This is a genomic window from Mycobacterium sp. NGS29, from assembly GCF_059812965.1.
Genome location: NZ_JCALDR010000015.1, coordinates 1 through 56,699, shown reverse-complemented (window position 1 = coordinate 56,699; position 56,699 = coordinate 1). Strand labels below are relative to the sequence as shown.

Sequence of the window (56,699 nt, the reverse complement as noted above, 5' to 3'; positions counted from 1 at the left end):
TTAGGCTGGGGGTATGACCGATCGAGACGAGTTGCTGCGTGGTCATCGAGGCTCAGTAGGCGAACGAAGCGAACCCCGAGCGGCAGGAATTGTTCGCTCTGGCCGCCGCATGTGCGACGGTTCGCCGAGCGCGGCATCGGCGATACGGCGTTGAGTCCTTCCGTCGTGCCGGGCGTAATTGCCTGGCCTTTGATCGTGTTCATGACGCTGGTGCTAGAGGGGCGCTATCGCTGGTTTAACACCAATCTCTACGAAAAGTATTTCAATAGCACGCTGGCTTTCCTGCTGGTGGCACAAATTCTTCGGGAGCATCGGGTACAGGATCTGCTCGTCGAATCCTCATTGATGACCAGACCCGGTGCGTGGCAGCTAAGTACTGCTGTGATGGGGTACAGCTTCGCAGAGATGATCGGGTTCAGCTTGTTGTGGTCGGGCACGTCTGAACGCGAGACGCGCCGCAAGCAGCGATATTATCGGTTAGCGGCAGTTTGTTTCATAGTCGCTTTTCTTGCCTGTGGTACGCGCGCTCGACTTGACCACAAACCGCTGGAGTTGTTGAAGGGCTGGGACTCGCTGACCACGCTGACTTGCGTGACGGCGATGCAGGTTGTTCTGGCCGTTCGTCTGATTTGGAATGCTGTGTCCGCGTTGCGATCAACGTGCAGCCGCCGGGAACGCTGGGTGGCGCGCGGCATCTTGGTACTAGGGGTCTTGGGCGCCTGGTTCGTGGTGCAGGAGGCTGTGCTGCAGTTTTGCGATCAGCGCGGCTGGACGCACACGGTGGTCTACCGGCAGCAGTCTCACTCGGTTGGATTGTTTTTTGCCATTTTGGCGCCCTTTGTTATTGCTGCGGTACCGGTGGCCATCAAACTCCTAGGGGTGGTTGGCCTGGATCCGGTCAGCCGCAGCTGGGCCAGGTTGCAGCCGCTGCGGTTGGCCTTAAGGACGGTGGCGCCAGAGTGTGCCTACGACCTGGCCGGTGGCGAGGGGAGTCGCCGCAGGTCGGCCCTTGAGCTGCGTTTGACCGTGGTCGAGATCCGTGACGCTATTTTGCGGTTACGTCCCTATTTTGAGGAAGTTGATGAGGAGGCCGTGGCCGGTTTTCTTGAGGGACTTCCGGCGGTTCCGCCGCGGGATCGTGACGGGGCGATCGCAGCGGTGCGGCTCGCCAACGCTGCTGCAGCGAAGGCCGCCGGCGTCACGCCCCAGGTCGTTGAAGGCAGCAATACAGCTCCGACCGTGAAGTCGGATGCAGCGACGCTGGAAGAAGAGGTAGCAGAGCTCGTGACGATCGCGAAATGGTGGCCGTCGGCAAGCGTAGCGGCGAACTCCCGGGAATCGAAAGTGAAACCAGTGCCATGACTTCTCCTGTGCCCACACCGATTCCGCACTCTCGACTCAGGTTGCCTGTGCTGGGTGATCTTTTGACCATCGACTTCACCAGTCCCGTGTTGGGAACGACCGTGAAGTTATCGCGTGCCGAGGACGGCATCTTCGAGCAACGCATCTTCAATTTGTCCGCGGTCGCGCTCGCCAATGCTGAATTAATCGAGGAGGTGAACGACGAGTCTGTCTGGCAAAAGCATGTAGGGCCACTGGTGGAAAAGCTTCGCATGACCTTGGGCGACGGACTGTTCACCGCGTATAACGACGAGCCCAGTTGGCGCAAGGCCCACAATATTTTGATGCCTGCGTTCACGAAGGCTGCGATGACGCACTATCACGACAGCATGGTGGTGACGGTACGAGAACTGCTGGAGGCGTGGCACATCCACAGCGTTGAGCAGACGTGGATTGACATCCCCGCCCAATCCAACAGGCTCACCGTGGAGATCATCGCGCGGGCCGGGCTCGGCCATTCTTTCGGCGGCCTGGATGACCCCAGCGAAAACGCTGCCTTCAGCGCGGCAATTATCAGCGAGTTGGGTTACGTCAGGCGCGCGATGCGCGTTGATCCCATTCCGTTGTGGGATAAGCTATTTGGGAAAAGGCGCCGCGCACAGCACGAAATGGATCGGAACTATATCCGCGGTCTGGTCAACGATATCGTCCAGGCTCGTCGAGACCGGTTGCCTGCGGGCCAACGTCAGGACATGCTGGAAGCCATGCTGCACAGCGCGGATCCAGAGACCGGTGAACGCCTGGCCGCCGAGAACATCGTCAATCAGATTCTCACGCTGATGGCCGCCGGTAGTGAAACCTCTGCGAACACATTGTCTTTCGCGTTGCACTATCTGGCTACTAACTCTGAGGTGGCCGCAAAAGCCAGGGCGGAAGTCGACCAACGATGGCCTGGGCGAACCTTTCCTGAGATCGAGTTCGGCGACATCGCCAAGCTGCGGTACCTGCGCCGTGTCGTCGACGAAACCCTACGGCTATGGCCCGTGGCCCCCGGCTATTACCGCCAGGCTCGGCGCGACACCACCCTCGGCAACGGCAAATACCATTTCCGACAAGGGGATTGGGTCGCGGTCGTGCTGTTGGCCGCGCACCGCGGGCCCGGGTGGGGTGAGGACGCCGACACCTTCAACCCCGACCGGTTCCTACCGGAGAATCTGCGCAAGTTGCCCGCGCACACGTACAGGCCGTTCGGAACCGGCCCCCGGGCATGCATCGGGCGCCAATTCGCGCTGCATGAGATCGTGCTGGCCCTCGCCGCGATCCTGCACCAATACGAACTGCAACCACAGCCGGGCTATCGCTTAGAGATCGCTGAAACGCTGACCCTCAAACCCGCCGGCCTCCAACTACGTCTGCATCCGCGCCACTGACGTGAGTATCTTTCCGCTGACTCCGCCGCTGGTGGTTGCGCGCGCCGTACTCGCTGCCAGACGCCGTGTTCTGGATCTTGCCGATGCCGCGTTACCGGGGGAGTTCGCGCTGTTTCTGGACATAGCGTCGGCGTTGCAGCGCCCGAAGATCGCCGGCGTTCTCGTGTCCTCAGGGTTGGCTGATGCTCTGGGTAGTGACGCGCGCGATCCGGTCGATTTGGCCCATCAGTTGGGGCTGGACCGCGATGTGACGACCAGGATCGTCGAGGCCGCTGTCGCCTCGCGGCTGATGCGACGAAACCGTCGGGGCCGCGTGCGCTTGACCAGGGTCGGGGCGCCGCTGCGCCGGGATCACCCTAAATCGATCGCCTCATGGGTTGCCTATGCTGCGCATCCCGACACGTCGGCGGCTTTTGCTCATATGGATGCGCAACTGCGTGAGGGAGCCCAGATCTCTGGATATGACCGGGCATTCGGCAAGTCGATGTGGGAGTACTTCGACGATCACCCCGACGTCGGTGCAGTGTTCGCCGATGCCATGCGTCAGCTCACGGAGTTCGACCTTGCGGGCATTCTAAGGACCTATCCCTGGCCCGCACATGGGGTGATCTGCGACGTTGCCGGCGGGAAGGGCCACCTGCTTGCCGCCATTCTCGAATACCGGCCCGAGGCGCGCGGGATCCTGCTCGATGCACCCGAGATCATTGCGCAAGCCGACGGATTTCTGCGTGATCGGGGAGTAAGTAATCGCATCGAGCGTCGCGTGGGCGATCTATTCGGCCAGTTGGACGCTCAGGCTGACCTCTACACGATGAAGTGGATCATGCACGACTGGAGCGATGACGTGTGTCGCGACATTCTCAAACGTGTACGCGCCACCATGCCGTCCGGCTCCACGCTAGTGACCATCGATTTGCACCATGAATCCCGGCACCCGAATGCACTGACGTCGACGGCTGATGTGCTGATGCTGGTGACGTGTGAAGGTGGTCGGGAACGCTCACCGCAGCAGGTGCATGCTTTGATGCGCGAGGCGGGACTCACGCCGGGGCGAGTGCGCCACTTTGGGCCGACGATGATGGTGGAGGCCACCGCCCCTTAGTGGGAGCCGAAAAAGGCGCGTCTCATTGTCGATTCTTTGGCGCCGGCCTCGGCGGCGGCGAGTAGGACGAGGTGAGTGAACATTTCGGCTTCGCGTTCCTCCAGGGAGCGGACGACCTTTGCCGATGGCCGCAAGGTTGCCGGTGCGGACTGGTCCACGTTCAATGACCAGGTTGGCGAGTGCGTCGGCCAGGCTGGGAAGTGATGGCTGCTGGACCACCACCTATGGGGTCACCGCCCACCCCGTCGCCGTCGCTTTGGACGCAGCAGATCAACGTAATCGACAATGGTTATGCGTCGTGAAGGCAGGAAATCGGGCAACACAAAGTACGACGGACCGATGCGCGTGCTGTTCCCCTCGCTGCTGGGATCGGGATCGGCACCCTCAGCCCAATCGTCATCCTCGTCGGTTTGGCCCCGTTGCGGAGGCACGATTCGCCCCGGTGAGGGTTCGACCTCGGGGAGGGCGAGGTCGGAAAGAATTAAAGATTCGAAGTACATAGACGAGGCTGTGATAAGGGCGGAGTCCGCACTGTATTCTTCGTCGCCGCGCGGCGGACTCGGATTTGTTACCGAAACCACGGACGAATCAGCAGCCAAGTCGGCAGTTTCCAGAATGCCCAAGATCTCCTGCTGCAGGGTGCGGAAGTCTTCTTCGTCAAACCCGGTGATAATCGGGAGTTCCCAGAAGGGTGGGGCATCGCTACCGTGATCGTCGAGGATTTCACGAATCGCCACGTCAAACATCCGCAGTGCTGTGAAGCTCAGATTCCAGCGCACGGTCGGAGTGTCACTGTCGCCTACTTTGGTCGCCAACAGCAATTCGTTGGGCGTAGGCGAACCCAACGCCTCCTTCAAGCGAAGGTACGCCTGTTGCTGTCTCATGTCGCGCGGGCGGGGGGCTGGCCGGTTGTCGGACATCCACAGGGACATGTATCGATAGGCATGCTCGGTGTGGCCCGTTCGGGCGAGAATATGGTTTCTGTCCACCGCTTGACCAAGTTCCCGACAGATTGTTTTCAGGAGCTGAGAATCCTGAACAGAGATATCGACGATGGCACCATCGCCCGACTCTGCCACTGTTACATAAAGCATGACGTCAATAGGTATAGCCACCGAGCGGGAATCACAAGTCGAATCAAGGCGGCTAACGTGTTTACCAGACCGATGATCAAGATTCTGACCACGATGACCGCCGGGCTGGGTATCGCCCTGGCCTCCGCTGCCCCGGCTGTTGCCGACGGGTCGGGCTTCATCAGCTCGGTTAGGGAGGTGGGCGACATTCTCAAACGTGTACGCGCCACCATGCCGTCCGGCTCCACGCTAGTGACCATCGATTTGCACCATGAATCCCGGCACCCGAATGCACTGACGTCGACGGCTGATGTGCTGATGCTGGTGACGTGTGAAGGTGGTCGGGAACGCTCACCGCAGCAGGTGCATGCTTTGATGCGCGAGGCGGGACTCACGCCGGGGCGAGTGCGCCACTTTGGGCCGACGATGATGGTGGAGGCCACCGCCCCTTAGTGGGAGCCGAAAAAGGCGCGTCTCATTGTCGATTCTTTGGCGCCGGCCTCGGCGGCGGCGAGTAGGACGAGGTGAGCGAACATTTCGGCTTCGCGTTCCTGCTCAGCGACGAAATGCCCACGCCCGAAGATCCTTTGAAGCTTCGCGGGATCGAAGTCGGGCAGTGTTTCGCGGCATAGGTCCAGGTGAAGTTGCGTCAGCCGGGTCCGGGTGTCGCATTGGTTGGCGTGGCCAAGCACCATGTGGCCGACTTCGTGGCAGATAATTTGTTCGATGTGGTGGTGGGAGGTTCCACCCTCGTAGAGGATGAGATCCTCGGCGTCGGTGATAAACCACAGTCCGCACGGGCTGCCTCGGAGCGTGGCGGTGTTGACCGGAACCAACCGGATTGGACGTCGCTGCCGGTTCGCCAAATTGTCAACGAACGCTTGGACATTCCACGGCACGGGAAGCGGAAGTTGACCTACGAGGTTGCGCAGTTCGGCGTTAGAGATGGTCACGGCCTGAACTTTCGCCAGAGTCGTCGACGACCGGTGGTAGCTTCTCGAGCTGGCGTATCTGGTCGGCCATAGCTGCCAGGCTGTTGATGGATTGGGTGGTGAGCCCCTGGGCGCGCATGGCAAGGCCACGCACACCGTTATCGCGCAGCGCCTGAATCCAGTTAAGTTGCGCGTCGATGCCAGGGTGCTCGCCGGGTTCGATCAGGTAATACGCTGATACGCCGAAGAATTCGGCTATCGCGCGTAGGTGCTGAACGGTCGGGTTGGTTTTGGCTCCGGTGCGCAGCTGCCATAGGTAGGTTGCGCTAATGGAGACGCCGGTCTGTTCGGCGATCGCGGCCGCGGCGGTGGCGTTGGACATCATTGGTTCGGACGGCTTGCGCATGACGTCGAAGAGCCTGTTGAGTTTCACCGACAGTTCAGAGGAGCTGTCGGAGGGTTCGTCGCCGACGGTGCTGGGCAGTGCCGCCTCGTCTCCCACGGTTATCCTTCCGGTTGCACTGACTGTACCCGCAGGGCGCCTGCCCCACGGATTCGCCGTCCACGTGAACTGATGATAGCAGCCTACTTGCTTCCTTAGTCATCCGCCTATATAAACGGCGACATGGTGGATTCATCAGCGCTCCGCCCGCTCGCCATCCATCGCGAGCTGCGATCGCGGTTGCGCGACAACGTGGCGACACGAGGGGCGATGAGGGTCATCGGTTCGCGCGGGCCGGCAGCGGCGCCGACTCGGCGAGAGCGTGCCCGGAGGCGGGAAGCGCCGCGTCGAGCAACGGCGGCTGCTCGAACACCGCACATATTGTTATCTAATCGTTACCAAAAAAGTGTCGTCTCGACCTTTGCTGAGTTTCGTGACTTTGGCGCGCTGACCTGCTGGAATCTGTATGTGCACTCGCAACGCATCGGGGCGATTCCACGTCGACCAGGAGGACTTCGATGACACAAACAGCGCTAGCTTGCTGGCCTTTCGGTGTCGCCCCATCAGCCCACACCGCGTCCCCTACCTGCGCCAGGTATCGCAGGAACATCCGTCACGAACTACCAGTAGGTGGATCGCCGAGTTTGCTGGTGAAGCCTCGGTCGTTAAACCGAGGTTCCAGCCGGGCGCTGGCGTGCGCGGCTGTACGCCGCCCGATACTCCTCAACACTGATATCCAGGCACGCAGCCAGCTTGGCGGCGTTGGCCTCAGTCAGTCCAAGGTCGGCGCGTTCGATACCGCGCAACGTCGTGGTGGCAATCTTGGCCGCTGCTGCCAACTGTGGTTGCGTCATGCCCCTGATAACGCGCCAGTCACCGGGGTAGCGCTCCTCAGCGGCCACCGTGACCACATCCCCGATCGGAGCGCCGAGGATGTTCATTACCCGCGCCAGCAGATCGACCTGCGGGGTCCCGCGGCCAGATTCCCATGCGTGCACGGTCGACTGTCCAACACCAGCCAGCCGAGCGAGGTCGCTAACACTCATGCCGCGCTCCTGGCGGACGGTCGCGAAGGCATGCGGATCGAATCCGCGCAGTACGCGTCTTGTCATGCGAGGCCCGCGCCGAGGTCCATAGTCAGACAGATTCACCGAGTTCTCCCAAATCCTGTCAAAGCTGCTGTCATAGACAGCTGTCTTATCCTAGAGTACGGTGTGCTTATCGATCTTACGAAGAGGAGCGATTCGGTGAAATTGCCTCGCGCACTTGCCCAGCGCCCGACACCGCAGATGCCTGACCTTCCTGGCTTCGAGCCGTGTTTTGATCCTCTTCCGGTGTCGCAAGGGCATCAGCTGCCGCCTGCGGTGCGGCCCCTGTACTGGTGGGCGGCTGCACTGCGCACCGAGGGGGACGTGGTGGTCGACATGCGGTTCGACCGATCGTCGATGGTTGCGACGGTCGTGGTGCGCCAGGCGTCGTATCGGTTGACCAGCGTCGTGCGCCGGTGTGAGGACACTGCGTGCATTCCGCAGAATCTGCCGGCGTTGATGGCGGAGGCGGTGTGGCGGCTGGGTGCGCTCGGGTGGGCCGGGGAATTCGCTGCTCTGGTTGACCGGATGCGTGCTGCGGGGGTGGTCGCGCGACCGGCCGCGACGGGCAGGTGCGTCAAACCTATTCCCCTGTGGTTGCGTCAGCCTGATACCGAGGTGCGCGTCGCCTATTGGTGGGCGATGAAGCTCATCGAACATGGGTGGCGGTTGCATGCGTGCGGGGATGCTGTTGCCCGGCATGGCTTCATTGCCGAAATTCTCACCACTGGCGCAGAGCCGCTGCTGGTGGTGTTTCCCGGCGATATGGCTCACGACGGGTCAGAGGCCTCGGCGTTGGCTCGACATCTTGCGCGGCTGGGACGCGGCCAGCGGATGGTCGTGCAAACCATTGTTGATCATGCGGCGAAGAAGACAGGCCGGGTGATCTGAAGTGTTGTTTCCACAGGGCTTTTTAGGGGCGGTGGTAGCGCTGCTGCTCTAGTGGTGTCGCCGACGGCGGCGCGTGGTTCTGCACATTTTCATAGCGATGACCCTGTCCCAGATGCAGAGAAACCCCCCGAAGGGGGTTGCTCTTGGGTTGGACGAGAAGTTGCGACCTTCGCGTCCAGGGTCTCCCCGAGTGAGAAGGAGATGACTTTGCCAAGTCGATCTCAGGGTAGAGGCTACCCCATAACCGAATCAAGGGTTGCGGCCCGAAACCGCGGAATTGCCGCCTTGACGTGCGATAACGCGTCGCGTCACGGTGCAGCTGCGACCCGAGCGATACCGGCTGCGCCGGCTTGCTGGTCGCCCTCGCTGTTCGATGACTGCCCGTTGTGCGGCAAGCCGCCGATCGAGCCGGTCCGCGTGGAGGGCCAGCTGGCCTGCCGAGGTTGCACCGGGGCGTGCGTGGTCTGCGGGGCTGCGTGCATACCGGGCGACGATGCGTGCGGTGAATGCGCGCGGTGCTTGCGGATGCAGATGGTGCCGGCATGAGGACCCCGCATCTGCTGGCCGGCTCGTGCGCCTCGGCGGATCCCGAGGCTGCTTTCCGGCACGCTGAACTGGCTATTTGGGACGAGCTCGTGGACAGCTTGGCGCGCTATCCGCGCCCGTGGCGATCGGCCGAAGAAGGCGCGATGGTCCTGGGAGAAGAAGTCGACGAGTTGTGGGATGACGTGCGCGGCAACCGGATTGGGTGTGCGCGCGCGGAGGCTGCGCAGGTCGGGGCGATGGCGGTGCGTTTTTTGGTCGAGGTGTGCGAGCCCGGTGGTGCGATCCGGCAGCGTTGCCGGGATGCGCTGGCTGAGCAGGGCCGGCGGCGCGGTGAGGTCGGGCCGCGGGGTCGTGCGCTGGCGTCGAGCCATGAGGGTTTCGGGTTCCTCAAGCGCGAGTTCGACGCGTTGTGGTGCGCGGTGTGTAGCGGGGAGTCGGCGCGATCGGCGGCCCAGCGCGTGGCGGCGGGGGCGGTGCGCTTCATAGCCGAGATCGGTACGGCGCCGGCGGGAAGGTTGGTGCGATGACGCTCAGTGGTCAGCTGTGGCGGCGCAAAGCGGTGTGCTTTGTGGAGATGCCCGATGCCCCCGAGGTGTGGACGCCGCCGCGTAAACCTCCTCTGGCGGTTCTGGTTCCGCTGGAGCAGATGTGTCAGCGGTGCCCGGTTCGGCGGGAGTGCGCGCGTGATGCGGTCGCATCCGAGGCGGAATGCGGCATGTATGCCGGGGTGTGGGTGCCGGAGCGCAAGGAATCCAACGGGTGGTCTCCGGCCATGGCGAAGTTGTGTGAGGTCGCCGGCCTGGACCCGGGGGATCTTGGTTTCGGTGTGGCGGTGGGGGTTTCAGCATGAGCGCTCCCCGGTTCATCGCGCCGCGGCGGCCGCGGCCGACTGATTTTTCGGCTGTGACGTGGGCGGCGCGGCTGCATCTGTGTGCAGTGGACGAAGAGCCTGAGGTCCGGCGGCGGCACATTGCCGCGCTGCTGGCGTTCACGCCCACGGTGGTGCGCGTGGACACCAGGATGAGGATCCGGTTCGAGCACGGGGCGACGGCGTTGTGGCTGAGCCAGGTGCTCGCGCACAAGGATGTCGCGTTGGCCGATGTCAGCACCGACGGCGGCGCGGTGACTATCTCGAATCCGCAGATTGTGCTGGGCCGATACGGGTTTCGGGACGGCCGCTGGGTGTTCGGGCGTGATCCCGCCGCGGTGGTCGGGGTGAGCCGCGGTGCGGTGCATGCGGCGGCGACGTTTAGTCGGCGTGGCATGCAGGTGCTGTGCCCCAGCGCGCCGATGATGCTGACGTTGGCGGCGCTGCTGGCACGGTTGGGGATTAAGGCGCAGCCCAGTGCTGGTGAACCTCGCGCGTTGGTGGGTCCCGGGCGGGTCGTGGACGCGTTGGATCGGTTGGGGATCGCCAATGTCGGTGCCCAGTACCACCTCATGCGTGAGTCGAACGCAGGTGATGGGCTGTGAGCACGATCGTGGGGGACAGGTGGATCGCTCACCGCATCACCGCGCACCGCATGCACGCCTCGGGTGCGTCGCGGGGGGTCATCGCCGAGCATCTTGGGGTTACCAAGCGTTCGGTGTCGCGGTATCTGAATCTGCCGTGCCCGGATCGTCCGGTGCCCGACAGCGATGAGGTCGAGCTGGCCAGCTTTTACATGGAGGGGGCGTGCGGGCATTTTCCTGAATTGAATTGGGCCAGCCGCAGTTTGCTGATGCAGGCCGAGGTCAAGGAAGTGTGCAAGCACTGCCCGGTGTTGGCGAAATGCCGCAGCTATGGGCTCACCAACGGGCGCCACGACGTCGGCGTGTGGGGTGCGATGACCCTGGCGGAGCGGCAGCGCGAGATCCGTAGGCGTCAGCAGACCGGGTCGCGGCCGGGGCGTGACGATGTCGCGGGGGTGGCTTGAGATGACGATGATGCTGGATCTGCACCTGCGTTCTACCGCGCAGTTTTCGGCTGATCGGCGCTACCGGTACCGGTTGGGTCGGCGCTGGGGGCCGGGCCCGGCGCTGATGTTCGTTTCGCTGAACCCCTCGTCGGCCGGCGAGCACATCAACGATGCCACTATCCGCCGCGACATCCGGTTCGCCCGCGGCTTCGGATATGACGCCCTTAGTGCGCTGAACTTGTATGCCGTGCGGTCGACTGACCCGAAAGCGATTGCTTGCGTGGATGATCCGGTCGGGCCGGACAACGATGCGTATCTGGATGCTGCGGCGGCCGAGCACGAGTTAGTCGTGTTCGCGTGGGGATTCGGCGCCCAGGCGCAGCGTGCGCGGGCGGTGGCGACGCGGATTTGGCGGATCTGTCGCGGCACTGGTGGCACCGTGGCGGTGTTGGGCTGGACCCAAGGTGGTCAGCCGCGGCATCCGCTTTACATGCGCGCCGATACCCAGTTGCAGTGCTTATCTGCCGGTGCGCATTTGAGTTTCCTCGACGTCGATGCGCGGTGGTCGGACTTGTTGTCTGACAGCGCAGTACTGGAGGGGCCCGCTTCGGTCGGCGCAGGTGTGCGGTGAACGCGGGCCTGCACAGTTTCGCCGTGGGTGCCTCAGCTGGGCTGAAGCCTCGGTGGCATGCGGTCAATGTCGCTGCGCTGCGGGCGCGCAAGGAGGCCGCGCGTGAGGACCGGGATGGCCACCGGGTGCAGGAGTACTCGGTGTGCGGGCTGCCGTGTATGTCGGCGGCCCGGCTCGGGGCGTTCACTCCCGGTAACCCCTTGTTTGAGGAGGGGGGCCGCTGCGAGCGTTGCGGCTGGGTGGTGGCGGTGAGCTGCGGAACTCTCGATCAGGAGATCGACGGGTATACCCCGGTCGGGGTGGCGCGGCAGATCATTGCTGAGGCCGGGCTGGATCCGGATCTGTTGCCCACGATCTTGATTGCGATCCTGGCCGATGCTCCGCCCGGGCTTGATGGGGAGTCGGGTCACCGTTCGGATCTGCTGGCCCATGCCGCGGCCCACCGGCCGGTGATCCTCATGTGTGAGCAGTGCAGCCGCACCGGGTGTTGCACCGAGGTGCATGGTCCGTTGGCGGCGACATGCCCGCATGCCTCGGTGATCTGTGGGGCGTGCACCTTCACTGCAGGCACCTGGGCAGGGTGGTGGGAGGGTGCGGCCACCGGCGACTGTGATGTCGCGGCGCCGTGCTCGGTGCTGACCGAGCTCGCCTATGTCTACGGCATCATCACCCGTCCCACTGGGGTCGCGGACCCGTGGCGTGAGCCGGTGTCTCATGGGCAGCTCTAGGAGGGTGCGGCCACACACGCTGGCTCGCACGTGCAGGTATCTCGAATTAGCGGTTTTCGCAGCGGGTTTGGCTGTTTCAGCGGATAGGTGGTCGTGATGGGTTCGCTTCGAGAGGGTTCCTGCGGGTGCGGGTGGATCGTGGTTGACCCCTCTGGCTCACCGTATGCCTGGTATGGATCGGCGCTGGCCTGTGATGAGGGGGCGGTGTGGACGGTGTTTGAACCCGCCCCTGATGTGCGCGCGCAGCTGCTCAGTGCGGGGTGGTCGGTGCGGGCGGGGTCGGGCGTGGAATTGTTCGGTGCTGCCGCGGCGTCGAAGGTGTCCGCGTGAGCCCGCTCAGACCCGCCGGTGGGCGCCGTCCCGGCCGCGGGTCGCGGTCTGCCCTCATTGCGGGTGAGCCTGTGCGGCGCCACGATTCGTGCGCAGTGTGTGGCGGTGCGATCACCTACTATCCGCGCCGCAGTGACGATGTGGTGCCACGTACGTCCGCGGTCGATGAGGCGGTGCGGTGGAGTCACGACACGGTCAGCGACTGGATTAGTCGGCCGCACCGGGCCCGGCCGGCGGCCGGTGTCCGGTCGGGCTGCACCGAGGGCCGGTCTCGGCGGGGTGTGCGCGCCGGTGGGCAGCGGGGTGTGCGGTGAGTGCGCCCAGCCGCAGCCAGGCACTCGGTGGGGTGCCGGCGCCGGTGGATGCGGTGGCGATCGCCGAACGCGTGGTGGCGGTCTTGGGAGAGTGTGTGTATCGGGCCGCGCGTGAGGTCGATTTGCAGGACGGTATCGAGCAAGTGTTGCGGCAGAACCGGTTTCGGTTCGATCGGGAATATCGGCTCAGTGCGCAGGATCGTCCGGATTTTCTGGTCGGTGGCTGCGTTGCTATCGAGGTCAAGATGCGCGCTGGCGGGTCGGCGGTGCTCTCGCAGCTGGTGCGCTACGCGGCCCATCGACGGGTGCAGGCCCTGGTGGTGGCCACGGCTCGGCTGTCGACGCTGTCCGGTATTCCCGCAGAGATTCTGGGTGTGCCAGTGCGGACGGTGGCATTGCCGGGACCGGGGCTGGCGCTGTGACCCCGGGGCAGTCGCTTGGCCCCGATCTGCCCGCGCCTGGGTGCGCGCGCTCCGCCGCGGACGCCGTGTCGCAGAACGCGGGGGTGATGGGGTGAGCGCCGCTGCAACAGCCGAGCATCGGCCCGTTGTCCGCCGCCGTCGGTTCGCGCACGACGACCTGGTCGCAGTGGACCTCTTCAGCGGATTCGGAGGCCTCACAAGAGGTATCGAGTTGGCCGGGTTCACCACCATCATGGCGGCCAACCACAACCGCTACAAAGTCGAGGTCCACGAGGCGAACCACCCGCACGCCGAACACTGGATCGCCAACCTCGTTGACCGCGATTCTTCGGACTACCACTCGGCGCGAGACTTACCGGCTAGCGACTTGCTCGTAGCGGGTGTCAGCTGCTTCGCCGCTGGATCCCTCGTCCTGACACGGCGCGGCCTCGTCCCGATCGAGACCGTCTGCGTCGGCGACGAGGTGTGGACGCACCGCGCGCGCTGGCGGCCGGTCACGCGCACGTCGGCCGTCGAACGCCCCACGATCACGGTCAACGCCACCACCGCGATTACCTGCACCAGGGATCACCCGTTTTGGGCCGCGTCTGCGGAACGCGAGTATCAACCGCGCCGCAAGTACCAGCCGCTCGACGGTGCGTGCTGCCTCGAATGCGGCGGTACCGCTACGCGCTTCAGGTCCACGCGCAAGGCTCGGCTGTATTGCTCGACAGCGTGCAGGCGCGCCGCGGATCAGCGTCGAGCACTCCCCTTACTCGGCGAACGTCGGGAAGTCCGAGCGGACAGCCTGAACGGCGTGTTCGTAGGTTCTCCAATCCTTGACAGCGCCGGCGCCGAGCTGCCCGTCATTGACGGTATCGGACCTATTACGCACGACATCGCATGCATGTTGGGCCGGTGGGTCGGCGACGGATGGGTGAGTCGCCGGCCTGAGCGTAACGGCGCGTGGTCGCGCGTCACGATTTGCGCAAGCCATGCCGAGGCGGACGAACTCGGCAAGGAGCTGTCCCGGCTTTCGCTGCCGTGGAATCGAACGCGTCAGCGCACTACCGACACCTTCCATGTCAACCGCCTTGGCCTGGCCACGTTTATCGTCGACAACTTCGGCCACGGCGCTGGCGGCAAACGGGTACCGACGTGGATGTTGTTTGCGCCGCGAACGATCCGCCAGGCGTTCGTCGATGGCTATATGTCGGCGGACGGGTACGCGTGCCGAGATGGGCTGCGTGTCCAAGCGGTGACCGTCTCGAAAGAACTCGCAGTCGCGATGCGCCTGATGCTGACCTCGCTGGACTATTACGCGACGGTCACCTTCGCGCCAAAGGCGCCGGCGGCTGTCATCGAGGGCCGCGTAGTCCGGCAGAGGCCGCAGTGGGTAGTAACGGCGCACCGGTGCCGAGACCGCCGCCCGAAGCATCGCGACGCCGATGGTTACCGATGGGGCAAGGCCAGCGGCACCGTGACGCCCGGCGATGCGGTGACCGTTTACAACATGACGGTCGACGAGGATCACACCTACGTCGTCGATGGCGTGGTTGTGCACAACTGCACTAATCACTCGCAGGCCAACACGAAAAAGGCATACGCGCAGAGCCTTTCGCTGTTCGACATGGAAGACCCCGACTTCGAGGCTAGTGTCACCCGCTCCGAGCGTGACCGGGCGACCGCGAACTGCGTCCTTGCCTACGCCGCCCAGCATCATCCCCGGTTGATCCTGGTCGAGTGCACGACCGAGCTCACCTCGTGGGGGCCGGCTGTGCCCGGTCGGCGCAAGGTGGGTGACGGGTCGACGTACCGGTGGTGGCTGGGCGAGTTCGGCAAGCTCGGCTACCGCTACCGCGTCATGTACTTGAACTCGATGTTCTTCGGGGTACCTCAAAGTCGCGATCGCCTCTATATCGCGTTCTGGGACAGGAGAATCCCTACACCCGATTTGGAGCACCGCCCGCCGTCGTGGTGCGGCTCCTGCGGCCGGGTCGTCGAAGCGGTCTGGACCTGGCGCACCGGAGTGCCGCCGACCGGCTCGGTGCGGTACGGCAAGCAATACGAGTACCGCTGCCCATCGTGTCGGCACGCCGTGAGGCCACCGGTGACACCGTCGCTGGCCGCGCTGGACCTTTCCAACCTCGGCACCCGTATCGGGGACCGCAAGAAACCGCTCGCAGCGGCCACCATGGCCCGCGCTGAACGCTGCCGGCAGCGATTCGCCGAATTCCCGGCAGTTCTGATGCCCGCCAAGGCCGCCCGCGGCTCGGAGCGACACCCATGGCAGCCGATGGCCACCCAAACCAGCCAGCAAGAGACCGCGATCCTGTCGACCGGGGCCGCCATCGCGGCCGCCGCCAACACCTGCGAGCGGCCGGGATCAACGTGGCGCGGCCGGGATCTGTCGGAGCCGTTGTGGGCACACACCACCACCTCGACGGGGCCCCTCACGCCGGCGGCCGCGCTCACGGGTCAGGTGACGGCCGCGCATCGCCACAACGGCGACGGCAAGCACCTCACCCAACCGATGGACACTGTCACCAGCACCCATGAGAAAGCGGTCCTGTTCGCGGTCAACAACTTCCAGGGCGCACCCCGGGCCGCCGATGAGCCACTGCCGACCCAAGGCGGGTCCGAGACGCTGTCGCTGTTGTCGACCGGGGTAGTGCCGTACCGCAAGCACACCACGCCGACCACACACGCCGAGGCGATGCCTACCGTCACCTCCGAGCAGATCCCCGCGCTGATCACCGCAGCAGGTCGGGTGCAGTGCAACGGGTCGATCGACGAGGCGAAATACCGCGCCTACCCGTTGGACAAGCCGCTGGGAACCGTGGTCGGCTCAGCGATCACACAGGGCGTGCTGTTCGCGGGCTGGTACAAGCAGAACGGCAGCCACGGAATGGAGACCGCCTCGCATCCGGTGGCCGATCCGCTCGGCACACTCACACCCCGGGACACCACCGCCCTGCTGAGCGCCGAATGGCGTGCATCACTGGCCGACCTCCCACTCGCGGACTGCTACTTCCGGATGATGGCCGCCCACGAAATCGGGCGCGGCTGCGGATTCGACGTCACCTTCGGCGACTACCCCGGCACGTTCCTCGTCTGGGGCTCCGCGAGGGACCAGACCGACGGCTTCGGTAACGCCGTCTCCCCTCAGGTCGGGGAGTGGATCGGCAGACGGCTGCGCGCTGCACTTCACCAAGCAGCCGCCGCATGACCGATCAGACGACGAGGTCCGAAATGTCAGACGCGCCAACGGTTACGGGCGGGATGGACAGCATCATCCTCCTGGTTTCCGCGCCGCGGTTGGCGCGGCACGTGGGTAGGCCTGGACAGATTCTGGGTGTGCCGATTCGCGCGACGGCACTGTTCAGGCCGGGGCTGTCGCGGTGACCGCGCGGGTGGTAGGGGCATACCGGTGGCTGGCAGCGGGTCTGTGGGAGATCGAGGCCGCACCGGACGTCATGATCATGATCAAGAGGATCTTTCCTCGAGTCGATGCCACCCCCCGGGGCACCGTCACGTTGACGTCTACCTTGGAGGTAGCGCGCAACCTGGAGTGGCTGCTGGATCGCTGGCCGATGAAGGCCTCCCCGGGCGACAGGCAACGGCTGCGGTCATTGGCGCGCGAGCATCGCCGCGCCGAACGTGCTGTGCAACAGGTTCTTTCCGGACAGCACTTGCCGACAGGATCCGGCGCCGGCTGGGTAAGTCCTGCGGTGGCGCTGCGCGCCTATCAGCGGACGGCGCGTGATCTGGTGTGGGCTACCGGCGGTGTGTGCATCGCCGACGAGCTCGGTGCGGGCAAGACGTTCACGAGTTTGGCGCTGTTGGAACAGCCGGCGGCCCGGCCTGCGTTGGCGGTGACGCTGACCGGAACGATGCCGCGGCAGTGGCGCCGCCAGCTCGCGCAGTTCTACCCGGACCTGACTTCGATCGAGGTGCAAAACGGGCCGGTGCACTCCCTGCAACGCCGTGGGCGCACCGCGGATCTGATCGTGATGAACTACGCGAAGCTGGCCAAGTGGCAACACCACCTCAAAGGCGTTGTCCGGACAGTCATCTTCGATGAGGTCCAGGAGTTGCGCCGCGCAGAATCCGACCGCTATAAGGCCGCGACGACGGTCGCGGGGGCAGCGGCCTACCGCGTCGGGTTGTCGGGCACACCGATTTACAACTACGGCGGCGAAATCTACAACGTCATCGACGTGCTACGCCCGGGTGCGCTGGGCAGCCGCGAAGAGTTCGCCAGGGAGTGGTGCCACACGTCGGGGCTGGACACCAAGACCCAAGTCTTTGATCCGCCGGCGCTGCGGTCCCATCTGATTTCTCAGGGGCTGCTGCTGCGACGCACGCTCGAAGAGGTGGGGATCGAGATCCCGCCGACCATTCCGATCGAGCAGTGCGTGCCCTCCGATCCCGCCGTGCTTGCCCAGATCGAGGGCAACGCGGTCGCGTTGGCCCGGCTGATCCTGGACCAAAGCGCCAATCAGCGTCAACGGTGGAGTGCTGCAGGGCAATTCGACTGGATCATGCGTCAGCAGACCGGTATCGCCAAAGCGCCATTTGTTGCTGACTTCGTGGAGATGATCTTGCAGAGCGAGCAGCGGGTGATGCTGTTGGGCTGGCATCACGCAGTGCACGACATCTGGGCGCAACGGCTAAGCCAGTATCGGCCGGCGATGTACACCGGGCGGGAAACGAACCGCCAAAAAGAGCGCTCGATCGACGATTTCATGGCGGGCCGGTCCCGGGTGCTGATTTCGTCGCTGCGTTCCGGGGCGGGTATCGATGGGCTGCAGCACGTGGTGAACACGCTGGTGTTCGGAGAGTTGGACTGGTCCCCGGCGGTCCACAAGCAGGCCATGGGCCGGCCCGGGCGGCCCGGTCAAACGAAGCCGGTGCGCGCCTACTTCTGTATCACCGACTATGGGTCCGATCCGGTCATGCTCGAAACCCTCGACATCAAGAGCCTGCAGGCCGCCGGGCTGATCACCGGCACCGGACGAGGCGGTGTGGTCAAGGCCGCGCCCGTGGCGATGACGCCCGAAAAGTACGACCAGATCCGGCGATTGGCCGCCCAGGTGGTCGAACAGGTCGATCAGCAATCGGCGCCGAGGAGGATCGCGTGAGCACCGCCTCCTCCGGTCGTCGATTGGCCTTCTCCCGCGTTGAGAGGGTCTGTGGCGGTGGTGTGCTGCCCGCCTGGTCACTTCACCGCGGGTGCGGGGGCGGTGGTCGGTGATGGCGAACAATCCCCGCTGGGCCGAAGTGTCTGCTGAAGCCAACGCGGTCCGGGCTCGCCAGGCCGGTCAGGAGCAGGCGGTGCTGGCGCGCGCTGCAGTGGCAGTGCTGCGCATGCAGGAGGGCCCGCATGTGACGCGGTGGATCCAAGCGCTGCAGCACCGCATCGAGCGGCCCGACGCCACGCTGGCCGAGTTGAGCCAGTCGATGTACCCGCCGCTGACCAAGAATGCCTACGCCGCGCTGCTGCGGCGTGCGCTGCGGGGCGCCGAAATCGCCGCCACCGCAGCGTCATCCGAACAGAAGGGGAACTGATCAGTGTTGAAGCGACTCATCGGCACGGTGGCGATCTGGGCGGCCCGGCGGCGCGCGCCGTCGGCGTTTACACGGCAGTGCTGCGACAGCGGTCTTGAGCGCGAGATCGCGGCGGCGCTGACCGACGAAACGCTGGCGTGGGCTCTGAACACCTGGGGTCCTCGATATTTGTGACAGCTGTGACAGGCGTCAATTCCTGCGACATTGCCGCTGGTGGTGCCGGCAACACCACCGCGCGGCCGCGTCGGTCCCAGTCCATCGGCTCGTGGCGTGGTCGGATGGACGGTAACGACTCGGTAAAGGAGGTTCAGCAGCCCGAACACACCCGTTGACGACGGGATTTGACAACTGGATAGCGGGATCCGTATAGGACAGGCCCCCCAGGTTGGGGGCTGGTGGGAAGTTCTGACGAGCTAATCGGAGCGGTCGGTCCGAATTCTGGACAGAAACCCCCGAGGGGGTTTTTGAAAAGAAGTTCTAAGAGCTGATCCTCGGAGCGCCAACTCCGAGGCCTTGATGAGAGATAAAGCGCCAACTCGATCTCTCGGATCCCCAGGTAAATGAGGAGAACACCGTGCTAGGTAGTTCTCAGGGTAGCTTGCACCCTGGACACAGTTCAAGATTTCCGCGCCGAGTTTCACAAAAACCCTCTCTGAACTGCACAGAAGTCGATGCGTCATGGGCGTGTCGCGAACGGGGAAATCCCGGCTTTCGTGCGACCTTCGGCGACTCCGGCGCCGACGATTCTGGCGCCGGTCCTGCGGTGTCGGCCGCCCGCCCGGGTCGTGGCCGCACCGCGCGTGTGCACAGCGTTGGTTTCGCCGACGGCGAGGTCTCTGTGCGCTACACCTGCGCGCGCTCGGCCCCGGCCGCGGCCCGCACCGCCCGCCGGCAGTGGATCGAACAGGCCGGCCACACACCGGCTCAAACCCCGATGTGGCCGAGCCGCGACGCCTGGTTGACCGAACTGTCAGCCTGGCTGGCCACCGACGATGGGTTGGCCGAATGCGCGCGAGTGCACCTGCGGCCCGAACGCGCGCTGCAGGTGGCCATGGTGCTCGCCGCCCACGCCGACCACGCCACCGGACGGAACTGCGCGGTCACCAACGCCACCGTCGCCCAGGGCGCCGCCTGCTCACAGCGCACCGTCACCACCGCGCGCGACATCTTGAGAGTCTCGGGACTGGGCGTGGAAGCTCACCGCGGCAGCGGTTCGGCCTCGACCCCTGGATTCGGGCGCCGACCTTCGGTTTGGCATCTCATCAGCCGCCGCCCGGCCGATGCCTGCGCGGCGGGTCACGCTGTTTGCGACCTACCGCCATCACGTAGTGATAGGCGGTTATCTCTAGAAAGATCTCACTCACCAAACGCGCGTCCGCGCGCGTCGCGATCCCCATCCAGCCCCACCCGACACTCACCATCGCGGCGCTCGCTGCGCGCGCCACGACCCCTGGCCGTGCAGCGCCTAGCTGATGAGCTTGTCGGCAACCGTTACGGCCGCGCCCCGCTGTGTCATGGACTGGGCCGTGGTCACATCGGTGCCATCTGCGACGCGCTCATGACTGCGGGCATCGATCCCGCTGTGTGGTCGGCTAGCCAGCTCACTGAGGCACTGAACACCCAGATGCGATCCACGGGGTGGTCGTGGCCCGACCGCATCGAACGGCCGGCGGCGTTTCTTACCTCGCGTCTGCGGGCACTACCGGCCCGCCCCTGCGCGGCAGGCCGGGGCGGCGGGACCGCCGCCAGCCCGAACAAGAATGTCCGGGTCACTATGCAGGTCCGCGACGCTGAGCCCAACCCCACCCAAGCCCACACTCAACGGTGGTACGCCGATGTGGTCGCCGCGACGACCCCCGCACAGCGTCAGAGGTTGCTGCAAGCCCACGAAACGAAGTTCGGGCCGATCGTGGATCCCATCGTCGCGCTGGCCAACGCCGGCCGCCGTGCTTCGCGACTGTTTCCGCAGCAGCCGCTCACTGACAGCCTGATCCGGTGGGCTCAGGACGTCCTGGGCGGACAACCCAGAGTTGTTGCAGCCAAACCTCTTCCCGCGGCTACCTCACTGAGTACCGAGCTGCTGATCGACCTGGCGATCGGCAAGTGCGAATGCATCGTGTGCGCTGCGCCCCACGCTGTAGCGCGCCCGCAGCTACCGCTGTCATCCATGGTGTGCGAGCACTGCTGGCCAGTTATCGCCGCCGAACTCGACGACCCCAACAGCGACACCCCCGAGGAGACGTGGACGGCATGACCGATCTGCAGGACGCCCCGACCCACTGCCGCAACCAGAATCCGGTGACCCCCGTGCCCGCAGACAACCGGCAACCACCACAGGACCAGGGCGCCGAACAATCCGTGCTCGGCGGGATGCTGCTGAGTAAGGACGCGATCGCCGACGTGGTGGGAAAGCTGCGCGGAGACGACTTCTACCGGCCCAACCACCACAGCATCTACGACGCGATTCTGCACTTGTACGGGCAAGGGGAGCCCGCTGATGCGGTCACCGTGGCCGCCGAACTCGGGCGGCGCGGTGTCCTGCAGCGCATCGGCGGGGCCCCGTACCTGCACACCCTGATCGCGATGGTGCCCACCGCGGCCAACGCCGGCTACTACGCCGACATCGTCGCCGAGAAGGCGGTGCTGCGGCGCCTGGTGCAGGCCGGCACCAGGGTCGTGCAGTACGGGTACGCGGGCGCCGGCGGCGCCGATATCGCCGAGGTCGTCGACCGCGCCCAGGCCGAGATTTACGACGTCACCCAGCGGCGCACAGCCGAGGACTTCCAGGTCCTCGACGACGTGCTGCAAGCCACCATGGACGAGATCGATGCGATCCAGTCCGGGTCCGCGTTATCCCAAGGGGTGCCCTCCGGATTCGCTGAACTTGACGAAGTCACCACAGGCCTGCACGGTGGGCAGATGATCATCATCGCCGGACGCCCCGGTCATGGGAAATCCACTCTGGCACTGGACATTATGCGTTCCTGCTCCATCAAACACAACAAAGCCAGCATCATCTTCTCGCTGGAAATGAGCAAGTCGGAGATCGTGATGCGCCTGCTCTCAGCTGAGGCGCGAATCAAACTCGCCGACATGCGTGCCGGCACCCTCACTGATGCTGACTGGGCGAAAATGGCGCGGCGTATGAGTGAGTTCAGCCAAGCCCCGCTCTACATCGACGACTCAGCGAACCTGACCATGATGGAGATCCGCGCCAAAGCCCGCCGCCTCAAACAGAGAACCGACTTGAAGCTGATCGTTGTCGATTACCTGCAGCTGATGACCTCGGGAAAACGCGTCGAATCACGACAAGCCGAAGTCGGCGAATTCTCCCGCAGCCTCAAGCTATTGGCCAAAGAGCTCGATGTCCCGGTCATTGCGCTGAGCCAGCTCAACCGCGGACCCGAACAACGCGTCGATAAGAAACCCCAACTCGCCGATCTGCGCGAAAGTGGCAATCTGGAGCAAGACTGCGATTTGGCGATCCTGATCCATCGCCCCGACGCCTACGACCGCGACAGCCCCAGAGCCGGCGAAGCAGACTTCGTGATCGCCAAGAACAGGCAAGGAATCACCAAAACCATCACCGTCGCCGCCACTCTCCATCACTCAAGCTTTCGGGACCTTGCACATCCTTATCAAACACTGCCGCAACACCTTTAGCAGTTTCGACACTCGTCGTTGGAAGCCGTCGATGAAAGCTTCAAGGGGTGCATCGTCAATTGGTCGGCGATGCGCTACTGAGGTCGGGAGGTAAGTTCACACCCATGCGTGTACCGGTCCTGGCAGCGCTGTTAGTTGCTACCGCCCTGACAGGCTGCGCCAGTAGCTCAACGCCACCTAGTTCGACAGTCGCCGCACCGACCTCGACCTCCAGCGCGTCACCCGCGCCCAGGGCGGTGCAAGTGGGGGAACGATTCTCCGGGCCCGGAACGTTTCGGGTCGGAGAGGGCCTCGCGGGTGTTCCCATTGCAATCCCTCCCGGGGAGTATCGAATTGAATTCGATGAGGGCCGAACCACTGGACTGTGGTTTACCTGCCGTGGGTTACCGTGCGAGCCGAACAACCGCGGTGAGGTGACCGCGTCGGGCATCGTAAGCATCGAGGAACGCTCAGGGGAGGCCACCTGGTCGGGCATCCAAAGAGACGGCCAGCCCGCAGCTCACCGGACAACCATCGAGATCGACAGAACCGATGGAGCTTTATACCTCGACGGCATCAGCATACAGTTACTGCGGCGCCGCTGAATTCTCGGTGATGCAGCCCGCATCACCGAGATGCGAGACCGGCGGCTTTAGCCGTCGGGGGAATCGGGGCGGGTGACCCGCGTGTGAACCGAAATGTCGTACCCAGAGTGCAGGATGGGGCCATGAGATTGGATGCAGCGAATAGGCTGTGTACCGGCGCCAGTACAGTTCTGCTGTTCGGCTTCTCCTCTTGCCTAGGTCGTGGGGTGTTTGTCGATCGTGGCTCAAGACCTCGCTCCTGGGATCTGGGGCTAGGTTGCCGCCGTGGCGGTTCTTGCTGCTATGGCCCCGATGCCGGCGAAGAAGACCTGATTTTAGCGAAACAGCGAAACGGCCCCCGCACCAAGGACTTTCGCCGTGGGAAGCACCCTCCACATGGCCAGCTACCGAGACCTCGCGCGGTACTGATTGCTAGTAGTGCTAGTAGGACTTCCGCACCGCTTCGACGAGCTGAAAGGATAGCTTCCTGCTTTGCGCCCGATCATGTGCGAGGATGCTGAACCCGACATCGCACAGCGCGTCGACGATGCCGTCGCCGAGTACTTCCAGCGCATGCGGTTTTTCGACCATCCTGATCACGAGTTCAACGCTTCGGCGGCCGCGCTCGGGAGCGTCCCAGTCGGCCACTATTAGCCGGCCACCAGGTCGTACGACACGCGCGAGTTCGGTGTAGGTGTGGGTTCGGTCGGCACTGGGGATCTCGTGCAGGCCATAGCAGGAAATCGCGGCGTCAAAGGTGTTGTCGGAGAACGGCATCCGCGCGGCAGATGCGTGGGTGAACCGGATGTTGTCCATGTCTGCCTTCGCAGCGCGTTTCCTGCCGTATGCCACGGACTCCGCCGAGATGTCTAGTGCGTCGATCTCGCAGTCGCTCCAGCGAGCTGCGACCAACCGAGACAAGTAGCCAGAACCCGCGCACACTTCCACTATTCGCCGGTCTGCTGCACCGATGCGTTCGGCGACCCGCTCGTGCGGGCGACCGGCGATCTTCGGATTGTAAAACTCAAGGACCGGACCGGCGAGCATGAACTTCACCCGATTCGAAAACACAGTTCCAAGATAATGGCTCGGCTGCGGCCGTCGGCCCCACGCGGCGGGCGTTCCGGCTGCCGGGCCGCTTCTCGACGAGCGTTCGATTGAGGACCTCGGCGGGGCAGAAGTGAGGTGTTTTCTAGAAGGCCCGGCAATGATTAATGCGCCGAGCCGTGATGGCGTGAGCTGGTGTAGAACGCAGTCGGCACCCGGCGAGCATCGAGACCGGAGGGCATTCACCGGTGCATTAGTGTTCAACGGGTGACCGGGGAGAAGTCGGTATCCACGTTGGGGTGCGTGGCATTGATCGACACTGATGCGAGGTAAGCGCATGCACAAAGACTTTCCCGAAACGACGGATTCACCGAATTTCCCCGGGCCCGAGGGGCTTGATGTTGAGCCGTACTGGGCGGGGCGGGTGATGGTCTTGGCTGTCTCAGGCTGCGTTGACATGGTGACTTCTGGCCAGCTCAGCGACGCGATCGGAGTCGCCGCAGCGCAGGCACCGGTGGGCATCATTGTCGACTTGTCCAAGACGGATTTTCTGGCATCAACCGGTATGAGTGTGCTCATCCAGGCGCACACCGAGGTGACATCGACGGGGCAGTTCGGGGTAGTCGCCGATGGCCCGGCGACCAGTCGCCCGATGAAATTGCTGGGGCTGGATAAGGTGCTGGGGCTTTATCGCACTCTCGGCGAGGCGCTGGCCGAGATGAACAGCGAGTAGAAGCCGTCGCCAGCGGGTAAACCGTTGCCTGTGAACGAGTTTGGGCCGCCAGATCAGCTCAGGATCTTGGACGACCCTTCACGTCTGGTGTGCACTGTCAGCAGAGATGGCCGCGGTGCCGCGCGAGCCCGTGCGCAGTTCGCCGACTGGCTGTGGCGGCATTTCTGGCTCGATGAACAACAGCTCAGCGACCTGATTTTGGCCGTCAACGAAGCGCTGGCCGATACCGTGACATTCAGCAGCAGTGGTCTCTGCGGCCATGACACGGTCGACATCGTCGTCACCTATCACGATGACACCGACACATTGGTCGTCACGGTCACCGCCGGCGGGCGAACCCCGGGCTTCGGCGACCCGCCCTGCAATAGGCACAGGAACAATGGTCGCGCGAGTGGTGCTGTCCTCATGCGCCTGCTTGCCGATCAGGCCAGGATCGATCCCGCCGAACATGGTTCCCGGATTTCGTTGGTGTGGACCAATCTGCGAGGCCAGTCGAGGTCACACAACCGAGCTCACTGCGGTCCCAAGATGCGTTGCGCAGATGGGGGCTGCGGTCTATCGCGCTTCGCGTAACCGCACGACGTCGCGTTCGGCGCAGCCGATCACTTCGGCTGCCTGTGCGGTCGACAGCGTCGGGTTGAGCAGGATCTGCAACTCATCGGCGGTGAAGAATGGCTCGTTGTCCCACGGTGCCTGATCCCAGCCTGTTTCAATGAAGCCGGAAAACAATTCATCACTCATGGCTGTCCTCACCAATTGATGTGTGAGACCAAGTGTTTGGCGACGGACGACGTGCATAGCCGGATACCGTCGTGGGGGCTTCTTTGCCGCCCCGAGTACGCCGCACTGGGTCAAGTGTAGTGGCGCGCCCCCCAGATCGCGCTCCGCCGAGGTGTGTCCGCGAACCGGCGCGACAGCCTCCCCGTATTGCACTGGCGTCGATGTCGGCGGTCCACCGTGAGCGGGCTTACCGTGGTGGGCGGTTGAAGGCCTCGCGTAGCAGGCCGAAGCCAGCGTCGGAACGCTGGCGGCGCGGGTGTGCCCTGTCGCAGGAAGTTGTGCGGATTGCCGGGTGTTGGGGGGCCCGCTGGTGATGCAGCCTGCATCACGGCACGGGCAGCAATGCCAGATTGTCGTCCGAGGTCTGCCCCGCGCGGATCCGTTCCTCGGCTGACCTGGCGGTGTCCCTGAACGATCGCTCGTATTGCGGTGGGTGTCGCTGGCGAACCCCACGCGGCCCAGTAACACCGTTGGGTCAGGTGTTAAGACAAGCTGCCGTGGCAGCCGAACGGTCTTTCACAGTGATCGGTAGATGATATTTGGCGGCGACGGTGAGGAAACGAATTACGTAGCGGCACTTGCCTGTTTCGGGAATCCATTCGGACAAGGTGGAGTCACCCTTTCGGCTGTTCGCCGAGCTGGACACCGCGATGAGTTCTGTTAGATCGTTCGCGAAGATGCGGCGTAATCGGAGATCCCAGTGAGCAGCGCCGGCATTCCATGCCACCTTCAGTGGGATGACGTGGTCCACCGCCACGTGTGCGAGGTCGATAGTCTGGCCGGTGTATGGATCTGGGTCCAAGCGCCCGGCGGTGACCTTGCATCCACGCGTCCCGGGTTTGTATTCGATATCCCTGAGAGACAGGCGAATTAGCCGGTTGCGGGTATCGCACCCGCTGTGGTCAAGGGGGTCATTCCAGGCGGGACCAAAAACACACGCCTCGCGCACTCCGGTCTTCTTGTCGACCCCACACCCGCGTTGGTAGCCCGGAAGAGGGGCAATAACGTCGACAACAGTGACTTTCGCGAGCACCTCCGAAAGTTCGGTGTGGGTGGCGGTCGAGGTGGAGCCGGCTGTGACGGCTGGGTCGGGGCGGATGCCGATGGTCAGCAACGCCGCCACGGTCGCGGCAGCTGCTGCGATGGCAGGTATCCGGTATTTCGCGGAAGGCCTTCGGACGGCACTGTGGCGCATGGTTGGTGACGGTAACGCGTGAGGGCGACACCGTGGCCAATCGTTGGGGGTATCAAGCGGCGCGGGTGGTGAAATCGGAGAAGGTTGGCAGTTGCAACGTGCTCGGCGAACGCAGCGGCAGGCGGATGTTCAGGGCCATCGCTCGCGCGAGTGAATAGGCCAGGATGCTGGCCAGAACGCGAGCGTCGTCAAGCGCATCGTGGGGCTTTGTTTGTGGCACGTCCCAGTGATGGGCGAGCGACGCCAGCCGCAGGCTGTCGAGTTCAAGGTGTAGCAGTTTCGAGAGTTCTACCGTGCATAGCACCGAAGTGACGGGCAACGTGGTGTTGCTGCGGCGCGCTTCTGCCGCCAAGAAGGCGTAGTCGAAGGCAACGTTGTGGGCGACGAGGATTCGGCCGCGCAGTAGCCGCGCCAGAGTCGGGGCTATGTCGCGGAATCGCTGTTGTCCCGTGAGCATCGCTGCCGTGAGGCCGTGGATGTTGGTGGGACCGGGATCTACGCCGGCGTCGAGGAGACTGTGCAGGGTGCGGCCGACGGTCCCGTTGTGGCTGACGGTGAGGGCAGCGATGCTGAGGACCCGGTCGGTTGCAGGGTTGGTGCCTGAGGTCTCGACGTCGACGACGACATAGTCGCTAGCGGTATCCATAACTGCAAGGATGGCTAGGGGGTCTGACATGTTGGGGTAGTCCGGCCGTAGGTGTGCCCGAGTCGCGACTGGCGGGCGAGCCCGGCCCGCCGCCTGGGAACGTTCACTTTCGATTTGACGACTTGACGAGTCGACTGGTGTCGCAGCGTGACTGTTGGTTGGTGTCGCGGGGCGTGGGACGCTGAAGTGCGACTGGATCATCAGGAAGGCGGCGACGATGGCTGGGGCTCGATGAGGTGTGGGCGCCGTGGCTGATACGGACATCGTGAAGTTGTCGGATGCGGCGCAGAGCTGCGGTATACCGGCGGATATCCTGAAACTGATGGCGAGCGACGGGCTGTTGCCGCAGGTAGTCCGCGGTCGGGCTGGACACATCTACTTCCCCGAAGGTGGTGTTCCAACGTGGGCTGAATGTGTGAGAGTGCTGGAAGAGCAACGAGATCGGCACCTGCGCAACATGAATTCGGCGCTACGGCGGCTTGAGACCGAGCTGGAAGCGGTACGTAACGACATCAGCGAGGCGCGCGAATATCCGCGCCAGGCGCTCGGTATCGACATGATGAGTTTCGGGCACTGGACCCACGATCGGATCGCATCGACTCTGGTCGGCAGGCCTGTCGTAACCAGCATCCTCGAGAAGTTCACGATTGAGAGGATGGCATTGCAGAAGTACCACGATGCTTACCTCGACGCGGTGTCCTCGCACGGCCGCCCCATGTCAGGTGACGCCGTGGGAGCCCCGGTGTCACCCTCGTGAGGATCAGGGCTGCGGGGCACCGTCGTAGTTCGTAACTGAAAGCCAGGAGCACCCGGCTGAGCTTGAGCGCGTAGTCGATGCAGCGCACGCGTACGTCATCAGCGAACGGTTCGACCGGTCCATTGGAAGATGCCGCCATCGGGGTGCAGGCTTCTCGTCATGACCTTGGTCCAGACATTGCTGACTCCGCGAGGCGTGCTGCAGGTCTCTGATAGACAGCTGACCGACGTCCACGGGCGTGTGCATTCCTCGACAGCCAATAAAGCGGTTATCTGGTGCGGACATATAGTTATCGGCTTCAGCGGCATCGCCTATACAGACTCCCACCAGCTGCACCCGATTTCTGAGTGGATTGCGCTGTGCCTGCGCGGCGCGCGCACTCTCGGCGACGCGGTGGACGCGTTGCAGCAGGCAGGTTCTCACTTGATGTCTCAGACCGACCTCACCAGGCGCCCGCTGACGATGGTGGTTGCGGGATCACCACCCGGCGAGGGCGAAGTTCTGATGTTCGCGATCTCCAACTCCCTGCCCACCGGTGCGCCTGCGCATCACGCAGAAAGCCGATTCATGCGGTCCAACGATCTGGTCGTGCCGCTGTACGGTTCCGATTACCGGTACCAGGCGATCGGCGTGCCTTTGGAGCCAGCGGTCCAACGGCTTTGCCAGGCCACCCTGACAACGATCCATCAGCGGTTCGGACTCGACCACGCGGCCAGGCAGATGATCGCGATCCAGCGCCGCGTTCGGCAGTTCCAGATTCAACGCAGCCGCGGCGCCACAGTGGGCCGATCGGCGATGGTGGTATGGCTTCCAGCCGTGCCGGATCCCGATCCGGCCCTCACCTTCATCGTGACCAACCCTGTGAGCAGTGCCATCCAAGAGATGGTGCCCATGTACAGCTTCGTCGCCGACTACGGCTTCTCAAAGACGCGGTTCGGCCCGCATTTCGTCTGCGATAGTGCCGTGGGATTCGACCTCCAAAGTGGTCTAACCCCTACCACTAAACCCGGCCCACCCAAACAATGGTCCAGTGTTCGCGTGGTCTGAAGGTGTACACCATGACGCTGCTTCGAGTCAGCGTATCTGCGCCGATCCCACTGCCGCCGTGGACGATTGGCGACCACCCCCAAGGGAGCCGCCGGCATGTCTTCAGGCCGAGCTGGTGGGCGTCGTGTTGGTAGTTGCTGTGGGCGGGCGAACCATTTACGTGTCGTGTTGTGCAGCGAACAAGAACCACACTCGCGTTGGCGGTTGAGACGAGCTGGTGAGAAATGAATGCCCGCACAGGTACAGCCGCCGTCGCAGATCGGGGCGCTCGGCGAGGACCGGACTGGTCCGCGCAACCTGTAAGCGCTCCTGTGCACCCGGCTCGACCTCACCCCCGCGGTGACCCTGTTAACGCCGTGGCGATGAAGCTGGCGGTGATCGTGATTGGTGCGTGTTGTTTGGTTACCAGTTGGTGGAGGGCGTTGTGTAGGGCGGCATTCTCGCCGTTCAGGGTCGGCGGCGTGTGTACGTCTGCGGCGGCATCGTCGATGAGGGTGGTCAGGGTCTCGACGAGTCTTCGTGGGCCGCCGCCGTCGTAGCCGGTGCCGTAGTAGCTGAAGCCGGCGTCAGGGAGTGGCCAGATGTGTTGGGCGGTGTCCCAGAAGAAGGCGGCGTCGTCGTGGATCTCGGCGCGGCGGAGTTGGCCTTGGGCGCCGGGGGTGAAGGTTCCGACGCCGGCGTAGATGGTGGCGTCGTCTCCTTGAATAGCCCAGGTGTGCGGGTTGTCGGGGTCGGTGAGCCAGCGGGTTGGGTGGACGCGCCTGGGCACGTAGTTGTTGACGAACCAGAAGCCCAGTTCTGTGCGGCGGGTGTGGTCGACGTCGGTGAGTCGGGAAATCCATTGGCGGGCTGCCGATGTGGCCGATGCGCGGTGGATTTCGATGACGTAGGTCAGAAGATGTGGTCGGAAATCCCAGTGATGGGTTACCCGTAGGGCGTGCCGGGCCGTGTGTTGGTCGGCTCGGTGGTGCAGGAGTGCCGCGACCTCCTCGGCGGTCAGTGTGGGTTTCGGCTGGGTGGGATCTATAGGGCTTATCGCGGCGTGGACGAGCCCGGGCGTGAGGCACATGGCGTCATGGCGTGCGCCTCCGTTGATCTGGTGAAGGACGCGGTTGGCCAGTTTGTTGATGATGCCGCGCACGTCGGTGGTGGCCTCGGGAGTGGCCAGTGCGGTGATGTGGCCGGTGTCGAGTCGGGGTAGGTAGGGGGCGATCCGCGTGACGGGAGCGCCGGGGTGCCAGGTCAGCATGGCGTCGAGGTCACTGACCAATGGGGACCACCAGGGGATGTCGACGCGCAGCAGGTTGGCGAGATCCGCCCAACTGTAGTAATTCGCGTAGGGGCCGATGGGGTTGTGTCGGTATACCGGTTTACGTTCGGCGCCATCGTGTTCCACATTGAGGCGATCCACGACGACGGTGGTCGGTGCGTTTTCGGTGGCAGGACGTACGGAGACTTCCCCGTTGGGCACGGCGACCGCAGCGTTCGCGAGCGAAACGCTTCTTGGGCAGCGAGTCACGTTGACCCCCGACCCCACGCAGGACCGCACTGACCGCTATGGCCGCACATTGGCCTACTTGACAAAGGCCGACGGCTGGGACTACTCGACTGAAGCCGCTAGAGCCGGTGCGGCCTGTTCCTACGTTTACCGCGGGCACCCGGCCGCACGGGGCCGGCGACATAGCCGCGGCCGAAGCGGAAGCCAAAGCTGCCCAACATTGCGCGTTCACCTCGCGGTCGACATGTGTCGCTACCGTCGCTATGAGTGGGGCTCGGCGTCCGGTCGAGCAAGGTTGAACAGTGGTCGGAATCGCAAAGCAGTTCGCGCACGGTAGCGTTCGGTGCTACCCCCGGGCGCTTGATGATAATTGCGGCAGCGCTTGTGATCCCGCCGGGCAGCGATGCGGTAGCGCTCCCACTGCTGCGGCATGCCGTTGCCGACGGGTGCCCAGGTGGGAGAATGGTGACGTCGCGATGAAAAGGGCTGTGCTGCAACACCAGAATGCTGAGTCGGTCAACTGCCGGCGCAGTGCTCAACGGCAACCTGCGGTGTCGGCCTGCCTCAGTATCGTTGCTTGTCAGGGCGATTGGTGCCGAGGGAAAGAAATGGCGATGAGGCTCCAGCAGCTGCGCCGGCGGCGTCCGCGCATGCCGCCCATCGCCATGGGCGCGGCCGTCACCATCACGCGTCTGCCGATGCCGACCGTCGGTGGCTGGCGATGGCCCTGTGCCTGAGCGCGGGATTCATGGTGGCCGACGTGACAGTCGGCACGGGTCCCCGGGCCCAGCCCGGGATCGCCAGGCTTCGGCACCCCTGTCACCGCGGCGGCTCGTCGCACCTCAGTCGGCAGCAGCGTCACGGGCTGGGGCGAGGGTGCCTCGGTGGCTGATGCGCCCGGTCTGTGTCGACGCCCTCGCGGGGCGGGCGCAGACCCGCGACCATCTCGGGATAGCGGCGATAGAGGCCGTCGAGGAGTCGGTGCGCCTCATGGAATTCGTGGCGCAACGAGTTGACCGGCTGGCGTGGGTGCGCCCTGCGCAGGCTCCGCGCGCGCCGCGGCGGGGTCGCCGGTGCTTCCAACCGTTGCGAAAGGTCGGCGATCGTCGCCTGCAACAGCCCTGCGAGCACCCGGGCTTGCCTCAAGTCAGCGTCCTCGGCCACCCCGCCATTTTCACCGACGAGATATTCCCTGCGCAAATCCGCAGGTGGAAAATACGGTGCTTCGCACGACGGCGATCCCGCCGCTGTTCAGGTGCAATCGACGCACCGCGTGCGGACACCAACCACACACCGCCGGTAATGACATTCATAATCGTTAATTGATGCAGATCTCATATCGCCGAGAAATGGCGAACCGGCCATTGGGGGAGTGTCCCGCCCGAACCACGGCCCACGACGTGCGGTCGGGCGGCGGCTGCCGAGGCGCGGCCGGCCCGCTGCCCCGATGTGCGGGCACAGCAAGCCCGAGTGTGAATCATGCGCTACAACAATCATTTACACCGCAGCTGCGACTGTTGTCCGGCGACGCAGTGCCGCCTGGCCGATGCCGATGATCCCGCCCACCGCCCGTCGTTCCCGCGATGCGGGTCATCCCGCGGGAAAGTCGTCCCATTGCGCGCGGTATGTATCCCGCGACTGCCGGGCTCAATACTGAGGCACATGTTTCCTGCTGAGGAAAATCGACTACAGTACATTGGGTAACCGATTCGAAAGTAACCAATTGATGATTACGAAAACCGTTACCATTTCCGCTTGTTCCGCAATGGCCGTGACGGCAGCTATTGCGTGTGCTTCGCTGGCAGCCGCGATGCCTTCACCATTTGAGTCGCTGAGTTGCCTCTGTCAGGAGCAACATGCGGCCGGCAGCCCAACGCTGCGTAAGGAAATCGAGCTCGGCGTGCAGGAGGGGGAACTCGTCACCCCTGCCGAGCTGCTTGGCCTCTACCCCAACGTCAGCTGACCGGGCAGCTGCGCACCGCGCTGGTACGGACCGCGGCGACGCGGATTTTCCCGTCCGTTCACCCGTCGTCTCCCCAACGGTTATTGCATACATTGCAATCTCTGCATATGTTGAGTCGTGTGTCCGGTGAACACGGGACGCATCGAGGAAGGCGGTAGTCATGGGCGCTGGTCATGGTCACGGGCATGCACACGGGCACGGGCACGCGTCGCCGGACGCCGACCAGCGCTGGTTGTCCGGCGCGTTAGCGGTGATTACTGCGTTCATGATCGGTGAGGTGGTCGTCGGGATCATCGCCGGATCCCTGGCGCTGCTCTCCGATGCTGCGCACATGCTGACCGACGCTGCCTCTATTGCGCTGGCACTGTGGGCGATTCGGCTTGCGGCGCGGCCGGCAGCCGGGCGCATGACGTACGGATGGAAGCGGGTGGAGATCCTCTCCGCCCAAACCAACGGTATGACGTTGCTGGTGTTGGCGGGCTGGCTCGGCTACGAGGCGGTCCGGCGGTTGATCGAGCCACCCCAGGTGACCGGCATGCTGGTGTTGATCACTGCGCTGGTGGGTGTGGTCATCAATATCGCGGCGACGTGGATGATCAGCCGCGCCAACCGATCCAGCCTCAATGTTGAGGGCGCGTTCCAGCACATTCTGAACGATTTGTTCGCCTTCATCGCCACCGCGGTGGCCGGGGTCGTCATCGTGGTCACCGGCTTTGCGCGTGCGGACGCGATCGCTACCTTGATCGTGGTGGCGCTGATGCTGCGCGCCGGCATCGGGCTGGTGCGCGCGGCGAGCCTGGTCTTCCTCGAGGCTGCGCCCGCGGACATGGATCCCGAGCTGATCGGACGGGCCATGGCCGATCACGACGCGGTCATCGAAGTCCACGATTTGCACGTCTGGGAGATCACGTCCGGTACGCCGGCGTTGTCGGCCCACGTGATCATCGCCCCCGGCTGCGACTACCACGCGACCCGGACCGATTTGGCGCACCTGCTGGCCCATGAATACGCGATCACCCACACCACATTGCAACTCGATCAGGCGAAGTCCGTCGACGCCGGCGTCGCCGAGGGGGACCCGCACTGCGACGATGCGCACGGCCCAGTGCACCGCTCCGCGAACGGGTAAGCGCTGGTTCACGCCGGGCTGCCCGGCGGGCGAGGTCCTGGATTCGTCAACGGCAGTCGAGGAATTTCACAGAAAGGCACACCAGGCAGATGGCTACCGAGCAACCACACGGCGTGGGAGGCACACGGCTCTGTGAGCGATGCTTGGATCCCGCTGGTGCGCGGCCGCTGCTCGGGGTCAGCGTGCGCAAATGCAGTGGGTGCGGGCGGGCCGTACTGGATCCCAGCGACATTGAGGTGGTGCTGGCTGACCGTCGAGGTGCGCGATCGGATCAGCAGCAACTAGTGATGCGGCCGCGTGCGGTGGGCGACGTGTTCTCCCGTGAGGCCCGGTTGTCGTGGATCCTGGCGGCAGTGGCGGGGCTGATCGGTGCTGCGGCTTTCACGCACTCGGCGGGCTACTTCGTCACGTTCATGACCGGTAACAGCGAGCGGGCGGTGCTGGGAGTCTTCCGCAATGAGCAGTGGCTGTCGATCACCGCGGGTCTGTTGCTGGTGTCATTCGTCACCGGCGTGGTCATCGCGTCGCTGTGTCGGCGGCATCTGTGGCTGAATCACCCGCACGGCCCCACCGTGCTGGCCGCGGCATTTCTGGTGCTGGCCGCTGTCGTGGACGTCCAGGTGGATGGATGGTCGACCACCAACGTGTCTTTCGTGCCGGTGTTGTTCGTTGCCTTCGGGATCGGCGCATTGAACACCTCGTTCGTCAGCAACGGTGAGGTGTCGATCCCGCTGAGCTACGCCACGGGCACGCTGGTCAAACTGGGCCAGGGCATCGAACGTCACCTCAGCGGCGGACGCGCCACCGACTGGCTCGGATATTTCCTGCTGTGGGGGAGCTTCATCGCCGGCGCTGCGACCGGCGGAGGTATCAGCCTGATCGTCAGTGGATCCCAGATGCTCGCCGCCGCCGCCGCGGTGTGTGTGCTGACGAGCGCCTACACGCACTTTCACGCCGACCGCCGCGCCTTGAGGTAAGTCTCACTCACCGCGTCGAGCATCGAGGTTCCGACAGCGCGGACGGCCGCCGTTCGAGGGGGTTGTCGGTCCGTGCCGCGGCAACGACGACCGGCGGATCTCAGAGTCTCGGCAGGCATGCACACCGCCCGCCGGGGACCTCTCAATCCGGTTGTTGGTGAAGGATTCGTTCACTCCGCCGGGAGGAAAGGCGGACCGCCGCCATACCCACCGGAGACTCCCACCTGCGGGTGGTCATCGGTCACAGGGCGAAGGCCAGGGCCAGGCCCTCTCCGATGCAGAACTCTACGTGACAGCGAGGCCGCTGACTATCCGGCGTCGTCGGCGTACTGCGGGCAGAAAGAAGCAACGGTGACGCCGACGAAAAAGCCCGCTTCATGGGCGGTGAGGTTGGCGGCTTTGGCCAGCGGCAGCACCAGTGATGTCCGCGACCGCCCTGCGTCCAGATCGCTGCACACGCTGTGCGCTGTCGCGATCGCGGTGTTGGGGTTGGCGACGGTAATCCCGTGTCGCTGCAGGGCTGCGATGAACGCATCGTCGGTGCCATCGGCTGCGGCCGGCGGGGACGCGAGGACAGCGGCGAACGGCAGCAGCACCGCGCCGATCAGCAACGACATCGCGGAGCCCACCTGCCGGCGCGACAGGAGCCTGTGGATGGAGGAACCCCGCTCCCGGTCGCTGGTGGGTGAATTAGTCACCGGCGCAGGCCAACTCCTTGATGTCGCCCTCGGCGGGCGTGAGCTGTGGCCGCCCGTTGGTGAGCCGATACCGGATCAGCCGCGAGCTGTTGGTGACCACGGCCACCGACGACGCGTTGTGCAGGATCGCGGCCAGTACCGGCGACAATGCTCCACCGGCACCGATCAGCAGGCCGACGGCGTTGACCGCGATGGACATCCCGTAGTTCTGTCGGATGACCTTGACCGCCTCGGCGCCCAAATCAGGGACATCGAGCAGCCGCCGCAGGTTGTCGTTGGCCAGGGCGATATCGGCGGTCTCCACCGCGACATCGGTGCCGGCCAGGCCCATCGCAATACCCAGATCGGCGGTCGCCAGCGCCGGGGCGTCGTTGACCCCGTCGCCCACCATCGCCACCACATGCCCTTCGCTCTGAAGTTTATGGACTGCGGCGAGCTTGTCCTCCGGCATCACCTGCGCGCGCCATTCGTCGATCTCCAGTTCGCGCGCGACCACCTCGGCGGTGTCGGGATGGTCACCGGTCAACATGACGATGCGGCGGACTCCGTTGTGGCGCAACCGGTTGAGCACCTCGGCGGCCTCGGGCCGGATCTCGTCGCGCAGGCTGATGACACCGACGAGCGTGCCGTCCACGGCCAGCAGCAACGGCACCTCAGCCTGCGCGCGGAGCTTGTTGACCCACTCGGTGGCCTTCGCCGAGACCCGGACCTTCTCTTCGCGTAGCAGTGTCGGGCTGCCCAGCAGCAGAACCCGGCCGTCCGCCCAGGTGCGCATGCCCAACCCGACCAGCACCTCGCACTGCTCGTGCGGCGGGATGGCGATGTGGCGTTCGGTGGTGGAGCGGATCACCGCCTCCGCCAGTGGGTGCCGCGAGTGGATCTCCGAGCTGGCCGCGTAGGCGAGGATCTGCTCAGGCTCCCAGTCTTTGTGCAGGGCAACGATGTTGGTGACCACGGGGCGCCCGATGGTCAGGGTTCCGGTCTTGTCGAAGACGATCGCATCGATGTGACCGGCCCGCTCGAGGTGGGATCCTCCCTTGATCAGGATCCCGCGCCGGGCGCCGTTACCGATCGCCGCGCTGATCGCCGTCGGCGTGGACAGACCCACCGCGCAGGGGCAGGCGATCAGCAGCATCGTCATCGCGCGCCGCACATCCCCGGTCACGGCCAGCGTGATCGCCGAAACAAGGAACGAGATGGGGACGAAGCGCCGGGAGAAGTTCTCGCCGACGGTCTGGATCGGGGCGCGGTCGTGCTGGGCCTCTTCGACCCGGGAAATGATGCGGCCGATGGTGGTTTCGTTGCCCACCGCGGTGGCGCGTACCACCAGCCTGCCGCGCATCACCACCGAACCACCGTGCACGGTGGCGCCGGCACTGATGCTGACCGGCAGGGTTTCGCCGGTGATCGCGGACTGGTCCACGACCGCCACACCGTCGATCACCTTGCCATCGACCGGGATGGCGACATGCTCATGGATCACCACCTCGTCACCGATCTGCAAGGTGTCGATCGCCACCTGCACTTCGGTGTCGCCGTCGGTGCGAATCCACGCCGTGTCCGCGGTACCGCGCAGCAGATCCGAGATGGCGCGCCGCGTGCGCCGCAGCGTCAGATCCTGCAGATACTCGCCGATGTTGAGCAGCCACAGCACGGTCAGGGCCACCACGTTCTCCCGCAGCACCATGCTGGCCACCGTGGCCGCGGTCACCAACGTATCGGTGCCCGCCCGCCCGTCGCGCAGTGAACGCAACGCACCCCGGAAGAACGGATAACCCATGAATATGGTCGCCCCGGTCGCGACCATCTGCCCGTTGGCGCCTAGCAGCGGAGGCCGGCGCAATCCGTAGCGGCGCACACCGAGCAGAAACAGGGCCAGCCCGCCGATCACGATCCGCAGCACCTCGGTATTGCGGACGTCCGCCGAGCGCGGTGTGCGGGACGGAATCAGCTCTGCGGCAACAGCTCGCGCCTCGCCGATGGCCGCCTGCAGCGCGACACGATCGCAGCGTGTCGGTGAATACCACACCACCACGGACCCGGTCAGCGGATACGCGTGCACTGCCCGGACACCACCCCGGCGGCCGACGGACTCCTCCACCGCGACCGCCCGCCGCGCGTCGTTGCGGACCCAGGGCACCTGGACTCGCATCCGCCCCGCGGCATCCGATACGACGACCGTGTCGGCATCATCGGCACCCACCATCATCACCCGATCAGTGGTCGTGATCGTGAGCCGCCACAGCCGCCGGCGGCTGAGACTCCTCACCGAGACGGCCACGCGCCTCGGCCACGACATCGGCCATCTTCAACCGCGCAGATTCCGCGGCCACCTCGGCCCGGCGTGTTCCGCGCAAACCCAACGTCGTGACCGCCACCGTGGTCCGGCGCACCGGCGCCTTACCCACCGCCTTGCGGACCACCTCATAGGCACTGACCCCCACCAAACCGGTGAAAACCGTTCCCGCGACCTTGCCCGCCAACACCTGCGGAATCATCGTGTCCTCCTTCGTCGCTGCCTGACCGGCACCTGCTGTTTACCTACCGCCGACCGTAGCCGAAATATATAGCAATATCGACATATCTTGATTAATTTACTGATATGCGAAATCGCGTCGTCGCACGAGAACCCGCATCGTTGCCGTAATGACAATCATTTCTAGGGAGCGCATTTTTCCCGATGCTCCGATGTTGTCGCATTTGGGATATGTGTTGGATGTGAAAACCATGATCGAAAAGCGGTTGACTCACGGCGTTGGTCCAGAAATCAGAGCGGCCTCTTGGAGGCACATGATAATCATTTCCTTCTGATGCGCTGACGTTGTTTACGATGGCGCGCGCCTATCGGTCGCATATATATCTCATGGTACACATATGCGGGAAACGCCGCCCGTTCGGCGATCCATTGATCATATTCGCTCTCGGTGCCACACTGAATCGTTGCGCTAAGCCACGCACGAAGACAGACGAGTGGAGTCGCGTGCAGCCACAATCGCCGGCGAACGCAAAAGTCTGGCGTCACGGCGATGGTGGTGAGAACACTCTGGGGCTTTTCCGGGCGGAGCGGTGTCACATTTCACCATGAAGGTCTCGCCAGCCGCAGCTGGTCGTCGCTGCGATTTGTCGTGGCAGTCGCCACGCGCCGGGCGTGGTCGCGGACCGCGCTGGGGTTCGAGTCCGCGGTCGCGCGGATCGCTTGGCTGGCAAATGCCCCGCCCAGACTTGCGTCGGCGGATCGGTCGACGTCGACATCGACCCGCGCGCTTTCCGTCCCCGCAACGTGCCCCAGCGCAGCTGCCAGCGCCGAGTCGACGCAGCCTGGTCCAGGTCAGGGCGTGAGGGCGCGGGGGGGTGTCTGACGACGCCGGGCACAGAGGGCCGGCGTCATCGGCGCCGATGGGCAACACACGTGCATGCTGGCCGATAAACCCATGGCTCGCGATTGACCGTCAGTGTCTCAACCGGTCGGTGGCCGGGCAGGGGCATGGCCCGCGGGGTCGGGCTCGGCAAGTGCCGTCGTTTCACAACGACTTCAGGTCGCGCGGCAATTCGCCAATGCCGCCTCACGGGGGCGTGCCGGTAATTGAGAAGGAGTGCCCGAGAAAATCGGCGGGCAGGCATTGCCGTATCTCGCTGTCGATATGCTGACACAAAGTTCCGTGGCACCAATATTCGCAACGAAACGCGGGTCGCTCCCTTCTCTGCTGGTTACTTTCTGCACATGACATTCATTGTCTTTGGCTGATAGCGAAGCACGTGCAGCAATCCACACCGATTTTGCATAGTGCAAATGAAAACCGTTAACACAAATCTTGCGGGATACCGGCGCGTGCCATTAGGGTCCGAATCGGCCTCAGCGATAACGCCGCTGTCGGAATTCACCCCCACCGCGGCGCTGCGACACATCGAAGGCCATGGCGACGGGCGGTGACGGTGGTGGCGGCGGCACAGGCGCGGGCGGATCCGGCGGTAACGCGACCACCATCTCCGCGGGCGGGGCCGCCGTCGGTGGCAGCGGCGGATCCGCGCGCGGGAACATTACCCGGCTCTGCGGTCGACCCTGGAGCACCCCTCGTCAACCAGCGTGCGACGACCGTCCCGAATCCGTGTGCGGGAAGCGCCCACCGTTTCCAGGTCTGGCACGCCTACCAAAAACCGAACCGCCGAAGGAGAGGCGAGTCGCAGCGCTAGCCACCCTGGTGATTGCTTGCATCGACAACCAGTTGTGAGGTCCTCAACACCCTGCGCCGGAGGCGGCACTGTCGATGCGCAGCGGCTGAAAACATCGACAGCACATTCAGAAAGCGTCGCGTCCGAAGCGCATACGCGAATGTACGGTCACGCGAAGTGGCTATGAACCTGTGATCGGTAACTGGTTCTGCCCGATTCGTCGCGGTCAGCATCCGCAGTTGTGTCCGCGCCAGGCCCGTACTCCTTGCCAGACACCGATGCCGGCGATACCGAGGCCGATCGCTGGGTCCAGGAACCAGCCGTCGGGCCATACCGCGGTCGCTGCCAGACCGATGAATACGGTGGCGGCTTGCGCGGCGCACAGATAGTTCTGGGTGCCTTTTCCGATGGTGGCCGCGGACTTGAGGCGGGCGCCCAAGGTGTGCTGGGCCCAGCCGAGGATGGGCATCTGCAGTAGCGCGGCGGCGGTGACCGTGATGGCCAGGGTGGTGATGTGAGGTTCGTGGTCGCTGATGAGGTGATGCACGGATTCGGCGGCAACATAGGGGGCGGTAAGCCAGAACGACACCGCGACGCCGCGCTGAGCATGTGATTCGGCGGTATCGGACAGGGTCCGTGCGCCGCTGAATCGCCAGATCACGACCAGGCTGGCCAGCGCCTCGGGGGCACTGCCCAGGGCCCACGCGGTCAGCGCGATGGATCCGGAGGTGATGCCTTGCCATAGCCCGACGGCTCCTTCAGCGACGATGAGGGTCAGGCTGATCCAGGACAGCCGGCGGGCCCAGCGGGCGTCGCGGTGCCAGTGCGCTCCGCGCACCGGAGCGGTGTGGGGTGTGACGTCGTGTGTGGTGGAACAGGTGTCGTCCATAGTGATATCGGTTTCTCCAAGCGAAGTGGGCGAGATGTCGGCGCGTGAGCTTCGGGCCTGCGCCGGATTGCGTGGTCGGGGGTGTTCTACGGGGTTCGATGGGGTGTGGGGGTGAAGCGGCTGGCGAGCAGGTGAACGATCGCCGCGGGCCGCGGTGGTGCTGTGTCGACCCAGGCTTGCGGGACCGAGAGCCCGCCGACCGTGGCCGCGGGCCCGAGGTGGGACTGTGTGTCGGGTGTCGCCGGCGTGCAGGTAGCGCGCAGACGCCGACCCCCGGGCGCGGGGCACCCGTTGAACCACGCCTGCACCGGCAGCGGCAGCGGCAGACCGCGTGTGCCGCGGCGACCGGTGTCGGGTTCGGCGATCTCTGAGGCCAGCGCGGCGACCGCTGACATCGGCGACGCCGTACTCGAGGAGTCCCAATCCGCGGGATCATCAACGGTGCCCGGCGCCGACAGGGGTTCGTCCGGCGCCGTGGGTGTGGCGAGCCGGTCCAGTGCCTGCGGTACCGCCCCGTACAGCGCTGCCTGGACGCCGGGTGGCGCCGACCTGCCGCTGTCAGCGGCCGGGGTCCCCGCGGCGTCGGGCACCGGGAAGGCCAGCAGTCGCGTCGCCATCGCGGCGTGGCGTGCGTACCGGTACATCGCGTGGGCGTCCTGTGCCCACATCTCGCTGTAGCGTGCTTCCACCGCGGCAATCGCCGGTGTGCATTGAGCGAGGCGGTTGGCCGCGGCCAGCGCACGGAGCCGGGCGCGGTTCTCGGTGACCTGGGTCGGCACCACCATGGCCGTCAACGCGGTTTCGTAGGCGGCGACGGCCGACCTGGCTTGGGCTGCGGTGTGGTGCGCGCGGATGGACGCTGTGGCGATCCAGGCCAACAGCGGCCGGATCGCCTCGGCCATCGATGTGGCCGCGGGCCCGTGCCACACCTCGCTGCGCAGGCCCGAGATTGCTGAGACGAAGGAGATCTCGGTGGAATACAGCGCCGATCCCAGCGCATTCCACGCGGTGGCCGCGGCCAGCATCGGCTGTGATCCCGGACCGCGAAACATCCTGTTGGAGTTGACTTCAGGCGGTAGCAATCCAAAATCCATGGTCTGGCCCTCACGCTGACCGGGCGGGCGGGGTAAGCAGCGGCGGACGCTGCCGGGGCGTGGCGACGTGTGCAGTCGGGCAGCGCACGGCGACACTGCCGGCACTGGGGATTGCGTGGGCGCGCAGGGCGGCGGCAGCGCAATTGCAGCGCGGGTCGACGGGGGAGCGGTACGGCGACAGGGTGTAAGCGGGCGTTGTCGGCGCAGGGTTCGCGACGGGGTGGGTGAACATGAATGTCCTTCACGCGGTGGGCTTTTGGGTGGACGATCAGGCCCGTCCCGCGCGGATTACGCGCTATGCGGAGATGCCGAATTGGCAGCACGGTCCGCGCGTCGGGGCAGGAGTCACGTGAGAGGGCCCGTGCCGCGTTGTGCAGGGTTCAGCTGAGAATGCGACGACGCCAGGAGTCCGCAGCCGCGGTGATTGAGTGCGCGGCCACGGGCGCGTCAACGATCTCAGGGCAGCGTGCACGGCCCAACGACATGACGCCAGCGACTCAGCGGCGCGCCACGCACAAAGAGGTCAACAGTGCTCGACCATGGTGAGCAGGGATGTGCCGTCGTGGCGGGCTTCGTCCGGACGCCGGCGTGTGCTCGCCGCTGCGGCTCGCGACGGCGATCAGCGCCGCGAGCATGCCGAGTGCGATCAACGCCGGTGCCAGTGGGGGCAGGATTCCCGCAGCGAATGCCTTCGGGCATTGCGGTAGCGGAAACTGTTTGAGATGCATGGGATCACCGTTGACGACGGCAGCCCCGGTGAAGGAGGTCAGTACGGCGTGGGCGGTGTCGGGCGTTGCCGGCGCGGTGTGCTCGAACTGGGCGGTGCCGCCGATCAGCAGCCACAAGATCGCTGCGATCGCGACCACCGATCGCAGCGGCGACCGGATACGCCTGCTGGAGAACATGTTAAGTCGAATTTAGCACCGGTTCATCTGTGTTGACCGCTGACCGGGCGGGTGGCGGCTAGGCCAGTGGCCGGTGTCCGCCGGAGATGGCGAGTAGGCGCTTCTTGTGCTCGGCGTAGTCGTGTTCGCTGAGCTGTCCCTCGGCGCGCTGTCGGGCGATGTCGCGGATCGCGGCCGCGACTCCGGTCATGACGGTGCGCGGTGCGGGCGACACGTCGACGTCCGCCTGCGCCGGTGTGCCGGCAGCGGACCCGGCCGGCCGCGCGGGGGTGGCGCGTGTGCCGTTGGGGGTGCTGCCGACGGCGGGTGGTCCGGCCGTGGCCTGCCCGGCCAGCGCCGCCGCAATCTGCGACGGGTCGGCGGTCAGAGATGTAGTGAACGCCGCAGTGCGCACTTCGGGTGCGGCCGGCGTCCAGCTCGACGGCACCGATAAGCCGCCGACCGCGTGTGCCTGGCCCAGGGTCGCCGATATCGTCGGCGCGGGAAACCGGCCGGTGGGTAGAGCCGGAAGGGTCGCGCGGAACGGCTGCACGGGTGCTGATCCGGTATCTGGCCAGGATGCCTTGCCGTCCCAGCCGCTGACCGTGTCATCGTCGATGAGGCCCGACAGTGTGTTGAACGCGGAGGCGGGAAAGTCGCCGAAGGTCGTCAGCAGATCGGTCGGTACGAGCACAGCGAGACCACTGATGTCGCTGGGGGCAATGAAAAGGATCGAGCTGACGCTGGCCAACAGGCTGAGCGTTTCAGCCGGGGCCGGTGCCGCCGCCGCGGACAACGCCTGCGGCACCACCGATATGGGGTCCAATGCGGTGCCGGCAAAGGTGCCGGTGTGGCCGACGGTGGCGGCGGGGTTGGCCGCCGCGCCCGGGTCGGCGCTCTGTTGTGGGGAGCGAAACGGGCTGAGTACGACCGCAGCTGCCGACGACCCCGCGTAGGTGTACATCGCCAGCGTGTCCTGCGCCCACATCTGGGCGTAGACGGCCTCGGTGGCCGCGATCGCCGGTGTGTTCTGACCCAAAAAGTTCGAGGCCACCAGCACTGCCAGCAGGGCGCGGTTGGCGGCGACCTCCGGTGGCGGGACCGTGGCGGCGAATGCCGCCTCGAACGCGGCGGCCGCTGTGCGGGCCTGGACGGCAGTTTCCTCGGCGTGCGCGGCGGTGGCGCTGAGCCACTGGACATAGCGCTGGGCGGCGGCACTCATCGCCGCCGACGACGGACCCGACCACGCCCCCTCGGTCAGTTCGGCCACCGCCGACGCAAATCCGGTCACCGTCGCGTACAGCTCGTCAGCCACGCTGCCCCACGCCTGGGCTGCGGCCAGCATCGGCCCCGGTCCCGGACCGGTATACATCCGGCCGGAGTTGATCTCCGGCGGATAGATCCCGAAATCCATGACCACACAAACCTCTTCCCGATGACCGACGTGTTCGGCAAACGACAGTGGGGCGTTAGCGACCCAGCAGAAGGTTCTTCTGCTCGGCGTATTCCTCGTCGGACAAAATCCCCTCGTCGCGTAGCTTGGTGAATTCGCGGAGTTCCGCAGCTACGCCCGTCACCACCACGCGGGGATTCTCCTGCGGCACGGTGTCTTTCGCGCCCGTGTCCGCCTCATCGACGCTGACCGCACCCGTGGTGGCGCGTGCTGTCGCACGGGTGCGGTGCGCCACCCTTGCGGCGCCGGTGCCCACCGTGGCGGCCACGGCCCGCCCGGCCATCCCCGCCAGGGCCATCTCGCTGAGCGTGCCGGCCACCCCGTCTGCTGCCGCGGGGACGGCAGCGGCAGAAGGGGTCCCGGGCAGCGCCGGCAGCGTGACCGCGACAGCGCGCACCGCCGGGGTGGCAACAGTCCAGGCCGCCGGCACGGACAACGCGCCGACAGTGCCGGCCTCGCCCAGACCGGCCTCGACGCTGGGCACCGTTCCTTCCGGCAAGTTGAGCAGCGGCGCCGGGAACGGCCTCACCGGCGCCGGCGCATCACCGGGAAACGGTTCCTCGCCCTGCCAACCGCTGATGATCTCGTCGGTGTGAATACCCGTCTCGGCGCCGATGATGGACACCGGAAGACCGATCACCCCGACCACCCCGGACGGCACGCCGACCGCAAAGGTGGCCAGGGCCGCGGTGATGCCGAAGGAAATGGTGAACAGGTCAGCCAACGTGCCGAGGGAGTCCGCGTTCACCGGGACCGCCGCGGCGGCAGCGCGCTGCAGCTCGCTGGGCACCGCGGAGAAGACCTGTTGGACAGTGCTTTCCGCGACACCACTGGTCGGGGCGGCGGCGGCCTGGTTGGCCACGCCGACCGGGTTGGTGGTCTGCTGGGGTGGGGTGAACGGTGTCAGCGCCGTCGCCGACGCTGACGAGGCCGCGTAGCCGTACATCGCCGCCACGTCCTGGGCCCACATCATTGCGTACTGGGCTTCGGTGGCCGCGATCGCCGGGGTGTTTCTACCGAATATGTCGGTCGCGATCAGGGTCATCAGCCGACTGCGGTTGGCCGCCACCAGCTGTGGCGCCACCGTCGCCGAGAACGCGCTCTGATAGGCGGCCGCCGCGGAACTGGCCTGAGCGCTGGTCTCTTCGGCCTGGGCGGCAGTGGCCCGCAACCACGCCACAAACGTTGCGGCCGCGGCGCTCATCGACGCCGACGCCGGCCCCAGCCAGGTTCCGGCGGTCAGTTCCGCGACCACCGCCTGGTAGGAGCTCGCTGTCGAATGTAGTTCGGCGGCAAGCACATCCCACGCCTGGGCCGCGACCAACAGTGGTGCGGACCCGGCGCCGGTATACATCCGGGCGGAATTGACCTCCGGCGGAAAGCTCGCGAAATCCATGGCTCGTTGCTCCTCTACGTCACCGCGGCCAAGGCCGGACCCCGCCGACGCCAACGAGGTCCGAAGAACGGGTCACCCCCGCTCCGGGGGGGCGCCGCTGTCCGGTGTGGCTCGTCATCAGGCAACCTCACAACCGTTGCGGGTCAACGGAGTTGAGTTCATTCTCTCTGCTCCTGACTGTCCTGGCGTCATCACACGCACCCAGGGACAGATCTGCTTTTCCCCGATAGTTAAACAGAAAATGCATACATGCGCATACCTAAATATGATTGTCGTTTTCGGATTGGCCGGCCCGCTAGCGGGGATCGCGTTGCCTGACTGATCCGCTGCCGGGTGAGCGGGGCGTTGAAGGTCGAGAGACGACCGGTGAGCAGCACCGCGATGATCCGCAACGCCCACAACGCGACATACGTGCAGGTTTTCAGGCGCGCACGAGATACCGGTCGGGATCGGGCGGGGCAGGTTCAGTGAGCGCGCGCTGAACAGCGGATGAAAACAGCAAAGCCGCGACGTCAGGACCTGACCAATCTCTCCTGGAGTGCTAGCGTCGAAGAGTCATGAAATGTGAGGCCGTTAGTCGAAACTCACAAAAGCGCTACCTCGTCGCTGCGCTGACAGCAGCATGGATGGCGTTGGCAGTCGTTGTCCTCGGCGCCCATGACGGCACCCACAGCAGCGTGCTCTGTTTGCAGCTCAGCGCCCGCCCCGCACCGCAGGCGCCGGCGAGATCCCCGAGTGCTCACTCCGCATCCGACACCGATAACCAGCATGTGCACAAGAGGTCGCCCACCGACCATCACGAGCCGCTGTCGGTGACGGCGATGCCACGATCGGCTGCGGCGTGGGTGATCGGCGGCGCAGCCGCAGCGCTGGGTGCGGTCGTGGCTGGATGGGCCCGGGCCGGCGCGCTGGGCGGGCACGGTCCTCATGGCTCGGCGCTCGTGGACGCCGGGCAAGACATCTTGGCGCGATTCTGCTTGTCGCGTCGCTGACCGGTCAGCGGCAGGTCGTCGTGCCTTGCGCCGACGGTCGGTGATCATTCACTTCTTCACGGACCCCCATTGCGACGCTGGTGCTTACCGCTGATCTCACGATCGGCCGTCGGCCTGGCAGATCGCTAATGAGGCAGCCGGTCAGACGACAAACCGCCTGGGTGGGATGAATCCCCGTCGATGGCGGTCCTATCACCACTTGAAAGGCTCATGATGTTCACCACCACAGTTAGTCACCCCGACACCACCAGCACGCACCCGGACCCCACCAGCACGCACCTACCCACCACAAGCACGCACTCCGTCAGCACCAGCACGCACCCCGACAGCGCGGTGTCCCTCACCATCGTAGCGGCCGCTGCCGGCCGAATCCGCCTGCGCTTCAGCGGGTCTCGACTCGACCAGGCCCGCGCACGCAGGGTCCAGGACATCGTCGGGCGCCTCACCGGAGTCCGGGACGTGCAGATGTACCCCAAAACCGCATCAATGGTGATCTGGTATTCCTCGGCGTGCTGCACCAGTGCGGCCATCCTGTCCGCCATCGAAGACCAGGAACACCTCTCAATCATGTCGGCACCTTCCCGTGTCCGGCAGTCCGCGGATGACAGTGAGCCGGGGGCCTTACAGCACCTCATCGGCTGGACAGCGCGAGTGCTCGCCGGTCACCGCGATGACTCGTCACCGGCTGCTCCTACCGCGCTGAGCAGCATTGCAGCTCAGCGTGACGCCGAGGACAGCACCGGCGGTCCGCAACCGCTGTGGAAGAACGTCAAACTGCAGCGAGCAGCGTGCTCTGCGACGCTGTTGACCGCCTCGGCCCTGTCTACGTGGATCATTCCGCTCAAGCCCGTGACGCTGGGATTGAAGGTCCTCGCGCTGGCGCTAGGGGCTTCGACGTTCGTGCCTCCTACCCTCAAAGGATTGAGCCGAGGCCGCGTCGGCGCGGACACCCTGACCGTTACCGCTGCGCTCGGTGCCGTCGGACTCGGCGACATTGGCGGCGTCGCCAAGTTGGCATGTCTGCTGTCGATGACCGAGGGCTTGGATGAGTACTCCGCCGCACGCGAGCGCCGCAGCCTGCAGGCACTGCTCTCGCTGGCCCCAGATCACGCCACGGTCGAGCGGAACGGTACGCAGACGGTGGTAGCCGCTGCGGATTTGCGCGTCGGTGATCAGATGATCGTCCAACCCGGGCAGCGCCTGGCCACCGATGGCATCATCCGCGCCGGGCGCAGCGCCCTCGATCTTTGTGCGATCACCGGCGAATCAGCGCCGGTCGTCGCCGTACCCGGGGACCACGTGCGCGCGGGAACAACCAATGGGCACGCAGCGCTGCGGGTCGAGGTCACCGCGACGGCCTCGACCAACTCCCTGGCACGCATCGTGCACGTTCTGCAAGCCGAACAGACCCTGGAAGCTGCAGGCAAGCAGCACGCCGACCGCGCCGCGCGACCGCTGATAGCCGGCCTCGTCGTCGCTGCGGCGCTGGTCGCCGTCAGCGGAAGCCTCTACGGCTCCCCGGCCGTGTGGATCCGACGTGCACTCATGCTGCTGGCCACTGGGGCGCCCTACGCGCAGGACGCCGCCAGCCTGCAAAGCCGGCTCACCGTGGACAAGATCCACACGCTAGCCGCTTCGCGGCCCATGATCATCGACGCCACCGAGCAGGAACCCCACACTGAGCAGCCCCTGACCGCCGCCGTCGCCTAACCTCCCAACCGAACCTCTGTTGCCCGAATGCTGAATATGGACGTGCGTGTCGGCGGCAACTGAATACTGACCAGTGCGCGGCCGCCAGCTGGTCAGATTTCGGTTGCCGTTGACAGTGCGCTCTCATGAAAGTGACTATGGCGCTGATTGAGCCGGCGAGCTCGTCAGTAAACGTGCATTCCTGTAACACCGACCGCGGGCGGCAGACCGCAGAAAGTGGCTTGAACGATGGAGCCGGACAGCTCATCACGCAAGAACGAGACATTTCGAGCGAGCTGGTTCAAGGGGCGATCATCGATTATTGGCACCACAGTTACCGGTGCTGGTAGGTCAGTCTTCGTCGTCGCCTGCGCAATAGTTGTCACAAACGCAGGTTGCTCGCGTGACACCACACCCGCTCAGATGAGCACCCCGCCGGTGTCAGCTGTCGACTCGTTGATTGTCAGCGTCGAAGAAGTACGGCGCATCGCCAACTACGACGAACTCGCCTCCCGGTCGCACGCTGACCTGCGTCAGCCGCCGCCAGGAGACTTAAACGCTCCGGGTCCCTGCCGCGCGGCGGGAACTAGCGACCTCACGTTTGCCAGTGGCTGGTCGGAGTTTCGTAGCGCGGGGTATAGCGGGGTCACCGACAACCTCGAGCCCGGCGGGAACGCCATGATCGACTCAGTCAGTCAGGCCGTTGCGATGTACCCAGACACCCACGCGGCACGCCAAGCGCTAAATCAGCTGGAGTCATCGCTGACAGCGTGTGTTGCCTTGCACAACCCTAACTACAATTTCACCCTCGACCACCCGGATTCCTCCACCCTGAAAATCACCGCCCCAGGTTGGAGCCACCTGTATCGCTGGAAAAATACGGTGTTGATGTCCGTTGGTGTATTGGGCATTGAACCAGCAGAGCGGATCGCAACCGACGTGCTGCAGGTAATCACCGACCGAACCAAATAGCACCGTGTAATCTCAGTCGTGCTCGCCCAGGTCGATGATTACCCGGGCAACCGGAAGCGACACCTTTGCCTGCCCCGTCGTCGGGCACCAACGCGTCGAAGGCGACGATGGCAGCGCCTCCATCATCGCTAATCTATCGGCGCCCACACCGTCCGCCATCATCGCCTAGTCGCTGCGCTGCACACTCGCACCCAAAACGTCTCCGGCCCCGGAGCTGAGCCCGCTTGGTGCTCAAAAAACGAGCGGGCGTCGACATCGCGCATTCTCAGGTTACTGCAGCGGTTATTTTAGGCGTGGGGGATACTCTCCAAAAGGCCGGATCACCGTAGCGAACAACGGGTCGCCGGTACTTATCGGCCGAAGGTCGGGGGAGGGATATGAGCGATCACACCGACGCCGCGCCGAGGTCTGAGTTGTCTAAGCCGATCGCCGTTGTCAAGGACGTCTCCGAACCTGTCGCCAAGGGTGCCGTCCATGTTCTGACCAAGCCGCGTTTGCGCGGCTGGATCCATGTCTACTGCGCCGGCGGGGCTGTCATCGCGGGCGCGGCGCTGGTAGCGGTGTCGTGGGCGGTGCACTCCAGGCGAGCCGGTCTCGCGACGCTGGCATACGTCGCGGCGACCGTGGCGATGTTCACTGTTAGTGCCGTCTATCACCGCGTTCACTGGCAGTCGGCGACCATTCGGGCACGGATGAAGCGGCTCGACCACTCGATGATCTTCGTGTTTATCGCCGGCAGCTATACACCGTTCGCCAGACTGGCTATGCCGCATGCGACTGAGCATGTGGTGCTAGCGATCGTGTGGGGCGGAGCGCTGGCCGGAATCGCCCTGACAGTGTTCTGGCCGACGGCGCCGCGCTGGGTGGGCGTGCCGCTGTATCTGCTGCTGGGTTGGGTGGCGGTCTGGTACACGGGTCTGATCCTTCGCAACGCCGGGGTGGCTGCGATGGTGCTGCTGGCGGTCGGCGGCGTCCTATACAGCGTTGGTGCTGTGTCCTACGCACTGCGTCGGCCCGACCCGTGGCCGTCGACGTTTGGTTATCACGAAGTTTTCCATGCCTGCACCGCAGTCGCGGCGATCTGCCACTACATCGCCATGTGGTTCGCGGTCTTCTAAAACACCCCGAATTTGGCGGGCATTAGTCCATCCGCCATGCGTCCGTGGCGCACTCGAAGGCCAGCGACAAATGCGGTTGCTGGCTTGCGGGGAAGGCCGGTGAAAGGGCTGTGAATGACGACGTTGAATACTTCGCTTAGCGTGACATCGACAGCGAGCGTGCCTGAGCGCCGACCGAACGTGGCCGCTATTGCCAAAACGTGCAGATCGGCTTTGATTTTCTGCTGTGCAATCACAGCGTTCTCCGCTTGCTGGCGTCCCAGCACGTCAGCCAAGCCGGGCAATGCGCCGCCCAGTGTCGAGGCGTTGATCGTCAGCGTCGACGACGTGCGGCGCATCGCTAACGACGAGGAGCTCACTGCGCGTGCAGGCGCCGACCTTCGTCGACCGCCCCCGGGAGATGTCAAGGCTCCGGGTCCCTGCCGGGCGGTGGGTATCAGCGATCTGACCTTTGTCGGTGGTTGGTCGACGTTTCGCAGCGCGGGATACAGCAGGGTCAGCGACGACATAGCCCCGAGCGGGATCGCCCCGTTCGGCTCGGTCAGTCAGGCTGTTGCGGTCTACCCGAACTGGCATGCGGCGCACCAAGCGCTCGATCAGCTGGAGTCATTGCTGACTGCTTGTCTTGCCTTGAACGATCCGAAGTACGCATTTTCCCTAGACCACCATGATTCCCCGACCCTGAGGATTGCTGCTCAGGGCTGGATGCACCTCTATCGCGTGCAAAATTCGGTGATGATATCCGTTGGCGTGGTGGGCGTTGAACCAACGGAGCGGATCGCAACGGCCGTTCTTCAGACCGTGACCGACCGCATCGAGTAACGCATGTCGGCTCCGGTTGAAAAGTGAGCACCCTTCTGATTGGAGAGTGATCACTGTGGAGGATTGGGCGGAGATTCGCCCGCTGTATCGGTCGGAGAACCTGTCGCAGGCTGCGATCGCGCGGAGGTTGTCGCTGTCCCGCAATACCGTGGCCAAGGCGATCAACGCCGAGGCGCCACCACGCTATGAGCGCGCACCGTCGACCACGTCGGCGTGGGCGCAGATCGAGCTGGCGGTTCGGGTGCTGCTCGGGCAGTTCCCGACGATGCCGGCCACGGTCCTGGCCCAGCGGGTCGGCTGGAGGACAGCCGGTACGGGTCGGTGGTTGCGCAGATCGCCGCAGCCGGCGAGCAGTGGCGACCTCTGCGCGACGGACTGTTCGACGGGGAGGCAAGGCGTGTACAAGTCGCCTTGGACTACGTCACCGACCAAGTGACCCGACTACGTCACCAACGGGTGTGATCGGCGAGCAGGTGGCGGCACCCGTCGGGCTGCTCCCGCCACCAGACCTCGTCTAACACCAAGCCGGCGGAGGAATCTACCTCGGTCCCGACGCCAACCCCCACGCCGTCGACCTGATCAACGGATCCACGAACAACTGGCTGCCCATCGAACTGGCCAACCATCATGGCTGGGAAGCCATGGTCGCCGCCGTGGGCATCACCGACACCGCCGCCGACCACCCCCACCTGAGCCTGGCCTCACCGCAGCCTGCAACCGCACCTGCGAACGCAGAACCCGCTGTCCACGACGCCTCTTCTGGTCGCACCGCAGGCGCGCGTTCCTGCGCTGCGACAGCGCACCGAGTATCCTGAATCTCGGTAGCAGCGCCTGCCTGATCCACGTGCTCGTCGCCCACGTCGGCGCACCAACGGACAAGGTTTCCCGGAAATCGCGCACGTTCGATTAACCCGTCGTCATTGAGCATGCGCCGCGGGTGGACGTGGGCCGCCGCGGTAGGAGCATCCGATGACCACAAACCGATCCCGCAAACAGCTGATCCGCAGCATCGCCGAGCAAACCGGCCGGTCCTACGTCGAAATCGCCCGCCTCGCCGGACACATTCGACAAGACCCTCGACGAACACCCCCGACTCACCAGCTTCAGAATGGGTATCTACCGCCGCCACACCGACACCGCCCAACAACGGGCCGACGAGTTCGTCAAGGAACGCACACACCTCCGCAACTCGTTGCCCATCGTGATCACCGTGACCCTCTGGCTCACCGCCAACATCGGAATGATCAAGACACCCACCCGCGGCAGCTACGGACTCAAACACCTCGCCGAAAGCTCCATCGGCCAGTACGTCACCAACGGCCAGCTCATCGCCGCCGCCCTCATCGCCGGCTACCCCATGCGCGAAGCCGGCGGCCCGAACCCGCTCTTCGGCATGCGCAAACGCGACCTCGACCGGGCAGAAGCCGCCGTCAACGCCAAGCGCTGATACCTGACGGCGCCCCCCACCCCGGCAACCGGACGGGCAAACACCGCCCGGTCACCCCGTCACGGCTCCGTAGACGCACCGCCCTCCTCGACCTGCGGCCCCGGCAGATCGAGGAGGCGGACGTTCGCGTCACTGAGCCCGAGCGGGTCGACAACCCATTCGTGCTCGTCGTGGCCTTCGTCGATGAAAGCCAGCAGATGCTCGGGGTGCACGTGCGCCACGTAGATGACCCCGGGTGGACGGCTCGACATGCCTGCGGTCGCGAAGCGTCGTGCAACAGCCACCTCGGTGCTCCACGACATTCCGAATCGGTGCTCGGGGGTGCAGCCACGGTAGACACTGACGGGTTCAGTCGGTCTCGGTGATGGCACACCGAGATAGGTGAATCCGTTGAGGCGGAACAACTTCTGCCATTCGCGGTAACCGATGCACGACGCCGAGCCTGGTTCGCCCGATGCCCAGGCCGCAGCGACGATGCCGTTCATCGTTGGGTCCGCAAGATCGAGTTGCCCGGAGTCGTTGAGATCGCGCAGGAGCTTGGAGCAGTGGACGATGCTGACGTCGCTAAGCGATTCTCGCGTGAATCTCGGTGTCTTGGGCCCTCTGGGCGGGTGTGCGGACGCTGGCCCGGCGAAGGTCGGCTATCAGCTTCTCAGTGCGGTCATCCACGCTGCTTTTCGTACCAGAGGCGCCCGGGTACTTGTGTCGCTGGCGCTGACCGCGGCGCGGGCACCTACCGACGCCGCCGACCCCCTGGGCCGACCACAAGCGGCCAGGAGCTGTCGGGGTCCTCTCGTAGGCTCGTTCCCGACGGACGGGAGGGTCACGTTGATCGTTCCCGATGGGCGCACTGATCTGGAGAAGCTCAAGGAGTTGCTGGGCAACCCTGAGCAGACCCATCTCGATCTGAAGGCGTCGGTGGACCTGACGAACGCCGCCGACAAGCTGAAGTTCGTCAAGGACGCGGTGACCATGGCCAGTCGCCCCGAGGGCGGTTACATCCTGATGGGCGTCGACGACGCCGGCGCTCCGTGCCTGCCCGTGGGCACGATCACCGACCGGGCTCGCTTCGACGGGTCACGCGTAGGGGCTCTCATCCGCAGTTACGTCGAGGCCGCGGTACACGTCGTGGTCGAGATCCACGAACTGGCTAACCACGAGATTGTGGTCATCTACGTCCGCAACCCCGACGGGCTGCCCGTCCCGTTCAATAAGGACGGACAACACCCGGGCCCTGCGGCCGGCGACAAGGACGTGACCGTGTTCCGCAAGGGGGAGATCTTCGTCCGTGAAGGCGCGGAGAACGTCCCCATCCGTTACGCCCACTGGGCCGACCTGCTGTCCTTCTACACCCGCGGCATCCGTGACCAGTCCACCGAAGCCGCGCTGTCGATGCTGCGTGAGGTCGTCACCGGTCGCGACAGCGCCGCGGGCAACGCTGGTGTTCCGCTGCTCGCGGACATGGACGAAACCACTTTCGCCGCCACCGCAGTTCGACTATTAGAAGCCGGCAACGACGTTCGGCTACGGCAGTTTCTGCGAACCGTGTCGCGGTCCACCGGAGCCGCGGTCGACCTCGCGGCCTTCGCCGACGCCGTCGACAGGTGGGCGATCTTCTGCGCCCAGACACTGCACTTCGAACGACCCGACCTCACCGACGAGGCGATCGGCAAGTTGGTGGAGTCTTACCAAGGGTTAGGCATCGGCGCCGACGACGACCGCCGGCGCCTGATGATCGTGGAGCGCATCTACGTTGTGGGGAGCTTGGCGGTGCGCCTCGGCGCGTGGGATACGGTTCGCTCCTTGGCGCTGCGCCCGGTGCCGGGCAACGCCTTTGAACCTGGCTACATCTACTCGTCGTGGATCCGCGCCGCACAGGTGTACGCCTCGCGGGCCGGTCTGACTGCAGATCCCCGCGGCGACTACCTGCTGTCAGCGGCTCGCGAGTTGATGGTCGAGCACCCCGCGATGCGCCCCGACCTTAACGACGCTGCGGTGCCCCCAGGAGAGGCAGCGCCATTGGATCCAGCGCTGAACTCGTTGTGCGAGTTCGACTTGGCCTACTGCATCGTCGTGGCAGCCCTAGGCACCGACCGCAGCAGCGGATACCCATCGTCGGCGGCGTTCGACGAGGACCGTGCCAAACCGGTCGCCCAAAAGATCGTGGCTGACCCAGAAATGCGGCATCGCCTTCTACCCGAGGTCGACGACCCCGCGGTCGCCGACGCGCTCTTCCGCACCTACGACCTTGCCATCCGGCAGTCCGCGTCGAGCTACGGGACTCGCTGGTGGGCCATGCCCCCCAGCGTGGACGCGTTCGTCGGCCGCCATCGTCCGCCGCCGGTCTAATCACCAAAGACCATGGCTGGAAACATTCGTCGATCGATGGTGCGCACACCCACACGCGGAACTGGGTCCGAGCTGCTTCGCACGCGCGCCATTGCGACCGAATCGTCGGCGGTGCAGCGGCGCATGATACGGCGGCTCCGTCGGAGATCTGTGAGGCCGTCGCGGGTGAACGCTGCTTGCAGGTCACCGTATTTTGCCGCGGAGATGTCTGGGCGGATTCCTTCGTCGGATTCGACGAAACTGGGCGGCGAGGTTGTCGCCGCAATTCGGGAAAATGCCGGGCTGGCGACCCTCCTCCCGAGTGGGGTGGGGTGGGGTGGTGAGTGGGTGGGGGGTCCTATGGAGCGTTGTTGGTCACCCGAGCGTCCGCTCGTCAATCAGCGCGCGGAGGGCATCGGTGACCAGCGGTGCCCTGCCACTGAGGACGTCGCCGAGGAGGACACGACCGAGGTTGTCGTGCACTGAGAGCCTTAACAGCCGCATTCCGCCGTGAAGGGCGGTGATGTCCCGCATGGCGTCGTACAGAGCGCGCTGCTTCCAGCGAGGGGAGCCAGCACCGTCGAGTTCACGTGGCGGTCCAGGTGGTCCGAACAGTCGCTCGGTCGAGTCGTTCGTCCAGTAGCCACCCCAGCCGCGTTCATTCCGGCATACGTCCTCGAACTGAGCTGCGTACGTTAGGTAGTCGCTGCGCCACGGACAGCCGTTGAGCCCATTCGGGTTCCAGGGTTAGTGCCCTGTAGCGGTTGAAATGAGCACTCTCGTCCAGTTCGACCACGAGGTTGCCCGAGTACGCCGAATCCCACGGTCCCGTGGTCAGCTGGGGATCGGGGTGAATGCCACCGAGTGCGCGGTACAGCTCGATGACCTGTTGACGTGCTGGCTGCGACATGGCGGTGAGCTTCGCCCGGGGAGGTTTGTCCGTTTCGTTGAAGCCCATTGCCCCCAGCACTTCACCCAGCCGGTCCTGTTGTGCGCCCATGCCCGTAGCCTCCCCAATTCTGCCGCTGATGCTAGCCACTTCGACCTGAAATAGATCTGATGGTCTATGCGGCTTCGCGACGGTTTCGACCGCGGATGCTCGTTCGAACGGCGGTCTGGTTGTCAGCTGGCCAGGATGCTGATCTCGACTAGGTGTGGGCGATGACGCCCGTGTCCGCACCAGGTGCGGGCTCGTGCACGTAAGCGGCATTCGGAAACTCAGCGCCCCGTCGGCACCCCACTCGGCACAGGGGCCGCGGTCGACAAGATCCTGAGGGCGGGCGGACGGTGCCGGCCGGTGAGGATGTCGCCGAGCGGGACGCGGCCGAAGCGATCGCGTCCTAAGCTGTGTCGACGGCGGCTGAAAATTGACCCCCTGGCGGCGCGCCGGGGTCAGATTTCACGTGCCGCTGACAAGCTGCGGGTCGCACGACGCGTTCCGGGTACCCCTTGACACCCCCGGTTGTCGCGCCGCGGGCCCGCAATACCAGTGCCCCGCCGGCCGATCCCCGTTCCTATCCGGCGGGGTACTGCTCAGGCCTGGCCGGCCGACCCCCACTCGGGGCACAGGGGTGGGCCTCGATCCCACCGCACTCGGCACGGGGGTGGGGTGGGGGTGTGGTTCGTAATCGGTTGTGGGGGTGGTGGTTTGGCTGGTTTTGTCGGTGTTTGGAGGTAGGATTGCTGGTGTAGGGCACGCGGGAGGGGCTGGCCCGTTGTTCCCGGTAGGGGGAAGCGTGGGCCGCCGCGATGAGTTGGTGCTGGCTGCGGTGGTTGAGGCGTTGAGTTCGTTGGTGTGTAGGGATTCGCGGACTCGGCAGCGGCGGGTGATGCAGGTGAGGGAGGTTGCTGGGGTGTTCGGTGGTGTCGGTGTTCGGCGGTAGTGTCTGCTGGTGTTGGGGCACGCCGTGGGGGTGGGCCTGGGGTTCTCGGGTGGGGGGTGTGGGTCGTGGCGCAGGTGAGTAAGACTGCGGGTGTGGTGGCGTGGACGGGTGCGTGGCGTGTGCCTACCGATAAGCGTGATCATCAGCG

At 65.0% G+C, this 56,699-nt stretch carries 52 protein-coding genes and 3 pseudogenes; 33 read left to right on the top strand and 22 right to left on the bottom strand.

Annotation, left to right across the window (positions count from 1 at the left end):
* Positions 1-111 precede the first annotated feature (111 nt).
* From AC5Y5Z_RS19175 to AC5Y5Z_RS19165, 3 genes are read left to right on the top strand one after another with little or no spacing between them, the layout of a single operon-like run.
* Positions 112-1,362: a DUF6545 domain-containing protein gene (locus AC5Y5Z_RS19175; RefSeq protein WP_499919359.1), complete on the top strand. Its 1,251-nt coding sequence runs from the start codon at positions 112-114 to the stop codon at positions 1,360-1,362.
* Positions 1,299-2,771, top strand: a complete 1,473-nt coding sequence (locus AC5Y5Z_RS19170; protein ID WP_499919360.1) for a cytochrome P450 — start codon at positions 1,299-1,301, stop codon at positions 2,769-2,771. Before AC5Y5Z_RS19175 ends, AC5Y5Z_RS19170 begins: the two co-directional genes overlap by 64 nt.
* Before the next feature lies 1 nt (position 2,772).
* Entirely contained in the window at positions 2,773-3,873 is a 1,101-nt protein-coding gene (locus AC5Y5Z_RS19165; RefSeq protein WP_499919362.1) for a methyltransferase, read from the top strand.
* 230 nt (positions 3,874-4,103) lie between these two features.
* Here AC5Y5Z_RS19165 and AC5Y5Z_RS19160 read toward each other — a convergent pair whose 3' ends face one another.
* Entirely contained in the window at positions 4,104-4,967 is an 864-nt protein-coding gene (locus tag AC5Y5Z_RS19160; RefSeq protein ID WP_499926933.1) for a hypothetical protein, read from the bottom strand.
* 57 nt (positions 4,968-5,024) lie between these two features.
* Between AC5Y5Z_RS19160 and AC5Y5Z_RS19155 the strand changes: the two genes are divergently transcribed.
* Positions 5,025-5,399 (top strand): methyltransferase, encoded by a 375-nt coding sequence (locus tag AC5Y5Z_RS19155; RefSeq protein WP_499919364.1) that lies wholly within the window; start codon positions 5,025-5,027, stop codon positions 5,397-5,399.
* Here the strand turns inward: AC5Y5Z_RS19155 and AC5Y5Z_RS19150 are convergent.
* From AC5Y5Z_RS19150 to AC5Y5Z_RS19140, 3 genes are all read right to left on the bottom strand, one after another.
* Entirely contained in the window at positions 5,396-5,782 is a 387-nt protein-coding gene (locus tag AC5Y5Z_RS19150) for a hypothetical protein (RefSeq protein WP_499926931.1), read from the bottom strand. The genes AC5Y5Z_RS19155 and AC5Y5Z_RS19150 overlap by 4 nt on opposite strands.
* A gap of 103 nt (positions 5,783-5,885) precedes the next feature.
* A complete protein-coding gene (locus AC5Y5Z_RS19145; protein ID WP_499919367.1) occupies positions 5,886-6,380 on the bottom strand; it encodes an XRE family transcriptional regulator in 495 nt (164 codons plus the stop codon).
* A 605-nt stretch (positions 6,381-6,985) separates the two neighbouring features.
* Positions 6,986-7,471, bottom strand: a complete 486-nt coding sequence (locus AC5Y5Z_RS19140) for a helix-turn-helix transcriptional regulator (protein ID WP_499919368.1) — start codon at positions 7,469-7,471, stop codon at positions 6,986-6,988.
* A gap of 183 nt (positions 7,472-7,654) precedes the next feature.
* Between AC5Y5Z_RS19140 and AC5Y5Z_RS19135 the strand changes: the two genes are divergently transcribed.
* The 12 genes from AC5Y5Z_RS19135 to AC5Y5Z_RS19080 all read left to right on the top strand — a co-directional run bounded on the left by AC5Y5Z_RS19135 (position 7,655) and on the right by AC5Y5Z_RS19080 (position 18,718).
* Positions 7,655-8,299 (top strand): hypothetical protein, encoded by a 645-nt coding sequence (locus AC5Y5Z_RS19135; RefSeq protein ID WP_499919369.1) that lies wholly within the window; start codon positions 7,655-7,657, stop codon positions 8,297-8,299.
* Between the two features lie 542 nt (positions 8,300-8,841).
* Positions 8,842-9,372 (top strand): hypothetical protein, encoded by a 531-nt coding sequence (locus AC5Y5Z_RS19130; RefSeq protein ID WP_499919371.1) that lies wholly within the window; start codon positions 8,842-8,844, stop codon positions 9,370-9,372.
* Positions 9,369-9,695: a WhiB family transcriptional regulator gene (locus AC5Y5Z_RS19125; protein ID WP_499919372.1), complete on the top strand. Its 327-nt coding sequence runs from the start codon at positions 9,369-9,371 to the stop codon at positions 9,693-9,695. The genes AC5Y5Z_RS19130 and AC5Y5Z_RS19125 overlap by 4 nt, the downstream gene beginning before the upstream one ends.
* Entirely contained in the window at positions 9,692-10,318 is a 627-nt protein-coding gene (locus AC5Y5Z_RS19120; protein ID WP_499919374.1) for a hypothetical protein, read from the top strand. Before AC5Y5Z_RS19125 ends, AC5Y5Z_RS19120 begins: the two co-directional genes overlap by 4 nt.
* Positions 10,315-10,761 carry a WhiB family transcriptional regulator gene (locus AC5Y5Z_RS19115; RefSeq protein WP_240743943.1) on the top strand — a complete coding sequence of 149 codons (447 nt, stop codon included), beginning with the start codon at positions 10,315-10,317 and terminating at the stop codon, positions 10,759-10,761. The genes AC5Y5Z_RS19120 and AC5Y5Z_RS19115 overlap by 4 nt, the downstream gene beginning before the upstream one ends.
* Complete coding sequence (locus AC5Y5Z_RS19110) at positions 10,742-11,374, top strand: DUF1643 domain-containing protein (RefSeq protein WP_499926927.1); 633 nt, start codon at positions 10,742-10,744, stop codon at positions 11,372-11,374. Before AC5Y5Z_RS19115 ends, AC5Y5Z_RS19110 begins: the two co-directional genes overlap by 20 nt.
* 23 nt (positions 11,375-11,397) lie before the next feature.
* A complete protein-coding gene (locus AC5Y5Z_RS19105) occupies positions 11,398-12,102 on the top strand; it encodes a hypothetical protein (protein ID WP_499919376.1) in 705 nt (234 codons plus the stop codon).
* A gap of 138 nt (positions 12,103-12,240) precedes the next feature.
* Entirely contained in the window at positions 12,241-12,432 is a 192-nt protein-coding gene (locus AC5Y5Z_RS19100; protein ID WP_133449238.1) for a hypothetical protein, read from the top strand.
* Positions 12,433-12,742: 310 nt separating this feature from the next.
* Positions 12,743-13,168 (top strand): hypothetical protein, encoded by a 426-nt coding sequence (locus tag AC5Y5Z_RS19095; protein ID WP_240743941.1) that lies wholly within the window; start codon positions 12,743-12,745, stop codon positions 13,166-13,168.
* Between the two features lie 91 nt (positions 13,169-13,259).
* Positions 13,260-16,376, top strand: coding sequence for a DNA cytosine methyltransferase (locus AC5Y5Z_RS19090; protein ID WP_133449237.1), 3,117 nt, complete (start codon positions 13,260-13,262; stop codon positions 16,374-16,376).
* Positions 16,377-16,548: 172 nt separating this feature from the next.
* Complete coding sequence (locus AC5Y5Z_RS19085) at positions 16,549-18,291, top strand: SNF2-related protein (RefSeq protein ID WP_133437176.1); 1,743 nt, start codon at positions 16,549-16,551, stop codon at positions 18,289-18,291.
* 112 nt (positions 18,292-18,403) lie between these two features.
* Positions 18,404-18,718: a helix-turn-helix domain-containing protein gene (locus AC5Y5Z_RS19080; protein ID WP_240743940.1), complete on the top strand. Its 315-nt coding sequence runs from the start codon at positions 18,404-18,406 to the stop codon at positions 18,716-18,718.
* A 924-nt stretch (positions 18,719-19,642) separates the two neighbouring features.
* On the opposite strand, the gene AC5Y5Z_RS19075 is transcribed toward AC5Y5Z_RS19080, so the two are convergent.
* The gene (locus AC5Y5Z_RS19075) at positions 19,643-19,885 is read right to left on the bottom strand and encodes a hypothetical protein (protein WP_133437178.1); all 243 of its coding nucleotides are present in this window, start codon (positions 19,883-19,885) and stop codon (positions 19,643-19,645) included.
* Positions 19,886-20,276: 391 nt separating this feature from the next.
* On the opposite strand from AC5Y5Z_RS19075, the gene AC5Y5Z_RS19070 reads away from it, so the two are divergent.
* Positions 20,277-20,972, top strand: coding sequence for a hypothetical protein (locus AC5Y5Z_RS19070; protein WP_133437179.1), 696 nt, complete (start codon positions 20,277-20,279; stop codon positions 20,970-20,972).
* A gap of 68 nt (positions 20,973-21,040) precedes the next feature.
* Positions 21,041-22,381 (top strand): annotated as a pseudogene (gene dnaB, locus AC5Y5Z_RS19065) (replicative DNA helicase); the annotation flags it as partial.
* A gap of 1,004 nt (positions 22,382-23,385) precedes the next feature.
* On the opposite strand, the gene AC5Y5Z_RS19060 reads toward dnaB, so the two are convergent.
* Entirely contained in the window at positions 23,386-23,991 is a 606-nt protein-coding gene (locus AC5Y5Z_RS19060) for a class I SAM-dependent methyltransferase (protein WP_240751290.1), read from the bottom strand.
* 322 nt (positions 23,992-24,313) lie between these two features.
* On the opposite strand from AC5Y5Z_RS19060, the gene AC5Y5Z_RS19055 reads away from it, so the two are divergent.
* Both AC5Y5Z_RS19055 and AC5Y5Z_RS19050 read left to right on the top strand, forming a co-directional pair.
* Positions 24,314-24,724, top strand: a complete 411-nt coding sequence (locus AC5Y5Z_RS19055; RefSeq protein ID WP_499926922.1) for an STAS domain-containing protein — start codon at positions 24,314-24,316, stop codon at positions 24,722-24,724.
* A 30-nt stretch (positions 24,725-24,754) separates the two neighbouring features.
* A complete protein-coding gene (locus tag AC5Y5Z_RS19050) occupies positions 24,755-25,297 on the top strand; it encodes an ATP-binding protein (protein WP_420872854.1) in 543 nt (180 codons plus the stop codon).
* Here the strand turns inward: AC5Y5Z_RS19050 and AC5Y5Z_RS19045 are convergent.
* The 3 genes from AC5Y5Z_RS19045 to AC5Y5Z_RS19035 form a co-directional block, all read right to left on the bottom strand.
* The gene (locus AC5Y5Z_RS19045; protein ID WP_133437184.1) at positions 25,280-25,465 is read right to left on the bottom strand and encodes a hypothetical protein; all 186 of its coding nucleotides are present in this window, start codon (positions 25,463-25,465) and stop codon (positions 25,280-25,282) included. The two genes, AC5Y5Z_RS19050 and AC5Y5Z_RS19045, sit on opposite strands and share 18 nt — an antisense overlap.
* Before the next feature lie 514 nt (positions 25,466-25,979).
* Positions 25,980-26,699, bottom strand: a complete 720-nt coding sequence (locus tag AC5Y5Z_RS19040) for an HNH endonuclease family protein (protein WP_133437185.1) — start codon at positions 26,697-26,699, stop codon at positions 25,980-25,982.
* A gap of 52 nt (positions 26,700-26,751) precedes the next feature.
* Positions 26,752-27,345 (bottom strand): exonuclease domain-containing protein, encoded by a 594-nt coding sequence (locus AC5Y5Z_RS19035; RefSeq protein WP_133437186.1) that lies wholly within the window; start codon positions 27,343-27,345, stop codon positions 26,752-26,754.
* A 247-nt stretch (positions 27,346-27,592) separates the two neighbouring features.
* Here AC5Y5Z_RS19035 and AC5Y5Z_RS19030 point away from each other — a divergent pair, with 247 nt between their 5' ends.
* Entirely contained in the window at positions 27,593-28,102 is a 510-nt protein-coding gene (locus AC5Y5Z_RS19030; RefSeq protein ID WP_240743939.1) for a DNA-binding protein, read from the top strand.
* 159 nt (positions 28,103-28,261) lie between these two features.
* The gene (locus AC5Y5Z_RS19025) at positions 28,262-29,149 is read left to right on the top strand and encodes a hypothetical protein (protein WP_133437188.1); all 888 of its coding nucleotides are present in this window, start codon (positions 28,262-28,264) and stop codon (positions 29,147-29,149) included.
* Positions 29,150-29,477: 328 nt separating this feature from the next.
* On the opposite strand, the gene AC5Y5Z_RS19020 is transcribed toward AC5Y5Z_RS19025, so the two are convergent.
* Both AC5Y5Z_RS19020 and AC5Y5Z_RS19015 read right to left on the bottom strand, forming a co-directional pair.
* A complete protein-coding gene (locus AC5Y5Z_RS19020) occupies positions 29,478-30,620 on the bottom strand; it encodes a hypothetical protein (protein WP_240743967.1) in 1,143 nt (380 codons plus the stop codon).
* 885 nt (positions 30,621-31,505) lie between these two features.
* A complete protein-coding gene (locus AC5Y5Z_RS19015; RefSeq protein WP_133437190.1) occupies positions 31,506-31,811 on the bottom strand; it encodes a hypothetical protein in 306 nt (101 codons plus the stop codon).
* A 646-nt stretch (positions 31,812-32,457) separates the two neighbouring features.
* Between AC5Y5Z_RS19015 and AC5Y5Z_RS19010 the strand changes: the two genes are divergently transcribed.
* The 3 genes from AC5Y5Z_RS19010 to AC5Y5Z_RS19000 all read left to right on the top strand — a co-directional run bounded on the left by AC5Y5Z_RS19010 (position 32,458) and on the right by AC5Y5Z_RS19000 (position 34,716).
* Positions 32,458-32,610, top strand: coding sequence for a hypothetical protein (locus tag AC5Y5Z_RS19010; RefSeq protein ID WP_499926917.1), 153 nt, complete (start codon positions 32,458-32,460; stop codon positions 32,608-32,610).
* A 160-nt stretch (positions 32,611-32,770) separates the two neighbouring features.
* Complete coding sequence (locus AC5Y5Z_RS19005; protein ID WP_133437192.1) at positions 32,771-33,739, top strand: cation diffusion facilitator family transporter; 969 nt, start codon at positions 32,771-32,773, stop codon at positions 33,737-33,739.
* A 287-nt stretch (positions 33,740-34,026) separates the two neighbouring features.
* Entirely contained in the window at positions 34,027-34,716 is a 690-nt protein-coding gene (locus AC5Y5Z_RS19000) for a YoaK family protein (RefSeq protein WP_133437221.1), read from the top strand.
* 308 nt (positions 34,717-35,024) lie between these two features.
* Here AC5Y5Z_RS19000 and AC5Y5Z_RS18995 read toward each other — a convergent pair whose 3' ends face one another.
* From AC5Y5Z_RS18995 to AC5Y5Z_RS18960, 8 genes are all read right to left on the bottom strand, one after another.
* Positions 35,025-35,414, bottom strand: coding sequence for a DUF732 domain-containing protein (locus AC5Y5Z_RS18995; protein ID WP_240743937.1), 390 nt, complete (start codon positions 35,412-35,414; stop codon positions 35,025-35,027).
* On the bottom strand, positions 35,407-37,620 hold the full coding sequence (locus tag AC5Y5Z_RS18990) for a heavy metal translocating P-type ATPase (RefSeq protein WP_133437223.1): 2,214 nt from the start codon (positions 37,618-37,620) through the stop codon (positions 35,407-35,409). The genes AC5Y5Z_RS18995 and AC5Y5Z_RS18990 overlap by 8 nt, the downstream gene beginning before the upstream one ends.
* Before the next feature lie 10 nt (positions 37,621-37,630).
* A complete protein-coding gene (locus AC5Y5Z_RS18985) occupies positions 37,631-37,912 on the bottom strand; it encodes a DUF1490 family protein (protein WP_133437193.1) in 282 nt (93 codons plus the stop codon).
* A gap of 1,898 nt (positions 37,913-39,810) precedes the next feature.
* Positions 39,811-40,473 carry a cation efflux transmembrane domain-containing protein gene (locus AC5Y5Z_RS18980; protein ID WP_133437194.1) on the bottom strand — a complete coding sequence of 221 codons (663 nt, stop codon included), beginning with the start codon at positions 40,471-40,473 and terminating at the stop codon, positions 39,811-39,813.
* A gap of 86 nt (positions 40,474-40,559) precedes the next feature.
* Positions 40,560-41,567, bottom strand: coding sequence for a PPE family protein (locus tag AC5Y5Z_RS18975; RefSeq protein ID WP_133437195.1), 1,008 nt, complete (start codon positions 41,565-41,567; stop codon positions 40,560-40,562).
* A 497-nt stretch (positions 41,568-42,064) separates the two neighbouring features.
* Positions 42,065-42,472: a putative copper homeostasis (lipo)protein LpqS gene (gene lpqS / locus AC5Y5Z_RS18970; RefSeq protein ID WP_133437196.1), complete on the bottom strand. Its 408-nt coding sequence runs from the start codon at positions 42,470-42,472 to the stop codon at positions 42,065-42,067.
* Positions 42,473-42,530: 58 nt separating this feature from the next.
* On the bottom strand, positions 42,531-43,865 hold the full coding sequence (locus tag AC5Y5Z_RS18965) for a PPE family protein (RefSeq protein ID WP_133437197.1): 1,335 nt from the start codon (positions 43,863-43,865) through the stop codon (positions 42,531-42,533).
* 55 nt (positions 43,866-43,920) lie between these two features.
* Positions 43,921-45,300 (bottom strand): PPE family protein, SVP subgroup, encoded by a 1,380-nt coding sequence (locus tag AC5Y5Z_RS18960; protein ID WP_133437198.1) that lies wholly within the window; start codon positions 45,298-45,300, stop codon positions 43,921-43,923.
* Between the two features lie 626 nt (positions 45,301-45,926).
* Between AC5Y5Z_RS18960 and lpqS (AC5Y5Z_RS18955) the strand changes: the two genes are divergently transcribed.
* The 4 genes from lpqS (AC5Y5Z_RS18955) (at position 45,927) to trhA (ending at position 50,071) form a co-directional block, all read left to right on the top strand.
* Positions 45,927-46,292: a putative copper homeostasis (lipo)protein LpqS gene (lpqS, locus tag AC5Y5Z_RS18955; protein WP_133437199.1), complete on the top strand. Its 366-nt coding sequence runs from the start codon at positions 45,927-45,929 to the stop codon at positions 46,290-46,292.
* A gap of 210 nt (positions 46,293-46,502) precedes the next feature.
* The gene (locus tag AC5Y5Z_RS18950) at positions 46,503-48,002 is read left to right on the top strand and encodes a P-type ATPase actuator domain-containing protein (protein WP_499926912.1); all 1,500 of its coding nucleotides are present in this window, start codon (positions 46,503-46,505) and stop codon (positions 48,000-48,002) included.
* Between the two features lie 228 nt (positions 48,003-48,230).
* Positions 48,231-48,953 carry a sensor domain-containing protein gene (locus AC5Y5Z_RS18945; protein ID WP_133437201.1) on the top strand — a complete coding sequence of 241 codons (723 nt, stop codon included), beginning with the start codon at positions 48,231-48,233 and terminating at the stop codon, positions 48,951-48,953.
* Positions 48,954-49,330: 377 nt separating this feature from the next.
* Positions 49,331-50,071, top strand: coding sequence for a PAQR family membrane homeostasis protein TrhA (trhA, locus tag AC5Y5Z_RS18940; RefSeq protein WP_133437202.1), 741 nt, complete (start codon positions 49,331-49,333; stop codon positions 50,069-50,071).
* Here trhA and AC5Y5Z_RS18935 read toward each other — a convergent pair.
* Entirely contained in the window at positions 50,068-50,346 is a 279-nt protein-coding gene (locus AC5Y5Z_RS18935; RefSeq protein WP_240751284.1) for a hypothetical protein, read from the bottom strand. The genes trhA and AC5Y5Z_RS18935 overlap by 4 nt on opposite strands.
* Between AC5Y5Z_RS18935 and AC5Y5Z_RS18930 the strand changes: the two genes are divergently transcribed.
* The 3 genes and pseudogenes from AC5Y5Z_RS18930 to AC5Y5Z_RS18920 all read left to right on the top strand — a co-directional run bounded on the left by AC5Y5Z_RS18930 (position 50,261) and on the right by AC5Y5Z_RS18920 (position 52,340).
* Positions 50,261-50,893 (top strand): sensor domain-containing protein, encoded by a 633-nt coding sequence (locus tag AC5Y5Z_RS18930; protein WP_306255846.1) that lies wholly within the window; start codon positions 50,261-50,263, stop codon positions 50,891-50,893. The two genes, AC5Y5Z_RS18935 and AC5Y5Z_RS18930, sit on opposite strands and share 86 nt — an antisense overlap.
* A gap of 55 nt (positions 50,894-50,948) precedes the next feature.
* Positions 50,949-51,194: pseudogene (locus tag AC5Y5Z_RS18925) on the top strand (IS21 family transposase); the annotation flags it as partial.
* Positions 51,195-52,001: 807 nt separating this feature from the next.
* Positions 52,002-52,340 (top strand): hypothetical protein, encoded by a 339-nt coding sequence (locus AC5Y5Z_RS18920; protein ID WP_133437204.1) that lies wholly within the window; start codon positions 52,002-52,004, stop codon positions 52,338-52,340.
* A gap of 59 nt (positions 52,341-52,399) precedes the next feature.
* On the opposite strand, the gene AC5Y5Z_RS18915 is transcribed toward AC5Y5Z_RS18920, so the two are convergent.
* The gene (locus tag AC5Y5Z_RS18915; protein WP_499926909.1) at positions 52,400-52,825 is read right to left on the bottom strand and encodes a hypothetical protein; all 426 of its coding nucleotides are present in this window, start codon (positions 52,823-52,825) and stop codon (positions 52,400-52,402) included.
* 343 nt (positions 52,826-53,168) lie between these two features.
* Between AC5Y5Z_RS18915 and AC5Y5Z_RS18910 the strand changes: the two genes are divergently transcribed.
* Positions 53,169-54,689 carry an RNA-binding domain-containing protein gene (locus tag AC5Y5Z_RS18910; RefSeq protein ID WP_166460405.1) on the top strand — a complete coding sequence of 507 codons (1,521 nt, stop codon included), beginning with the start codon at positions 53,169-53,171 and terminating at the stop codon, positions 54,687-54,689.
* 354 nt (positions 54,690-55,043) lie between these two features.
* On the opposite strand, the pseudogene AC5Y5Z_RS18905 reads toward AC5Y5Z_RS18910, so the two are convergent.
* Positions 55,044-55,578: pseudogene (locus tag AC5Y5Z_RS18905) on the bottom strand (DUF7255 family protein).
* Positions 55,579-56,699: the final 1,121 nt, after the last annotated feature.

Excerpts from the sequence above, each read along its gene's own strand:
- AC5Y5Z_RS19070 (WP_133437179.1), top strand. The coding sequence starts at position 20,277 with ATGACTGCGGGCATCGATCCCGCTGTGTGGTCGGCTAGCCAGCTCACT.
- AC5Y5Z_RS19075 (WP_133437178.1), bottom strand. The coding sequence starts at position 19,885 with ATGTCGCGCGCGGTGGTGACGGTGCGCTGTGAGCAGGCGGCGCCCTGG.
- AC5Y5Z_RS18950 (WP_499926912.1), top strand. The coding sequence starts at position 46,503 with ATGATGTTCACCACCACAGTTAGTCACCCCGACACCACCAGCACGCAC.
- AC5Y5Z_RS19080 (WP_240743940.1), top strand. The coding sequence starts at position 18,404 with ATGGCGAACAATCCCCGCTGGGCCGAAGTGTCTGCTGAAGCCAACGCG.
- trhA (WP_133437202.1), top strand. The coding sequence starts at position 49,331 with ATGAGCGATCACACCGACGCCGCGCCGAGGTCTGAGTTGTCTAAGCCG.
- lpqS (WP_133437199.1), top strand. The coding sequence starts at position 45,927 with ATGGCGTTGGCAGTCGTTGTCCTCGGCGCCCATGACGGCACCCACAGC.
- AC5Y5Z_RS19000 (WP_133437221.1), top strand. The coding sequence starts at position 34,027 with ATGCGGCCGCGTGCGGTGGGCGACGTGTTCTCCCGTGAGGCCCGGTTG.
- AC5Y5Z_RS18920 (WP_133437204.1), top strand. The coding sequence starts at position 52,002 with ATGGGTATCTACCGCCGCCACACCGACACCGCCCAACAACGGGCCGAC.
- AC5Y5Z_RS19130 (WP_499919371.1), top strand. The coding sequence starts at position 8,842 with ATGAGGACCCCGCATCTGCTGGCCGGCTCGTGCGCCTCGGCGGATCCC.
- AC5Y5Z_RS19110 (WP_499926927.1), top strand. The coding sequence starts at position 10,742 with ATGTCGCGGGGGTGGCTTGAGATGACGATGATGCTGGATCTGCACCTG.
- AC5Y5Z_RS19005 (WP_133437192.1), top strand. The coding sequence starts at position 32,771 with ATGGGCGCTGGTCATGGTCACGGGCATGCACACGGGCACGGGCACGCG.
- AC5Y5Z_RS18960 (WP_133437198.1), bottom strand. The coding sequence starts at position 45,300 with ATGGATTTCGCGAGCTTTCCGCCGGAGGTCAATTCCGCCCGGATGTAT.
- AC5Y5Z_RS18915 (WP_499926909.1), bottom strand. The coding sequence starts at position 52,825 with ATGAACGGCATCGTCGCTGCGGCCTGGGCATCGGGCGAACCAGGCTCG.
- AC5Y5Z_RS19010 (WP_499926917.1), top strand. The coding sequence starts at position 32,458 with ATGCCTTCACCATTTGAGTCGCTGAGTTGCCTCTGTCAGGAGCAACAT.
- AC5Y5Z_RS19160 (WP_499926933.1), bottom strand. The coding sequence starts at position 4,967 with ATGCTTTATGTAACAGTGGCAGAGTCGGGCGATGGTGCCATCGTCGAT.
- AC5Y5Z_RS19170 (WP_499919360.1), top strand. The coding sequence starts at position 1,299 with ATGGTGGCCGTCGGCAAGCGTAGCGGCGAACTCCCGGGAATCGAAAGT.
- AC5Y5Z_RS19035 (WP_133437186.1), bottom strand. The coding sequence starts at position 27,345 with ATGGATACCGCTAGCGACTATGTCGTCGTCGACGTCGAGACCTCAGGC.
- AC5Y5Z_RS19045 (WP_133437184.1), bottom strand. The coding sequence starts at position 25,465 with ATGAGTGATGAATTGTTTTCCGGCTTCATTGAAACAGGCTGGGATCAG.
- AC5Y5Z_RS19040 (WP_133437185.1), bottom strand. The coding sequence starts at position 26,699 with ATGCGCCACAGTGCCGTCCGAAGGCCTTCCGCGAAATACCGGATACCT.
- AC5Y5Z_RS18945 (WP_133437201.1), top strand. The coding sequence starts at position 48,231 with ATGGAGCCGGACAGCTCATCACGCAAGAACGAGACATTTCGAGCGAGC.
- AC5Y5Z_RS18975 (WP_133437195.1), bottom strand. The coding sequence starts at position 41,567 with ATGGATTTTGGATTGCTACCGCCTGAAGTCAACTCCAACAGGATGTTT.
- AC5Y5Z_RS19060 (WP_240751290.1), bottom strand. The coding sequence starts at position 23,991 with ATGCTCGCCGGTCCGGTCCTTGAGTTTTACAATCCGAAGATCGCCGGT.
- AC5Y5Z_RS19120 (WP_499919374.1), top strand. The coding sequence starts at position 9,692 with ATGAGCGCTCCCCGGTTCATCGCGCCGCGGCGGCCGCGGCCGACTGAT.
- AC5Y5Z_RS19125 (WP_499919372.1), top strand. The coding sequence starts at position 9,369 with ATGACGCTCAGTGGTCAGCTGTGGCGGCGCAAAGCGGTGTGCTTTGTG.
- AC5Y5Z_RS18965 (WP_133437197.1), bottom strand. The coding sequence starts at position 43,865 with ATGGATTTCGGGATCTATCCGCCGGAGATCAACTCCGGCCGGATGTAT.
- AC5Y5Z_RS19025 (WP_133437188.1), top strand. The coding sequence starts at position 28,262 with ATGACCTTGGTCCAGACATTGCTGACTCCGCGAGGCGTGCTGCAGGTC.
- AC5Y5Z_RS19055 (WP_499926922.1), top strand. The coding sequence starts at position 24,314 with ATGCGAGGTAAGCGCATGCACAAAGACTTTCCCGAAACGACGGATTCA.
- AC5Y5Z_RS18980 (WP_133437194.1), bottom strand. The coding sequence starts at position 40,473 with ATGGACGACACCTGTTCCACCACACACGACGTCACACCCCACACCGCT.
- lpqS (WP_133437196.1), bottom strand. The coding sequence starts at position 42,472 with ATGTTCTCCAGCAGGCGTATCCGGTCGCCGCTGCGATCGGTGGTCGCG.
- AC5Y5Z_RS18985 (WP_133437193.1), bottom strand. The coding sequence starts at position 37,912 with ATGATTCCGCAGGTGTTGGCGGGCAAGGTCGCGGGAACGGTTTTCACC.
- AC5Y5Z_RS18990 (WP_133437223.1), bottom strand. The coding sequence starts at position 37,620 with ATGGTGGGTGCCGATGATGCCGACACGGTCGTCGTATCGGATGCCGCG.